Annotated in this window: 64 protein-coding genes, 1 tRNA gene and 1 riboswitch (1 of these 66 cut by a window edge); of the genes, 35 read left to right on the forward strand and 30 right to left on the reverse strand. The window is 57.7% G+C overall.

Annotated features, from left to right (window positions below):
• Together WG622_RS14615 and WG622_RS14620 are read left to right on the forward strand one after the other, a co-directional pair.
• Positions 1-500 carry the 3' end of a hydantoinase/oxoprolinase N-terminal domain-containing protein gene (locus WG622_RS14615; protein ID WP_339404286.1) on the forward strand. The gene continues 1507 nt to the left of window position 1, outside the view, so only the last 500 of its 2007 coding nucleotides appear in the window; its start codon lies off the left edge, out of view; the stop codon is at positions 498-500.
• A gap of 21 nt (positions 501-521) precedes the next feature.
• Positions 522-1298, forward strand: coding sequence for a cyclase family protein (locus WG622_RS14620; RefSeq protein WP_339404287.1), 777 nt, complete (start codon positions 522-524; stop codon positions 1296-1298).
• A gap of 20 nt (positions 1299-1318) precedes the next feature.
• Here the strand turns inward: WG622_RS14620 and msrA are convergent, their stop codons facing one another.
• The 6 genes from msrA to WG622_RS14650 all read right to left on the reverse strand — a co-directional run bounded on the left by msrA (position 1319) and on the right by WG622_RS14650 (position 5174).
• Positions 1319-1825 (reverse strand): peptide-methionine (S)-S-oxide reductase MsrA, encoded by a 507-nt coding sequence (msrA, locus tag WG622_RS14625; RefSeq protein WP_339404288.1) that lies wholly within the window; start codon positions 1823-1825, stop codon positions 1319-1321.
• Positions 1822-2271 (reverse strand): peptide-methionine (R)-S-oxide reductase MsrB, encoded by a 450-nt coding sequence (msrB, locus tag WG622_RS14630; protein ID WP_339404289.1) that lies wholly within the window; start codon positions 2269-2271, stop codon positions 1822-1824. The genes msrA and msrB overlap by 4 nt, the downstream gene beginning before the upstream one ends.
• Before the next feature lie 94 nt (positions 2272-2365).
• The gene (locus tag WG622_RS14635) at positions 2366-3121 is read right to left on the reverse strand and encodes an SDR family NAD(P)-dependent oxidoreductase (protein WP_339404290.1); all 756 of its coding nucleotides are present in this window, start codon (positions 3119-3121) and stop codon (positions 2366-2368) included.
• 63 nt (positions 3122-3184) lie between these two features.
• Positions 3185-3598, reverse strand: a complete 414-nt coding sequence (locus WG622_RS14640; RefSeq protein WP_339404291.1) for a thioredoxin family protein — start codon at positions 3596-3598, stop codon at positions 3185-3187.
• Positions 3599-3610: 12 nt separating this feature from the next.
• Complete coding sequence (locus tag WG622_RS14645) at positions 3611-4327, reverse strand: cytochrome c biogenesis CcdA family protein (RefSeq protein WP_209357662.1); 717 nt, start codon at positions 4325-4327, stop codon at positions 3611-3613.
• 139 nt (positions 4328-4466) lie between these two features.
• Positions 4467-5174, reverse strand: coding sequence for a GNAT family N-acetyltransferase (locus WG622_RS14650; protein WP_339404292.1), 708 nt, complete (start codon positions 5172-5174; stop codon positions 4467-4469).
• 88 nt (positions 5175-5262) lie between these two features.
• On the opposite strand from WG622_RS14650, the gene pdxR reads away from it, so the two are divergent.
• Both pdxR and WG622_RS14660 read left to right on the forward strand, forming a co-directional pair.
• Positions 5263-6654 carry a MocR-like pyridoxine biosynthesis transcription factor PdxR gene (gene pdxR / locus WG622_RS14655; RefSeq protein WP_339404293.1) on the forward strand — a complete coding sequence of 464 codons (1392 nt, stop codon included), beginning with the start codon at positions 5263-5265 and terminating at the stop codon, positions 6652-6654.
• Between the two features lie 15 nt (positions 6655-6669).
• Positions 6670-7575 (forward strand): sulfotransferase domain-containing protein, encoded by a 906-nt coding sequence (locus WG622_RS14660; RefSeq protein WP_339404294.1) that lies wholly within the window; start codon positions 6670-6672, stop codon positions 7573-7575.
• A gap of 16 nt (positions 7576-7591) precedes the next feature.
• Here the strand turns inward: WG622_RS14660 and WG622_RS14665 are convergent, their stop codons facing one another.
• From WG622_RS14665 to WG622_RS14680, 4 genes are all read right to left on the reverse strand, one after another.
• On the reverse strand, positions 7592-7879 hold the full coding sequence (locus WG622_RS14665; protein WP_209357665.1) for an HU family DNA-binding protein: 288 nt from the start codon (positions 7877-7879) through the stop codon (positions 7592-7594).
• 151 nt (positions 7880-8030) lie between these two features.
• Positions 8031-9503: an AMP nucleosidase gene (locus WG622_RS14670; protein ID WP_339404295.1), complete on the reverse strand. Its 1473-nt coding sequence runs from the start codon at positions 9501-9503 to the stop codon at positions 8031-8033.
• Entirely contained in the window at positions 9500-11308 is a 1809-nt protein-coding gene (gene ade / locus WG622_RS14675; RefSeq protein WP_339404296.1) for an adenine deaminase, read from the reverse strand. Before ade ends, WG622_RS14670 begins: the two co-directional genes overlap by 4 nt.
• Before the next feature lie 88 nt (positions 11309-11396).
• Positions 11397-12329, reverse strand: a complete 933-nt coding sequence (locus WG622_RS14680) for a GlxA family transcriptional regulator (protein ID WP_339404297.1) — start codon at positions 12327-12329, stop codon at positions 11397-11399.
• A 75-nt stretch (positions 12330-12404) separates the two neighbouring features.
• Between WG622_RS14680 and WG622_RS14685 the strand changes: the two genes are divergently transcribed.
• From WG622_RS14685 to WG622_RS14710, 6 genes are all read left to right on the forward strand, one after another.
• Positions 12405-13568 carry an acyl-CoA dehydrogenase family protein gene (locus WG622_RS14685; RefSeq protein ID WP_339404298.1) on the forward strand — a complete coding sequence of 388 codons (1164 nt, stop codon included), beginning with the start codon at positions 12405-12407 and terminating at the stop codon, positions 13566-13568.
• Between the two features lie 2 nt (positions 13569-13570).
• Positions 13571-13876, forward strand: a complete 306-nt coding sequence (locus WG622_RS14690) for an Rdx family protein (RefSeq protein WP_339404299.1) — start codon at positions 13571-13573, stop codon at positions 13874-13876.
• A 213-nt stretch (positions 13877-14089) separates the two neighbouring features.
• Positions 14090-16120 (forward strand): acetate--CoA ligase family protein, encoded by a 2031-nt coding sequence (locus WG622_RS14695; protein ID WP_339404300.1) that lies wholly within the window; start codon positions 14090-14092, stop codon positions 16118-16120.
• A gap of 3 nt (positions 16121-16123) precedes the next feature.
• On the forward strand, positions 16124-16735 hold the full coding sequence (locus WG622_RS14700) for a DJ-1/PfpI family protein (protein ID WP_339404301.1): 612 nt from the start codon (positions 16124-16126) through the stop codon (positions 16733-16735).
• Positions 16732-17517, forward strand: a complete 786-nt coding sequence (locus WG622_RS14705) for a carnitinyl-CoA dehydratase (RefSeq protein WP_339404302.1) — start codon at positions 16732-16734, stop codon at positions 17515-17517. Before WG622_RS14700 ends, WG622_RS14705 begins: the two co-directional genes overlap by 4 nt.
• Complete coding sequence (locus WG622_RS14710; protein WP_339404303.1) at positions 17514-17939, forward strand: DUF1810 domain-containing protein; 426 nt, start codon at positions 17514-17516, stop codon at positions 17937-17939. Before WG622_RS14705 ends, WG622_RS14710 begins: the two co-directional genes overlap by 4 nt.
• Positions 17940-17978: 39 nt before the next feature.
• On the opposite strand, the gene WG622_RS14715 is transcribed toward WG622_RS14710, so the two are convergent.
• Complete coding sequence (locus WG622_RS14715; protein WP_339404304.1) at positions 17979-18611, reverse strand: class I SAM-dependent DNA methyltransferase; 633 nt, start codon at positions 18609-18611, stop codon at positions 17979-17981.
• A gap of 82 nt (positions 18612-18693) precedes the next feature.
• On the opposite strand from WG622_RS14715, the gene WG622_RS14720 reads away from it, so the two are divergent.
• Positions 18694-19548, forward strand: a complete 855-nt coding sequence (locus WG622_RS14720) for an SDR family oxidoreductase (RefSeq protein ID WP_339404305.1) — start codon at positions 18694-18696, stop codon at positions 19546-19548.
• A 39-nt stretch (positions 19549-19587) separates the two neighbouring features.
• Here WG622_RS14720 and dxs read toward each other — a convergent pair whose 3' ends face one another.
• Genes dxs through WG622_RS14740 form a run of 4 tightly spaced genes read right to left on the reverse strand, consistent with a single transcriptional unit; the run spans position 19588 to position 23571 of the window.
• Complete coding sequence (gene dxs / locus WG622_RS14725; RefSeq protein WP_339404306.1) at positions 19588-21516, reverse strand: 1-deoxy-D-xylulose-5-phosphate synthase; 1929 nt, start codon at positions 21514-21516, stop codon at positions 19588-19590.
• A gap of 15 nt (positions 21517-21531) precedes the next feature.
• Positions 21532-22401: a polyprenyl synthetase family protein gene (locus tag WG622_RS14730; RefSeq protein WP_339404308.1), complete on the reverse strand. Its 870-nt coding sequence runs from the start codon at positions 22399-22401 to the stop codon at positions 21532-21534.
• Position 22402: 1 nt separating this feature from the next.
• Entirely contained in the window at positions 22403-22645 is a 243-nt protein-coding gene (locus tag WG622_RS14735) for an exodeoxyribonuclease VII small subunit (RefSeq protein ID WP_339404309.1), read from the reverse strand.
• Positions 22642-23571 (reverse strand): histone deacetylase family protein, encoded by a 930-nt coding sequence (locus tag WG622_RS14740; protein WP_339404310.1) that lies wholly within the window; start codon positions 23569-23571, stop codon positions 22642-22644. The genes WG622_RS14735 and WG622_RS14740 overlap by 4 nt, the downstream gene beginning before the upstream one ends.
• A 38-nt stretch (positions 23572-23609) precedes the next feature.
• Between WG622_RS14740 and WG622_RS14745 the strand changes: the two genes are divergently transcribed.
• Positions 23610-24149 carry a hypothetical protein gene (locus WG622_RS14745; RefSeq protein WP_339404311.1) on the forward strand — a complete coding sequence of 180 codons (540 nt, stop codon included), beginning with the start codon at positions 23610-23612 and terminating at the stop codon, positions 24147-24149.
• Between the two features lie 57 nt (positions 24150-24206).
• Here the strand turns inward: WG622_RS14745 and WG622_RS14750 are convergent, their stop codons facing one another.
• On the reverse strand, positions 24207-24905 hold the full coding sequence (locus WG622_RS14750; RefSeq protein WP_438839173.1) for a response regulator: 699 nt from the start codon (positions 24903-24905) through the stop codon (positions 24207-24209).
• Complete coding sequence (locus WG622_RS14755) at positions 24905-25402, reverse strand: MarR family winged helix-turn-helix transcriptional regulator (protein ID WP_209357680.1); 498 nt, start codon at positions 25400-25402, stop codon at positions 24905-24907. Before WG622_RS14755 ends, WG622_RS14750 begins: the two co-directional genes overlap by 1 nt.
• 164 nt (positions 25403-25566) lie before the next feature.
• Here WG622_RS14755 and WG622_RS14760 point away from each other — a divergent pair, with 164 nt between their 5' ends.
• The gene (locus WG622_RS14760; RefSeq protein WP_339404312.1) at positions 25567-26436 is read left to right on the forward strand and encodes a branched-chain amino acid aminotransferase; all 870 of its coding nucleotides are present in this window, start codon (positions 25567-25569) and stop codon (positions 26434-26436) included.
• Between the two features lie 51 nt (positions 26437-26487).
• Here the strand turns inward: WG622_RS14760 and WG622_RS14765 are convergent, their stop codons facing one another.
• The 4 genes from WG622_RS14765 to aroC are packed head-to-tail and all read right to left on the reverse strand — an operon-like array spanning position 26488 to position 30179.
• Complete coding sequence (locus tag WG622_RS14765; protein WP_339404313.1) at positions 26488-27411, reverse strand: DMT family transporter; 924 nt, start codon at positions 27409-27411, stop codon at positions 26488-26490.
• A 58-nt stretch (positions 27412-27469) separates the two neighbouring features.
• The gene (locus WG622_RS14770) at positions 27470-28411 is read right to left on the reverse strand and encodes an AEC family transporter (protein ID WP_339404314.1); all 942 of its coding nucleotides are present in this window, start codon (positions 28409-28411) and stop codon (positions 27470-27472) included.
• Positions 28408-29073, reverse strand: a complete 666-nt coding sequence (locus tag WG622_RS14775; protein WP_339404315.1) for an HD domain-containing protein — start codon at positions 29071-29073, stop codon at positions 28408-28410. Before WG622_RS14775 ends, WG622_RS14770 begins: the two co-directional genes overlap by 4 nt.
• Positions 29073-30179 carry a chorismate synthase gene (gene aroC, locus WG622_RS14780; RefSeq protein WP_339404316.1) on the reverse strand — a complete coding sequence of 369 codons (1107 nt, stop codon included), beginning with the start codon at positions 30177-30179 and terminating at the stop codon, positions 29073-29075. Before aroC ends, WG622_RS14775 begins: the two co-directional genes overlap by 1 nt.
• A gap of 111 nt (positions 30180-30290) precedes the next feature.
• Here aroC and WG622_RS14785 point away from each other — a divergent pair.
• From WG622_RS14785 to WG622_RS14800, 4 genes are all read left to right on the forward strand, one after another.
• Positions 30291-30367: transfer RNA gene (locus tag WG622_RS14785), tRNA-Arg, on the forward strand.
• Between the two features lie 155 nt (positions 30368-30522).
• Positions 30523-31380 carry a hypothetical protein gene (locus WG622_RS14790; protein WP_093325312.1) on the forward strand — a complete coding sequence of 286 codons (858 nt, stop codon included), beginning with the start codon at positions 30523-30525 and terminating at the stop codon, positions 31378-31380.
• Positions 31377-31847 (forward strand): plasmid mobilization protein, encoded by a 471-nt coding sequence (locus WG622_RS14795; RefSeq protein WP_244503646.1) that lies wholly within the window; start codon positions 31377-31379, stop codon positions 31845-31847. Before WG622_RS14790 ends, WG622_RS14795 begins: the two co-directional genes overlap by 4 nt.
• Positions 31844-33400: a relaxase family protein gene (locus WG622_RS14800; protein ID WP_093325311.1), complete on the forward strand. Its 1557-nt coding sequence runs from the start codon at positions 31844-31846 to the stop codon at positions 33398-33400. The genes WG622_RS14795 and WG622_RS14800 overlap by 4 nt, the downstream gene beginning before the upstream one ends.
• Positions 33401-33868: 468 nt before the next feature.
• Here the strand turns inward: WG622_RS14800 and WG622_RS14805 are convergent, their stop codons facing one another.
• Genes WG622_RS14805 through WG622_RS14820 form a run of 4 tightly spaced genes read right to left on the reverse strand, consistent with a single transcriptional unit; the run spans position 33869 to position 36746 of the window.
• Entirely contained in the window at positions 33869-34831 is a 963-nt protein-coding gene (locus WG622_RS14805; protein WP_050687535.1) for a glutathione S-transferase family protein, read from the reverse strand.
• A gap of 13 nt (positions 34832-34844) precedes the next feature.
• Entirely contained in the window at positions 34845-35675 is an 831-nt protein-coding gene (ygiD, locus tag WG622_RS14810; protein WP_093325309.1) for a 4,5-DOPA-extradiol-dioxygenase, read from the reverse strand.
• Positions 35676-35724: 49 nt separating this feature from the next.
• Positions 35725-36147: a DoxX family protein gene (locus tag WG622_RS14815; protein WP_050687539.1), complete on the reverse strand. Its 423-nt coding sequence runs from the start codon at positions 36145-36147 to the stop codon at positions 35725-35727.
• A 23-nt stretch (positions 36148-36170) separates the two neighbouring features.
• The gene (locus tag WG622_RS14820) at positions 36171-36746 is read right to left on the reverse strand and encodes an NADPH-dependent F420 reductase (RefSeq protein WP_050687541.1); all 576 of its coding nucleotides are present in this window, start codon (positions 36744-36746) and stop codon (positions 36171-36173) included.
• A 127-nt stretch (positions 36747-36873) separates the two neighbouring features.
• On the opposite strand from WG622_RS14820, the gene WG622_RS14825 reads away from it, so the two are divergent.
• The gene (locus WG622_RS14825) at positions 36874-37770 is read left to right on the forward strand and encodes a LysR family transcriptional regulator (protein ID WP_050687543.1); all 897 of its coding nucleotides are present in this window, start codon (positions 36874-36876) and stop codon (positions 37768-37770) included.
• Positions 37771-37897: 127 nt separating this feature from the next.
• Positions 37898-38458, forward strand: coding sequence for an ester cyclase (locus WG622_RS14830; protein ID WP_050687619.1), 561 nt, complete (start codon positions 37898-37900; stop codon positions 38456-38458).
• Between the two features lie 267 nt (positions 38459-38725).
• Here WG622_RS14830 and WG622_RS14835 read toward each other — a convergent pair whose 3' ends face one another.
• The 3 genes from WG622_RS14835 to WG622_RS14845 form a co-directional block, all read right to left on the reverse strand.
• A complete protein-coding gene (locus tag WG622_RS14835; RefSeq protein WP_035253420.1) occupies positions 38726-39664 on the reverse strand; it encodes a cation diffusion facilitator family transporter in 939 nt (312 codons plus the stop codon).
• A complete protein-coding gene (locus WG622_RS14840) occupies positions 39654-40415 on the reverse strand; it encodes a transglutaminase-like domain-containing protein (RefSeq protein ID WP_035253419.1) in 762 nt (253 codons plus the stop codon). The genes WG622_RS14835 and WG622_RS14840 overlap by 11 nt, the downstream gene beginning before the upstream one ends.
• 91 nt (positions 40416-40506) lie before the next feature.
• Positions 40507-40935, reverse strand: coding sequence for a MerR family transcriptional regulator (locus tag WG622_RS14845; protein ID WP_035253418.1), 429 nt, complete (start codon positions 40933-40935; stop codon positions 40507-40509).
• A gap of 206 nt (positions 40936-41141) precedes the next feature.
• On the opposite strand from WG622_RS14845, the gene WG622_RS14850 reads away from it, so the two are divergent.
• From WG622_RS14850 to WG622_RS14905, 12 genes are all read left to right on the forward strand, one after another.
• Positions 41142-41705, forward strand: a complete 564-nt coding sequence (locus tag WG622_RS14850; RefSeq protein WP_046212147.1) for an SCO family protein — start codon at positions 41142-41144, stop codon at positions 41703-41705.
• A 5-nt stretch (positions 41706-41710) separates the two neighbouring features.
• The gene (locus WG622_RS14855; RefSeq protein ID WP_035253416.1) at positions 41711-42133 is read left to right on the forward strand and encodes a disulfide bond formation protein B; all 423 of its coding nucleotides are present in this window, start codon (positions 41711-41713) and stop codon (positions 42131-42133) included.
• Positions 42130-42789: a DsbA family protein gene (locus WG622_RS14860; RefSeq protein ID WP_035253415.1), complete on the forward strand. Its 660-nt coding sequence runs from the start codon at positions 42130-42132 to the stop codon at positions 42787-42789. Before WG622_RS14855 ends, WG622_RS14860 begins: the two co-directional genes overlap by 4 nt.
• A gap of 46 nt (positions 42790-42835) precedes the next feature.
• Positions 42836-43276, forward strand: coding sequence for a copper chaperone PCu(A)C (locus WG622_RS14865; protein ID WP_035253414.1), 441 nt, complete (start codon positions 42836-42838; stop codon positions 43274-43276).
• The gene (locus WG622_RS14870) at positions 43276-43908 is read left to right on the forward strand and encodes an SCO family protein (protein WP_035253406.1); all 633 of its coding nucleotides are present in this window, start codon (positions 43276-43278) and stop codon (positions 43906-43908) included. Before WG622_RS14865 ends, WG622_RS14870 begins: the two co-directional genes overlap by 1 nt.
• 208 nt (positions 43909-44116) lie before the next feature.
• On the forward strand, positions 44117-45271 hold the full coding sequence (locus tag WG622_RS14875; protein WP_370001670.1) for a M23 family metallopeptidase: 1155 nt from the start codon (positions 44117-44119) through the stop codon (positions 45269-45271).
• A gap of 3 nt (positions 45272-45274) precedes the next feature.
• Positions 45275-45730, forward strand: coding sequence for a DUF411 domain-containing protein (locus WG622_RS14880; RefSeq protein WP_035253402.1), 456 nt, complete (start codon positions 45275-45277; stop codon positions 45728-45730).
• Positions 45731-45829: 99 nt separating this feature from the next.
• A complete protein-coding gene (lspA, locus tag WG622_RS14885) occupies positions 45830-46312 on the forward strand; it encodes a signal peptidase II (protein ID WP_035253400.1) in 483 nt (160 codons plus the stop codon).
• Positions 46313-46578: 266 nt separating this feature from the next.
• A complete protein-coding gene (locus tag WG622_RS14890) occupies positions 46579-46914 on the forward strand; it encodes a DUF1636 family protein (RefSeq protein ID WP_035253399.1) in 336 nt (111 codons plus the stop codon).
• A 144-nt stretch (positions 46915-47058) separates the two neighbouring features.
• Positions 47059-47272: riboswitch (cobalamin riboswitch) on the forward strand.
• A 34-nt stretch (positions 47273-47306) separates the two neighbouring features.
• Positions 47307-47477 carry a CbtB domain-containing protein gene (locus WG622_RS14895; protein WP_074964317.1) on the forward strand — a complete coding sequence of 57 codons (171 nt, stop codon included), beginning with the start codon at positions 47307-47309 and terminating at the stop codon, positions 47475-47477.
• Positions 47478-47481: 4 nt separating this feature from the next.
• Positions 47482-48180, forward strand: coding sequence for a CbtA family protein (locus tag WG622_RS14900; protein WP_035253423.1), 699 nt, complete (start codon positions 47482-47484; stop codon positions 48178-48180).
• Positions 48181-48248: 68 nt separating this feature from the next.
• Positions 48249-48752 carry a hypothetical protein gene (locus WG622_RS14905; protein ID WP_035253397.1) on the forward strand — a complete coding sequence of 168 codons (504 nt, stop codon included), beginning with the start codon at positions 48249-48251 and terminating at the stop codon, positions 48750-48752.
• Positions 48753-48890: 138 nt separating this feature from the next.
• Here the strand turns inward: WG622_RS14905 and mntR are convergent, their stop codons facing one another.
• The gene (gene mntR, locus WG622_RS14910; protein WP_035253395.1) at positions 48891-49340 is read right to left on the reverse strand and encodes a manganese-binding transcriptional regulator MntR; all 450 of its coding nucleotides are present in this window, start codon (positions 49338-49340) and stop codon (positions 48891-48893) included.
• Positions 49341-49477: 137 nt separating this feature from the next.
• Between mntR and WG622_RS14915 the strand changes: the two genes are divergently transcribed.
• The 4 genes from WG622_RS14915 to phnE are packed head-to-tail and all read left to right on the forward strand — an operon-like array spanning position 49478 to position 53701.
• Positions 49478-51331 carry a cytochrome c peroxidase gene (locus WG622_RS14915; protein ID WP_035253393.1) on the forward strand — a complete coding sequence of 618 codons (1854 nt, stop codon included), beginning with the start codon at positions 49478-49480 and terminating at the stop codon, positions 51329-51331.
• Positions 51331-52191, forward strand: coding sequence for a phosphate/phosphite/phosphonate ABC transporter substrate-binding protein (locus WG622_RS14920; RefSeq protein WP_035253390.1), 861 nt, complete (start codon positions 51331-51333; stop codon positions 52189-52191). Before WG622_RS14915 ends, WG622_RS14920 begins: the two co-directional genes overlap by 1 nt.
• Positions 52188-52958, forward strand: a complete 771-nt coding sequence (locus tag WG622_RS14925) for a phosphonate ABC transporter ATP-binding protein (protein ID WP_035253388.1) — start codon at positions 52188-52190, stop codon at positions 52956-52958. Before WG622_RS14920 ends, WG622_RS14925 begins: the two co-directional genes overlap by 4 nt.
• Positions 52958-53701 carry a phosphonate ABC transporter, permease protein PhnE gene (phnE, locus tag WG622_RS14930; RefSeq protein WP_046212119.1) on the forward strand — a complete coding sequence of 248 codons (744 nt, stop codon included), beginning with the start codon at positions 52958-52960 and terminating at the stop codon, positions 53699-53701. The genes WG622_RS14925 and phnE overlap by 1 nt, the downstream gene beginning before the upstream one ends.
• Before the next feature lie 240 nt (positions 53702-53941).
• On the opposite strand, the gene WG622_RS14935 is transcribed toward phnE, so the two are convergent.
• Positions 53942-54418: a L,D-transpeptidase family protein gene (locus WG622_RS14935; protein ID WP_046212149.1), complete on the reverse strand. Its 477-nt coding sequence runs from the start codon at positions 54416-54418 to the stop codon at positions 53942-53944.
• Between the last annotated feature and the right edge of the window lie 44 nt (positions 54419-54462).

Here is a 54462-nt window from a genome sequence, read left to right on the forward strand (position 1 = left end):
CCGCGGATCTGGCGCGGTCAAACATGTTGGCGGCGGCGCTCTCGGGGCATCGTGGCATTCTGCGGATGGATGCGGGACTTAACCTCCCGGTGATCGGCTTGGGCGCCTCTGCCAAAAGCTACTACCCTGCGGTCGGCAATGCGCTGAATTGCGAGATGATCTTGCCGGACCATGCAGGGGTCGCCAATGCGATTGGGGCTGTGGTCGGGCAGGTCACGATCCGTCGGCGCGGGACAGTGACGTCACCGTCCGAGGGACGGTTCCGCGTGCATCTTGATGCGGAACCCGAGGACTATGGCACGGCCGAACAGGCGATGAAACGGCTTGAAGACTGGCTGCGCACCGGGGCGCTTGCGGATGCAAAAGCGGCAGGCGCCGAGGGTATTCAGGTCACAGCTCTGCGCGACGTGAAATCCGCTCAGGCTGAAAACCGTGAGGTATTCATCGAGGCCGATATCCTTGTCGAAGCCTCTGGTCGCCCGCGTATTGCGGTGGAATAGAGCCTCATTTCGGAGAAACCCATGCCGCGTCGTTTCGTTGATCTTTCCGTGCCTTTGGAAATGGGGATCGTGTCTGATCCCCCGATCATGTTGCCTGAAATGGAATATTTGACCCATGATCAAACCGCCGAACAGGTGATGTCCTTCTTTCCGGGCCTCGCCAAAGAAGACCTGCCGGGTGGCGAAGGCTGGGCGATTGAGCGGCTCAAGATCGCGACCCACAACGGCACCCACCTGGATGCGCCCTACCACCACCATTCAACCATGAACAACGGAGAGCGCGCCATCACCATCGACGAAGTCCCACTGGAGTGGTGTATGAACCCCGGCGTGAAACTGGACTTCCGCCATTTTGAGGACGGCTATGTCGTCACCGCCGCCGATGTTGAGGCCGAGCTTGACCGGATCGGCCATACCCTCAAGCCCTTGGATATTGTCGTAGTGAACACGTCGGCGGGGACGCATTACGGCCAGCCCGACTATCTTCTCAAAGGCTGCGGCATGGGGCGTGAGGCGACGCTTTTCCTGACGGAACGCGGCGTGCGTGTTACTGGCACGGACGCCTGGAGTTGGGACGCGCCGTTTGCGCTGACCGCCAAGGCCTATGCAGAGACCCAAGATCCATCCTTGATCTGGGAAGGTCATCGGGCCTCGATGGAGATCGGCTATTGCCACATAGAAAAACTGACAGCCCTAGAAGAGCTGCCAGCCACTGGATTTGAAATTTCGTGCTTTCCGTTCAAGATCAAAGGCGCATCAGCAGGATTCGTGCGCGCCGTGGCGATCTTTGAGGACTGACATTGGCGTGCAAACAGCGCCTATTCAGCAGCATCCCGTTTTGGCAGAACCCAGCCCGCGCGCGGGAAGTGACAGGTGTAGCCGCGCGGGTTCTTCACCAGATAGTCCTGATGATAGTCTTCAGCCTCCCAAAAGTCGCTGACCGGTTCGACTTCGGTGACCACTTTCCCTGGCCAAAGGCCTGACGCGTCGACATCCGCGATGGTGTCCAGCGCGACGGCTTTCTGTGCCTCGTCGACATAATAGATCGCCGAGCGATACGACGTCCCGATATCATTGCCCTGCCGGTTCACCGTGGTCGGGTCGTGGATCTGGAAAAAGAACTCCAGGATCTCGCGATAGGAGGTCTGCGCCGGATCAAATATGATCTCGATACCCTCGGCATGGGTGCCATGGTTGCGATAGGTCGCGTTGGGCACATCGCCACCGGTATAACCGACACGGGTTTTCAGAACACCTTTCTGGCGACGGATCAGATCCTCCATGCCCCAGAAACACCCCCCGGCCAATACTGCACGTTCACTCATGCTACGTCCTCCACTTGATCGATATAGGCGCCATAGCCTTCGGCCTCCATGTCATCGCGATGCACGAACCGAAGGCTGGCTGAGTTGATGCAATAGCGCAAACCACCCCGATCCTGAGGTCCGTCCGGAAAGACATGCCCCAGATGGCTGTCGCCATGTTTTGAACGCACCTCGGTGCGGATCATTCCGTGCGTGGCGTCGTGGTGTTCGGTAACATGTGCCGCTTCGATAGGTTTGGTAAAGCTCGGCCAGCCACAACCCGATTCATATTTGTCGGAACTTGCGAACAGAGGTTCACCAGAAACAACATCGACATAGATCCCAGGCTCTTTGTTATAAAGCAAATTCCCTGAACCGGGCCGTTCTGTCCCGCTTTGTTGCGTCACCCAGAACTGCTCGTCCGTCAGATTGGCGATGACATCAGGGTCTTTGCGATATTGGGTCATAAGAACCTCCAAATATGTGTCCTGTCCAATAGATGGCGCGCGTCGTTGTAATTCAAAGGTTTGTTGCCATAATCTGACAGAGCTGTGAACGCGATTACGACTTGCGCAAAGCTGGCAGGCCAACACCGGTTGAGTCAAATCCACCATCAGCCGCCAGGATCTGCCCCGTAATATAACTGGCTTTGTCGGAGGCCAAAAAGCAAATTGCCTCTGCGATCTCCTCTTCGCTTCCATAACGATTAAGCGGAATGGCATCATGGTAGGCATCGATGATGTCCTGAGAATGGACTGCCATCGCAAGCTTGGTGCGCACAGGGCCCGGGCACACGCAATTTGCGCGGATACCATATTCGCCCAATTCCGCGGCTTGCTGTTTCGTCAGTTGGATTACAGCCGCTTTTGACGTGCCATACGCCACGCGCAGAGTAGACGCGCGCAGGCCCGAGATTGACGCGATGTTTACGATGTTGCCCTTGGTCTCTTTCAAAGCTGGAGTTGCCGCTTGAGACATAAGGAAGACCCCATCCAAATTCGTTGCCATAACGCGCCGCCACCGTTCGAAATCGGTCTCTTCAATTGGCCCGAAGTCGGCGACGCCTGCGTTGTTGATCAATGCATCGACTTGGCCAAATGCGCTCAGCGTCTTTGAAAGGATATCTTCGACGTCGCTGGGACTAGAGACATCGCACTCAATAGGAAGAACCTGTTCTAAATCTGCGGATGCAGAGGTCAGCTCGGCACCATCCCAATCCACCAATGCAACCCGCCAGCCTGATTTCAGGAACAAGCGCGTGGTCGCGAGACCAATGCCTCTCGCGGCTCCGGTAACCAAAGCGACTTTCTGTGTCATGTGCATTCATCTCTTGGGTTGTGTCCCCAAGAGATGGCACATGGGGTTTGCTCAGGCAACGCCTTAGGAGGTTGCGGTCGCCGCCTCTAGCGCGATGTCCAGCAACCCGCCGATCGCGCGCGCAGAGCTTTTCGCATAGACGCGGCCCAGTTCCTGATCGCCTTTCAACACAAGGTGGGTCGAGCGGCTTGGTACGTTCCATTTTTTGGTCAAGCTGCTCCCGCCCCAGCGATCAAAGTCCACGTCGATGAAGACGATGTGCTTGTCGTAGGCTGGGTTTTCCTCGCGGAGCACATCAAGGCGGCGCGCCATCGCACGGCAGGTCGAGCACCAGTCGGTTTTGAAATCCACATAGACGGTGTCGCCAGCAGCCAGATGTTTTTCGATCAGGCCTTTGGTGTAATCCACCGATGCATAGCCCAGCGCGGGCACAGTCGATACGGCGGCAGTCAGAAGCATAAAGTCACGACGGTTCATGTTGAAATCTCCTTAGAAGGCGACAGAAAGGTCCAGAAGCCAAAGCGGCATGCGATCCAGCAGCCAGGCTTCGATGATGTGGTGCCAGCGGAAAAAGAGCATCAGTCCGACGGCGGTGAAAATCAGGCCCATCAGCGGGCGAGCGGCGGTGGCTATTTTGCGCAGCGTGTCTTGGCGGCGCATCAGGGCGGCGCGGGCGCCATAGCCAAGCGCGAGGATCAACGTAGATACGCCGAGTGCAAAAAACACCATTATGAGGGTCGCCCAGGCCAGAGACTCGCCCTGCGAGGCCAAAGAAATTGCGCCGCCGAGGGTGGGTCCAACGCAGGGGCTCCAGACCATGCCCAGCAGGAGGCCACCGAGGAATTGGCCCCTTAGGGTCGAGCGATCGATCTGATCGAGCTGGCTGTCTGCAGAAGAAGCCACCCCAGCGGTCGCGAGGGAAAAGGCAGAGGAAAAGCGGGGAATGAGCAGGATCAGACCAAAGCCAATCATCAGAACCGCACCTGCACGGGAAATGTCGTCTGTGGTCAGGCCGATGGCATAGCCAAAGGCGGTGATCGACACGCCGAGCACCACGAACGAGAGGCTCATGCCCAATGCCATTACTGCAGGCCCATGGCGATGCGCCTGCAGCGCCGAGGCCACGACAATCGGCAAAACCGGCAGAACGCAGGGGTTGATCAGGGTCAAAAGCCCCGCGAGATAGGCAAAAAACAGCAATTCCATGGGGGCACCATGGCCCAAGCGCTGTCCGATGTCATTTCACAGAGCAGGCGTCACGCTTCAAGAATGCGTGTGTGGATTGACACATTCCACAAAGGGGCGTTGCCCCTCGCAGGCCTAGCCTGCTCACCCCAGAGTATTTTCAGCAAGATGAAATGAGGGCGCTGAGGCTTTGGCGTTGGGTGCCCTCCGCGTCGAAATTGTCAGGCGACAGCCATGCGTCATGCGCAGCTTTGATCTTCGGCCAGTCCTGATCGGTGATGGCAAACCACGCGGTGTCTCTGTTGCGGCCTTTGTAGACCAGTGCCTGACGGAAAAGGCCTTCGTACTGGAACCCGAGGCGGGTGGCTGCACGGCGAGAGGGTGCATTCAAGGCATCGCATTTCCATTCATAGCGGCGATATCCGAGATCCTCGAATGCATAGCGCATTAGAAGGCTCATAGCTTCGGTGGCGGCAGGCGTACGCTGCAGGACAGGCGCATAGGCGATGCCTCCGACTTCTATGCTGCCACCGTCGGGTTTGATCCGCATGAGGCTTGCTATGCCGATGGGTGCGCCTTCTGTGTCCAGGATGGCATAATAATGCGGATCCTTCGCGACTTCATACGCGGCAATCAGCGTTTCGAAGTCTGCAAAATTCTCGAACGGGCCTACATACATATAGGTCCAGACCGACGCCTTTTCGTCCTGCGCATAGGCATCATAGAGCGCCCGCGCGTGGTCTTTGGCAGACAAAGGTGCGACCGAGCAATAGCGGCCATTTAGCACGCCGCGCTCTGGCCATTTTGCACCGGTCCAACCAGGCACGTCTTCTCCGATGGGTTGGCCGAGGTGATTTTTGCGCGTCATGAGATCGTCCTTGATGTTTCGCCTCACCTCACATGATATAGGACTTGAATAAACACCCAATTTTTGACTTTTCAAACAGACCAATCTGATGTCATCGACCTGGCTTGCCTTCACCATCGACCGTAGCAAAAAGACCCCAGTCTTTGAGCAGATCTGCGACGCCTTGCGTCAGGACATTCGCAAAGGGACCAAACCGAAAGGCACGAAACTCCCGCCAACGCGGAGCTTTGCCGAAGAGTTGGGCGTATCGCGCTCGACGGTTGTCACGGCCTATGAACAGCTGGTGGCCGAGGGCTATATCGAAGGCCGACAAGGGGCGGGCTATGAGGTCTGTGTCGTGGAGACACCTGAAATTGACGTGGTGCCTGCACCGACCGGCCTGAATAGCCTTCCACCCGAGGATGCCCCTTATGGATTTCTGTCAGGCAATCCAGACATGCGTCTTTTTCCTTATCGTGCCTGGGCCAAAACCGTTGCGCGGGTGGCGCGCAAGCGACCCGAGGATCTTTTGGTTTCGCAGTCGCTGCAAGGGTTTCCGGCCCTGCGCGAGGCCATTGCCGAGCATGTGCGGGAGTGGCGCGGGGTGCGGGCGGTTCCAGAGCAGATCTTTGTCACCGCAGGATCTATTGAGGGCCTGGAACTGTGCCTGCGCGCCCTGAGCAAAGCGGGGGATCCGATCGCCTTGGAAAACCCGGGATATCAGCCAATGCGACGGCAAGTCGAAGCCATGGGGATGCGTACGGTTGATATGGCGCTGGACGATCAGGGCGCCTGCGTGCCCGACCAAGAGGCGGCCTTTGTGGTGCTAACGCCTTCCCACCAATATCCCCTAGGCGGCACAATGTCTGCCAACCGTCGCCAAGAATTTCTGGCCTGGGCCACCGCGACACAAAGCTGGATCGTGGAAGACGATTACGACAGCGAGTTTCGCTTTGCCGGACGACCGATCCCTGCGATGGCGGGGTTTGATGACCTCAATCGCACGATCTATGTGGGCAGCTTTTCCAAGGTGTTTTCCTCTGGCTTGCGCTTGGGCTACGTCATCCCTCCTTTGGCGTTGCGAGATCGTTTTGCAGAGATGCTCCGACGCTTTGGCAGCCGCGCCAGCGTAACGCCGCAAGCGCCTTTGGCGGAGTTCATGCAAAGTGGTGAGTTCTATCGCCACCTTCGGCGTGTGCGGCGGCACTATGGGCGCAGGCGTGCGTTCCTGCTTGAGGCCCTCGCGCGGGATTTTGAGGATGTCGGAGCGGTCAAAGACCATCAGGCGGGCATGCAGATCGCGCTACACTTGAAACCTCATCTAAACGACCTCCACATCGAAGAGATGGCCGCGTATGCAGGCGTCACAGTTCAGGCCTTGTCACGCTTTTATGCGGGAACGCCCAAAGGGAACGGCTTGGTTCTGGGCTATTGTGGTATGAACGAGGAAGAGACCGCCGACGCGCTGACGATTTTGCGGCGGGTCATAGACACAGCGTAACCCGGAGGCTTCAATATGGCACGACAGCTTTATCTCGGCCCTTTGACGGACAATCGCCGCTGGGATCGGGTGACGCTGCGCTCTGATGACGTGATTGTCGTGACGCCTCCGAAATGCGGCACCACTTGGATGCAAACGATCGTGGCTTTACTGTTCTCTGGCAACCCCGAGATCGAGACTGATCTGTCGATCAAGATGCCATGGGTCGACATTAGGATGCGTGACATGGACGACGTGGCAGCACACCTCGAGGCGATGGAGCATCGCCGCAGCATGAAAAGCCATACGCCGATAGACGGGCTGCCTTTGGATGAGAACGTCCAGTACCTTTGCGTTTTTCGCCACCCGTTGGATGCGCATATCTCATTCAGGCATCACGTGCGCAATGTGCCACTCCGGCTCTTTGACATGTGGTACCCCGAAGAAGATCCGGACCGCATAGCGTTTCGCCGGTTTCTAGATGGTGGCCCCGAGGGGTTCGACATGGATTTTATGCCGCTTGCCCATATCCTTCGGCATTATGAAGCGGCGCTTAGGGTCGCCGACCAGCCAAATGTGACGCTGTTCCACTACGCGGATATGACCCGAGACCTCACGGGCTGCGTGGCCCAAGTCGCCTCAATTCTGGGCGTGGATCATCCAGCAGATCAGATGGAAAAGCTCATCCAAGCCGCGACCTTTGAAAATATGAAAGCCCATGCGGAACGTTTTGCCCCGTCTGGCGGCAAGGGATTTTTCAAATCAGACGCAGGCTTCTTCCACAGCGGTACGCTGGGACAGTGGGAAGACGTGCTGGCGACCGAAGAGATAGCCGCATATGACGCAATGATGGACACCCATCTTTCGCCCGATCATCGCGCTTGGCTGGAATATGGCGATGCGGCAAAAGAAAAGGGCCGCCGAAGCGACCCTCTCTCATAAACAGGGAAGCCAGAGCTTAGCCGTTAACGCTGTCTTTCAGCGCTTTGGCGATGGTCATTTTCACGACCTTGTCTGCTTCTTTCTTGATCTGCTCGCCGGTGGCTGGGTTGCGCACCATGCGCTCTGGGCGCTCGCGGCAGTAGATTTTACCAACACCTGGCAGGGTGACAGCACCACCGCCGGAAACTTCGCGGGTGATCAGCGCGCATACGGCGTCCAGAGCTGCACCAGCGGATTTTTTGTCAGACCCCATTTCCTCGGCCAGAGCGGCGACGAGCTGAGTTTTGGTCATCGGTTTTGCCATTTTATGGTCTCCTTAAGTCTGCCCGTGTTTTGGGCCTCATCGCCAACATTTAAAGGGCTTTTCGCGACGAACACAACGAAATGCTGAGCGATTGACGTTGAAATCAGCCGAAAATCGCAAGTTTCGTCGGGTTATCCACAGAAAATTTGCATCAGAGGAAGGCGGTTTCGTCAAATGACCGCAATTTCCGCGAATGCAAACGTTCCAGAGGCATATCCCGCAGGGACTCCATCGCACGGATTCCAATCAACAAATGGCGCGCAACTTGCGTCTTGTAAAAGTCGCTGGCCATGCCTGGCAGTTTGAGCTCTCCGTGAAGGGGCTTGTCGGAAACGCAAAGCAGCGTGCCGTAGGGCACACGGAACCTGAACCCATTTGCGGCAATCGTTGCGCTCTCCATGTCCAAAGCTACCGCGCGCGACTGGCTAAGGCGCTGTACGGGACCCGAGGTCTCGCGCAGTTCCCAGTTGCGGTTGTCGATGGTGGCAACAGTGCCCGTCCGCATAATGCGTTTCAGCTCAAAACCCGAAAGTTCGGTGACATCGGCCACGGCGTTCTCCAGCGCGACCTGAATTTCCGCAAGCGGCGGGATCGGCACCCAGATCGGCAGGTCGTCATCCAGCACGTGATCTTCGCGCAAGTAGGAATGGGCGAGGACAAAATCGCCAAGGCTCTGGGAATTTCTGAGGCCTGCGCAGTGACCGACCATCAACCAGGCATGCGGACGCAAAACCGCGATATGGTCGGTCGCCGTTTTCGCGTTTGACGGGCCGACCCCGATATTGACCAAAGTGATCCCTGAGCCGTTTTTGCGTTTCAAGTGGTAGGTCGGCATCTGCGGCTGTTTCTCGACCATCGGGATCTCGGCATCCGCCGTCGTGATCTCGTGGTTTCCAGTCGAGACAAAGCTCGTATAGCCGCTGTCGGGATCTGCGAGCATTTTGCGGGCATAGGCCTCAAACTCGCTGAAATAGAACTGGTAGTTCGTGAAAAGAACATGGTTCTGGAAATGCTCGGGCGCGGTCGCCGTATAGTGTGCCAGACGTGCCAAAGAATAATCTACACGTTGCGCCGTGAACGGGGACAAAGGATGCGCTTCGCCATCCTTGGTCACATCCACACCATTCACAATGTCATCATTTGTTGTGTCGAGATCCGGCACATCAAAGATGTCGCGCAACGGAAAGCTGGCGGAGCCCATCTGAGGGACTTCGACATCGCTGGGCACTGCGAAATGCACCGGAATGGGCGTGTCTGAATAGCCGATTTCAACGCCAACCCCGTGGTTCTCGATCAGGAGACCAATCTGCTGTTCCAGATAGTGCCGGAACAGGTCGGGGCGAGTGACGGTGGTTGCATAGACGCCGGGTTCGGCGACATGGCCAAAGGACAGGCGGCTGTCGATGCCTGCAAAGCTGGTCGTGGTGATCCGGATCTCTGGGTAAAACGCACGGATCCGGCGACCTTCCGGGCCATTGGCCAGGGTGGTCGTGAATTTCTGCGTCAGAAATTTGGTAGCCTCCGCATAAAGGCTGCAGAGGCGGTCAACCGCGGCCTTCGCATCGGTGAAGCTTTCGGTCGGTGTCGCCACAACGGTTTCAATCGGAAGAGATACGGGCGTCATTGCGCGGCCTCAATCACATCAGTCATTTCAAATTTCGTCACATCAACAAGGCCAAGGTCGCTGATCCTGATTTCAGGGATCACAACCAGCGCCAAGAGCGAATGCTGCATGTAGGCATTGTTCAGGGTACAGCCGCAAGCCTCCATGGCCTCAACCATGTTTTGCGCCTTTGCAGAGACTATTTTCGCGGGTTCATCAGACATGAGGCCGGCAATCGGCAGTTCGACCAAAGCGATCTCTTTGCCGTCCTTAAAGACGGTTACCCCGCCGCCGACGTCTCCCAAGCGATTGGCCGCCAGGGCCATGTCTTCGTGGCTGGTGCCGACGACGATCATATGGTGGCTGTCATGCGCGACCGTCGAAGCCATGGCCATGCGCCCCTCATAGCCAAAGCCGCTGACGAACCCATTCACCGTGGTGCCCAGCGCTTGGTGGCGTTCGACCAGAGCGATCTGACACACGTCTTTGTCGACGTCCATTTGAACGAGGCCATCTTCAACCGCCAGTTCGGCCTTCAACGCCTTCGTGGGCGCTTGATTTTCTAAGACGCCGATGACATTCGCCGTCACCGCATTCGCACCCTCTGGTGCTTTGATGTAGAAATCCTCTGCAACGCGATTTTTGCCCAGATGCACCGTCTGGCGCGCATGATCCGGCCACTCAAGATGAGGGCAATCCACCAACCCTTCTCCGTCCTTCGCGATGGTCACGCCGCGGGCAATCACATGCTCAATCGGGAGCGTTTTCAGTTCGGACGTCAGGATCACATCTGCGCGCCTTCCGGGCGTAATAGAGCCTAATTCACGCTCTAATCCGAAATGCGTCGCCGTATTGATCGTCGCCATCTGAAGCGCCACCACAGGGTCGCATCCACAGTCAATCGCATGACGCACGACGCGGTTCATATGGCCGTCATTGACCAAAGTCCCCGAGTGGCAGTCATCCGTACACAGGATGAAGTTCCGAGGATCCAGCCCCTTTTCCGTCACCACTGTGATCTGGGTTTCGACGTCATACCACGCAGACCCCAACCGCATCATCGAGCGCATCCCCTGACGCACCCGCATGATCGCATCGGCCTCGCATGTACCTTCATGATCATCCGCAGGGCCTCCGGCTGCATAGGCGTGGAAATTCGGACCCAGATCGGGCGAGGCATAGTGGCCGCCGATGGTCTTGCCAGCCGCCTGCGTCGCGGCCATTTCCGCGAGCATCTTGGGATCAGCGTTGATCACGCCGGGGAAGTTCATCATCTCGCCCAAACCGATGATACCGGGCCAGCTCATGGCCTCGGTGACATCGTCAGGCGTGATCTCATAGCCGGTGGTTTCGAGCCCCGGTGCCGACGGCGCGCAGCTTGGCATTTGCGTGAAGATATTGACGGGTTGCATCATCGCCTCGTCATGCATCATGCGCACGCCCTCAAGGCCCAAGACATTCGCGATCTCATGCGGGTCCGTAAACATCGTGGTCGTGCCATGAGGGATCACCGCGCGGGCAAATTCAGCAGGCGTCAGCATGCCCGATTCAATATGCATATGCCCGTCGCAGAGGCCCGGGATCATATAGCGTCCCTCGGCCTCGATGATCTCGGTGTCTTCGCCAATGCAATGGCTGGCATCAGGACCAACATAAGCGATGCGGCCCTCGGCAATCGCAATGTCATGATCGTCTAGAATTTCGCGCGTATGCACATTCACCCAGCGGCCTGATTTGATCACCAAATCGGCAGGGGTGCGGCCAGCGGCTGTGTTGATGAGGCGGGGGGCGCTTTCGGCCCATGTTTTTAATTTTTGTTGCTCCATGTCGCACTCTGTCACGAGACTTTGGTCGGTTCAAGCATGTGAAAATGAAGCTTTTGCGAATTCTCTTTCAAGCCAAAGCGAAAACCCGTCAGGCAACATCCGCGGAGCGGAGGTTGCGCGGTGTCGTTCCAAATTCTGACTTGAATGCGCGCGTAAAGGCCGACGGATCATCATACCCGCACCGCAACGCTATCTCGCGCACCGACAAGCTGGTTTCTCGCGAGAGTTTGCGAGCTTGATTAAGGCGAAGCCGGCGATAAATCGTGCGTGGGCTGGCCCCATAGGTCGCCTGCATGCGTGTTTCCAAAGCCTTTTGGGTCTGGCCGCAATGCCGGGCAACCTCTCCGATCGTGAGCGGCATTTCCAGATTTGCTGCCATCATAGAAATCGCCTGATCCACCGTCGTGACTTCCCCGCTTGTTGAACGGTCTCGTGCCATCAAAAGCTGCCCCACTTCCAATGCCAGCGCCTGTCCATGGGTTTCTCCAATCAAATGATGGGTCAAATCATACGCGGCGCGTGCGCCCGAGCACGTAATACGATCCCGATCGATCACAAAGCGTTCGCGCACCGTTTCAATGTCAGAAAACCTTTCGGCAAATCCCGTCAGTTCCTCCCAGTGGATGGTGGCCCGATAACCCGCCAAGAGTCCGGCTGTCGCCATCAGCCAAGCGCCCGTATCCAGCCCGGCAATCACCGGATATCGCGAGGCCGCGGCCCGCAATGCCGCTTGACTGCGCCACCCTGCGAGCTCGCGAAATCCGTATGAGGGCATCACGGCCAACAGAGCCCCAGAGAGTTGTCCAAGCGGAGCATCCGGAGTCACGCGCAGACCGCTCGAACTGGTCGCAGGCTCTCCCGACAAAGTCAGGATCCGCCAATGATACAAAGGCTTTGCCGAAATCATATTAGCCGCCCTGAGCGGTTCAATCGTATTGGCAAGACATAGGTTCGAAAATCCGTCAAACAGCAGGATATCGAAAGTCTCGGTCTCGGATGTTGATTTTGTCCAATTTGGCATAATTTTGATCTAATCCTGCACGATATCCTTGGTCAAGAGCGGCATGTTGCGCGCAATAACTAAGGAGATTCTGCCATGCACTTCGGCCTCACTGAAGAACAACAAATGATCCAAGATACGGTGCGTGCTTTCGTAGAGAATGAACTCTACCCGCATGAAGCGGAAATCGAACGCACCGGGCATCTGGATATGGACGTCATCAAAGACATTCAGCAAAAGGCGATGGAAGCGGGCCTCTATGCGGCGAACATGCCCGAAGAAGTCGGCGGCGCGGGTCTCGATACGCTGACTTGGCTGATGTATGAAAAAGAACTCGGCCGCACCAACTATGCGCTGCACTGGACCGGCGTTGCGCGCCCCTCCAATATCCTGCTCGCGGGCACCGATGAGCAAAAAGAGAAGTATCTCTACCCTTGCATGAAGGGCGAGACCTGGGATTGCCTTGCAATGACCGAGCCAGACGCGGGTTCCGACCTGCGCGGCATGAAGGCTACCGCACGCCAAGACGGCGACGACTGGATCCTGAACGGCACGAAACACTTTATCTCGCACGCCGACATCGCAGGATTTGCGATCGTCTTCATGGCGACCGGCGAAGAAGACACCCCACGCGGTAAAAAGAAACTGATCACGGCCTTCTTCGTCGACAAAGGCACCCCGGGCTTCACCGTCCGCGAAGGCTATTGCAACGTCTCCCACCGTGGCTACACCAACCAGGTACTGGAATTTGACGACTGCCGCCTGCCAGCATCCGCGGTTCTGGGCGAAGTCCACAAGGGCTTCCAAGTGGCCAACGACTGGCTGGGCGCAACCCGTCTGCAAGTCGCAGCAACCTGCTTGGGCCGCGCGGAACGTGCGCTGCAGCATTCCATCGACTATTGCGCGGAACGCAAACAGTTCGGCCAACAGATCGGTAAGTTCCAAGGTGTATCCTTCAAACTGGCCGACATGGCGACCGAGCTGAAAGCCGCAGAGCTTCTGACCTGGAACGGCGGCTGGAAGTTTGAGCAAGGCACCGTGACTGAGTCCGACATGTCCATGGCGAAACTCAAGGCGACCGAAGCGCTGGCGATGATTGCCGATGAAGCGATCCAGATCCACGGCGGCATGGGCCTGATGGACGAGCTGCCTCTGGAACGCATCTGGCGCGACGCGCGTGTGGAGCGTATCTGGGAAGGCACTTCCGAGATCCAGCGCCACATCATCAGCCGCGAAATGCTGCGTCCGGTCGGCGCCTGATCATGAGCGATACCACCGCCGCAAAGCCAGTTGTGACGATCACCTATTGCATCGGGTGCAACTGGCTTTTGCGTGCTGGGTGGATGGCCCAAGAGCTTTTGCAGACCTTCAAAGACGATCTCGGCGGAGTCACTTTGGTGCCCGGCGAGATCGGCGGCGTGTTTGAGATCACCCTCGACGACGCGCTCCTTTGGGAACGCAAACGCGACGGCGGCTTTCCAGACGCCAAAGAGCTGAAACAACGGGTCAGGGACATCATCGAACCCACGCGCGATCTGGGTCATCTGGACCGCGCAGACGCACCCTAAGACTGCCTCCGGCGGGGATATTTTTGGCAAGAGAAAAAGGGGCGCCTTCTGGCACCCCCAAGAAAGAAAACCTCTTTCCCTTGCACGGCCATCGGCGTCCCCGCCTGTACCGCAAAATGAAGATGCAGAGACTTGGTTAAGAAAACCTTATTCTCTTGCCAAAAATATCCCCGCCGGAGGCACGAACCTTCTGCGCAACAGTGAGCCAAAGACATGACCCGAGATCTTTCTCGTCTTCTCCGCCCGAAATCCATAGCCGTCGTCGGTGGCGGTGCCTGGTGTGCGGCTGTCATCGAACAATGCCAAAAGATGGGCTTTCAGGGCGAGATCTGGCCCGTACACCCCAAGGCCGAAGAGCTTGCGGGCTTGCCTGTCTTCAAGGATCTCGCAGCTCTGCCTTCCGCGCCAGATGCCGTTTTCCTCGGCGTGAACCGGTTCATCACTGTCGATCTGGTCGGTCAATTGTCCGCCATGAACGCAGGCGGCGCGGTCTGTTTTGCCTCGGGCTTCCTTGAGGCCTCTGCCGAGGACGAAAACGCAGCCGGCCTGCAAGACCAACTGCTGGCCGCCGCCGGAGACATGCCTATCCTCGGCCCGAATTGCTATGGGTTTATCAACTATCTCGATGGCGCGCTGCTGTGGCCCGACCAGCAAGGCGGGCAAAGCGCTGAAACAGGTGTCGCCATCGTCACTCAAAGCTCCAACATCGCCATCAACCTCACCATGCAGAACCGAGGCCTGCCGATCGCCTATATGATCACAGCCGGCAATCAGGCTCAGATCGGCATTGCAGAACTTGGCCGCGGGCTGTTGGATGATCCGCGCGTTACGGCCCTGGGTCTGCATATTGAAGGCTTCGGCGACCTGCGCGCTTGGGAAGAGCTCGCGGCTTACGCGAAATCCGTGAACAAGCCGATTGTTGCCATCAAAGTTGGTAAGTCTGCGCAGGCGCAGGCGGCGACTGTGTCTCATACTGCCTCGCTTGCGGGCGGAGACGCAGGCGCCGCAGCGCTTTTGAAACGTCTTGGGATTGCGCGGCTGGATGACCTCGCGTCCTTCCTTGAAACGTTGAAGCTGTTGCATGTGACGGGGCCTCTGCCGTCCAATACGATTGCAACGATGAGCTGCTCTGGCGGCGAAGCCAGCCTCGCTGCCGATACCGCTCATGGCCGTGATCTTGTCTTTCCACCGCTGAATGAGCGCCAGAAAACCGACCTGCGCGAAGCCCTCGGCCCGATGGTCGCTTTGGCCAACCCACTGGATTACCACACCTATATCTGGCGCGATGTTCCTGCCCTGACCAAAACCTTCGCGGCAATGACAGACCCTCAGCTCGCGATGACCATGCTGATCCTCGACTTGCCCCGCACGGATCGCGGAGACCCCGAGGACTGGCTCGAAACCGTCAAAGCCCTGATTGCTGCCAAAGAGCAAACCGGTGGCAACTTTGGCCTTGTCGCCACCCTGCCGGAACTTTTGCCCGAAGACCTGGCCAATGAGCTGACCGCAGCCGGCATCGTCGCCTTTTCCGGCCTAAATGAGGCCATGGCCGCCTGCGAAGCCGCAGCGATGAGCCCAAGCGAAGAGCGTGCCCCCCTGCTTTTGCCGACCCCGACGGTCACGCCAGACTTGGTCAACGAAGCAGAGGCCAAAACCGCCCTCGCAGGCTTTGGCCTACGCATCCCCAAAGCGCAGCAGGCCCCGGGCAAAGACGCCCTGCCCGCAGCCATCGACGCGGTCGGCATGCCCTGCGTGATCAAAGCCGAAGGCCTCGCCCACAAGTCCGACGTGGGTGGCGTCTATCTGGCACGTGGCACAAAGGAAGAGGCCATTGCCGCAGCCCACGCCATGCCGTGCGAGACATGGCTGGTCGAAGAGCTGGTGGACGGCACCATTGCCGAACTCTTGGTTGGTGTTGTCAAAGATCCGGCTCACGGCTTTGTCCTAACGCTCGCGGCAGGTGGCACTCTGACCGAACTTCTGCAGGACGGACGCTCTTTGCTGGTGCCTGCCAGTGATGCCGAGATCACCGAGGCCCTCTCAGAGCTACGCATCGCGAAGCAGCTCAACGGCTATCGCGGCGCGGCGCCTGCGGATATGCCTTCCGTGCTTGCAGCCATCCGCGCTGTGCAGGACTATGTCATGGCATACGCCGAAGGGCTCGAGGAGATCGAGATCAACCCGCTGCTCTGCACCGCTGAAACTGCGGTTGCGGTCGACGCGTTGATCCGCCGTAAGGACTAACCCATGCGCAAAATCGGAGCGGTGATCTTTCCAGACTTTGAAATGCTCGACCTGTTCGGGCCGCTTCAGATGTTTTCGATGCACCGCGATGCGTTTGAAATCCTGACTGTCGCAGAAACGCGCGCAGAAGTGAAATCCTCGGGCGGTCCGAAGGTCGTGCCCGATTATTCGATTGCCGATCCGATCCGCTATGACATCCTGTTGGTTCCGGGCGGCAAGGGCACGCGGTCTGCGCGCCACAATGAGGTCTTGCTGAGCTGGCTCAACAAAGCGGCGGCACAGGCAGAGCTGGTGACCAGCGTTTGCACGGGATCGCTTTTGCTGGCGAGTGCGGGCATTCTGCACGGCCGCCGTGCCACAACAAACAAACGTGCGTTTGATTGGGTGGTTGATCACTCGCCCGCCGGAATCAATTGGCAACCCGAAGCCCGCTGGATTGAGGACCGCAATATCCTGACCTCATCCGGCGTTTCTGCTGGCATGGATATGAGCCTCGCCGTGATTGAAAGAACCCTTGGCCCGAAGGCTGCGAAAGATGCAGCGCTTTGGGCGGAATACACACCGCATAAGGATGCGGATTTCGACCCATTTTCGTTGGAAGGACAAACGATATGACCGACAGCCCCGTCAAAACCCGCCGCGAAGGCGCGATCCTCGAAGTCACGCTGGACCGCCCCAAGGCCAATGCGATTGACCTGGCCACGAGCCGCATCATGGGACAGGTTTTTGCGGACTTCCGCGACGATCCAGAACTGCGCGTTGCCATCATCACCGGCGGTGGCGAGAAATTCTTCTGCCCGGGCTGGGATCTGAAGGCCGCGGCTGATGGTGACGAAGTCGACGGCGACTATGGCGTTGGCGGTTTCGGCGGCATGCAGGAATTGCGCGATCTGAACAAACCGGTGATCGCAGCTGTCAACGGCATCGCCTGTGGTGGCGGCCTGGAATTGGCGATCTCTGCCGATATGATCATCGCCGCGGACCACGCGACCTTTGCCCTTCCCGAAATCCGGTCGGGCACGGTGGCGGATGCCGCGTCGATCAAACTGCCAAAGCGCATTCCTTATCACATCGCGATGGAACTTCTGCTGACCGGCCGTTGGTTTGACGCCGAAGAAGCCAACCGCTGGGGTCTGGTCAATGAAATCGTACCCGCCGATCAACTGATGGACCGCGCCTGGGAACTCGCGCGCCTCTTGGCCTCGGGCCCGCCGCTGGTCTATGCTGCGATCAAAGAAGTTGTGCGCGACGCCGAAGACAGCAAGTTCCAGGATGCGATGAACCGCATCACCAAACGCCAGCTGCGCACGGTGGATGTGCTTTATGCCAGTGAGGACCAGCTGGAGGGCGCCAAGGCCTTTGCCGAAAAGCGCGATCCGGTTTGGAAGGGACGTTGAACGGACCAAATGATTTAGAACGATTTCTCGGCCCTCAGGAGCTGACCCACGCCAAGGCCCTGTCCGAAATGCGGGCAGGCCTAAAGCTGAGCCATTGGATCTGGTGGGAGTTCCCACAACTGCGTGGCCTTGGGACATCGGTAAAATCAGTCAAATACGGCCTCGCTGACCTCAGCGAGGCTCGTTTTTATTTGGCACATCCGTTGTTGGGACCGCGCTTGGTTGAATTGTGCATGGCCCTTATGGCCCATCGAGGGGCCGCGCCTGAGGCGGTTTTAGGACCGGTAGATGCGCGTAAAGTGCAAAGCATGGCCACGCTGTTTTCGCGCGTCGAGGGTGCGCCTGCGGTGTTTCAGGATATTCTGGACGGGTTTTACGCAGGGATGCGATGTATGCGCACAGACGAGATGCTTGCTACCTGAGGTATCGGTCAGAATTTGAGTATTTTTGGCAAGATGAAATCAGGCTTTGCGGAAGGTCGCGATGACGGCCAGATCGTCTTTGTGGTCTGACGTGCTATTTGGCCCATAGATCGGAAGTTGCGGCAGCTGCAGATCAGAGATCTGAGGCATCAAACTCTCGATCTTGGCCGCAAACCCCTGCGCCTCGTAGTGTTCGGCATTGATCGACAAGCAAAGCAACCCGCCCGGTTTCGTGATCCGCATCACATCGTCAAGCGCGTCCGGGCCAACATGGCCATGGGTGAATGTGCCTGAACTGACGATTCCACTATAGGTGCCGTCCTCAACCGGAAGGCGCTGCGTGAGGTCTCCGGTAAAGAGGGTGCGATAGATGTTTTTGGCCTCAGCAACATCGAGCATTTCCTGAGAGATATCGGTCGCGTCAATCGGACTAATTTTGCTCTGCGCCAGTGCTTCTGCGAGTATCCCTGTGCCCGCGCCTATATCCAGAACTGGCCCGTCCCCGCCCTGCTGCGCAAACATACGGGCGACCTGAATATGCAGGATATAGTCTGACGTCGCCACGAAGTCGCTGTCATAACTGTCGGCCCAATCGGCATAGAGGCGGACGGAATCTTCAGGCGTCTGCAGCGCGTAGGCGGCCCCTAGTCCAGGTGCTTGATCTTTACTCATGAGGCAAAATGACCTGCTTTTTGAAGCAAAATCAAGCGTCGCGGCCTTGTAACCAAGGGCGCAAAAGATCAGGTTGAAGCGCATGAGCAAGACACTCCTATCCCTCGGACATGGATTTTCCGCACAGGCCCTCGCAGACCGACTGGTGCCGCAAGGCTGGCGCGTGATCGGAACGACCCGAAAACCTGAGAAATTCGCGCAGCTTAAAGCACAGGGGGTTGAGCCACTGCTTTGGCCTTGCGATTTGGAAAGACCACTTTCTGAAGCCACCCACCTTCTGACATCTGCAGGCCCAGATGCCGAGGGCGATCCAATCCTGCGTCAGGCTTATGCAGCCATCGCCAAAGTTGCGCCCAAGCTTGAGTGGGTCGGCTATCTCTCCACCACGGGCGTCTACGGAGATCATGACGGCGGTTGGGTCGATGAGACCTCCCCAACTGAACCCGCCACCGTGCGCGGTCAGCGCCGTGTGAAATCGGAGAAAGAGTGGCTGAATATTCCTGAGCTGCCGGTCCACGTCTTTCGTCTGGCAGGCATCTATGGCCCCGGCCGCGGCCCTTTTGCGAAATTGCGCAAGGGCGTCGCCCAGCGCGTGATCAAAAAGAACCAGATCTTCTCGCGCACCCATGTGGAAGACATCGCGCAGGTTCTTGAGGCCTCGATCAACGCGCCCAACCCGGGCCGCATCTACAACGTCTGCGATGACGACCCCCAGCCGCCAGAAGTGGTTCTGGAATACGCCGCGCACCTGCTCGGGATGGAGCCCCCACCCGCCGTGCCCTTCGAAGACGCAGACATGAGCCCAATGGCCCGCAGCTTCTATTCCGACAGCAAACGCGTGCGCAATGATCGCATCAAGGACGAGCTGGGCGTGGCGCTCAAATACCCAGACTTCAAATCAGCCCTGCACGCCATGCTTGAAGAAGAAACCAAATAGGTTTCATCTTGCCAAAAATACTCAAAACCTAGCGTGGCCTCAGGCGCTTTTGTTACCGATTTGCGCGATGCCTAGAGTATCCAGAACCTTGGTCTCGATCTGCTCGGCATTCATCGCAGCGACTTCATACATGTCACGCGGGCTGGCCTGATCGATAAAGATATCCGGCAGCACCATCGAGCGGTACTTGAGGCCGCCATCAAAGACGCCCTCTTCAGCCAAAAGCTGCGCCACATGAGAGCCAAAGCCACCAACCGCACCTTCTTCGATGGTGATCAGAGCTTCGTGGTTCGCCGCAAGGCTCAGGATCATGTCGCGGTCCAAAGGCTTAGCAAAACGCGCATCCGCAATCGTTGGCGTGATGCCTTTGGCCGACAAAGATTCCGCCGCCTTGCGCACCTCTTCCAAACGTGTGCCAAAGGACAAGAGCGCCACACGTTTGCCCTCTTGGATCATACGGCCTTTGCCGATCTCCAGCACCTCGCCGCGTTCAGGCAGCTCGACACCCACGCCTTCGCCACGTGGATAGCGGAAAGCAATCGGGCCCTCATCATGCGCCACGGCTGTTGCGACCATATGCTTAAGCTCAGCCTCATCCGCCGCCGCCATGACAACCATGCCCGGCAGGTTCGCCATATAGGCGATGTCAAAACTGCCCGCGTGTGTCGCCCCATCGGCACCCACAAGCCCAGCTCGGTCAATCGCGAAACGTACCGGCAAACGCTGGATCGCCACATCATGCACGACCTGATCATAGCCGCGCTGCAGGAAGGTCGAATACATCGTACAGAAGGGCTTCATACCCCCCGCCGCGAGCCCCGCGCAGAAGGTCACCCCATGCTGCTCGGCAATGGCCACATCAAAGCACCGGCTCGGGTAGCGTTCCGCAAAGAGGTTCAAGCCAGTGCCATCCGGCATCGCCGCCGTCACTGCGACGATCTTATCGTCCTCAGCCGCCATCTCGGTCAGGGTCTGGCCAAAGACGCTTGTGTAGCTTGGCGCGTTGCTCGGCGCTTTTTGCTGTTTGCCGGTCGGCACGTCAAATTTCGCCGTCGCGTGCCCCTTATCCCGCGCAGCCTCGGCCGGCCCATAACCCTTGCCCTTCTGCGTCACCACATGCAGCAACATCGGCCCGGTCGCCCGTTCCTGCACCGTGCGCAACACAGGCAAAAGCTGCTCCATATCGTGCCCATCAATCGGACCCAGATAGGAAAAGCCCAGCGCCTCAAAAAGCGTGCCGCCAACCGTCATGCCCTTCAGCATATCCTTGGCGCGTTTGGCCCCTTCGCGGAAGGGTTCCGGCAACAAAGACACAGCCCCCTTGGCCGCCGCTTTTAATTCCTGAAACGGCTCACCCGCATAGAGACGGCTCAGATAAGACGACATCGCCCCCACAGGAGGCGCAATCGACATGTCGTTGTCATTGAGGATCACAAACAAGCGCTTGCCCAAATGGCCCGCATTGTTCATCGCCTCATAAGCCATGCCCGCGGAAATCGAGCCATCGCCGATCACCGCAATCGCATCGCCCAAACCGCCTTCGCACTGACCGCCCAGATCGCGCGCGACGGAAAAACCCAAGGCCGCGGAAATCGACGTCGAAGAATGAGCAGCGCCAAAAGGATCAAACACAGACTCAGAGCGTTTCGTGAACCCGCTCAGCCCATCCTTCATGCGCAAAGTACGAATACGATCCCGACGCCCAGTCAGGATCTTATGCGGATAGCATTGGTGGCTCACGTCCCAAATCAGCTTGTCCTTGGGCGTGTCAAACACCGCATGCAGCGCCACGGTCAGCTCGACAACGCCAAGCCCCGCGCCCAAATGCCCACCTGTCTCAGAGACGGCTGAAATCGTCTCGGTGCGCAACTCATCTGCCAATTGCGCCAATTCGGCGTCGCTGAGGTGCTTGAGGTCTTCGGGCTTGTTCACCCGGTCAAGCAGAGGCGTGTCTGGTCTGGCCGACATGGCTGGTCCCCAAATTTAGCTGTCCCGCGCGATAACAAAGCGGGCGGCGTCTCGCAAGGTATCGGCATCGCTACCATAAGGATCTAGGGCGCTGGCACAGGATTCAACAAGGTCGCGGGCGCGAGATTTCGCCGCATCCATGCCCAAAAGTGACACAAAAGTCGCCTTTCCGGCCTTTTCATCCTTGCCCAGAGTCTTACCGACCTTCTCAGCATCCCCTTCGATATCCAGAACGTCATCCCAGATCTGAAAGGCCAAACCCAAGGCATCTGCATAGGCCTTAAGCGGAGCTGTATCCGCCCCCGCCATCCGTGCACCGGCAGTTGCCGACCAGGCAAAAAGCGCCCCGGTCTTACCCGCTTGCAATGCCGTGATCTCTTCCAACGTCAGAGGCACATCAGAGGTCTCAGCCGCCATATCCAAGGCCTGCCCCAAAACCATGCCCTGCGCGCCTGCAGCCCGCGCCAAACTCAGCGCCAGATCCGCGCGTACCTCGGCGCTGTCGCTGACCTCGGTATGCGCGGCACATTCAAAGGCCAACGTCTGCAGAGCATCCCCCGCCAAAACCGCCGTCGCATAATCCCATTTCACATGCACCGTCGGCAGACCGCGCCGCATGTCATCGTCATCCATGCAGGGCAGATCATCATGCACCAAGGAATAGGCATGCATCGCCTCAATCGCTGTCGCAGGCCAGATCGCCTGCGCCGCGTCAATCCCATGCAACCGCGCCGATTCCAGCACCAGAAACGCCCGTAACCGTTTGCCGCGGGCCGTCGCATAGCGCATCGCCTCGACAACAGGCAAATCGCCCATCGGAGCCATCACCTGCAGCAAATGCGCTTCGACCGCCGTCGCGGCCTCCTGCAAACGAGTTTGAAACACTCTACAGACCTTCGACAGGCTTCAGACCAGAGGGCTCGCCATTGCCATCCAATGTGATGGCCGCGACCTTTTCCTCCGCTTCCTTGAGCTTCGCCTCACAACGCGCCTTCAACTCGGCCCCTCGTTCATAAAGCTTGATGCTGTCCTCAAGCGCCACATCGCCGCGCTCGAGTTTGCCCACGACCTGCTCAAGCTCAGCCATGGCCTGCTCAAAGGACATCTCGGAAACAGCCGTTTCGCTCATTGTGCATTCTCCATAAGGGCCTTCACATGGGCAGCAACACTCTCGCCCAGGGCCTCAATGTTATAGCCCCCCTCAAGAGCAGAAACAACGCGGCCCTCGCAATGGGTGTCGGCCAGTTGACAGAAGCGGTTCGTGAGCCAGACGAAATCCTCGATATCCCAGTTCAGCTGCGCCAGCGGATCATCCTTATGCGCATCAAACCCAGCCGAGAGCAGGATCAGCTCGGGTTGAAACCGATCAATCGCGGGGAAGACCTCAGCCTCATAGACCTCACGCATCGTGGCACCATCTGATTCAGGCGCGAAGGTGATGTTATGGACGTTATTATGCCCACCGGTTTCATTGGCAAAGCCCGTGCCCGGCCAAAGCGGGCTCTGGTGGCTCGAGAAAAACTGCGCGCGCGGCTCATTCCACAAGAGTGCCTGCGTGCCATTGCCGTGATGGACGTCAAAATCCACCACTGTCACACGGCTCAGCCCATGGCGCTCCATCGCGTGGCGCGCCGCAATCGCCACATTACCAAACAGGCAGAACCCCATCGGCGTTTCGATTTCCGCATGATGCCCGGGCGGCCGGGTTGCGACAAAGGCATTGCCTGCTTCGCCCGCTAAGACCGCATCCACCGCCGCGATATTGGCGCCAACCGCCCGCCGTGCGGCCCGGATCGAACCCGGAGACATATGCGTGTCCTCATCCAACTGCCGGCTGCCAGAGGGCGGCACATTGGCCACCAGAAACTCCAGATAGCTCTCAGGGTGACACAGCAGAATATCATCATCCTTACAATTGGGGGCCTCGCGGCGCTCCAGATCCGAGAAATCAGAAAGCGCTTTTTCGATCGAAATAAGACGCGCCACCTGTTCTGGATGGCCGTCTGGCGTCACATGATCGAGACAATCGGGGTGGGTATAGAGTAGCGTGGTCATGAGCGGCATCAAAACCGCAGAATAAGGAGCCTGACAAGATGCGAATTCCCCTATTAGCGGCAATTTCTCTGCTCAGCGCCACCCTGGCGTGGGCCGAACCTGTTTCTGAGGTCAGCTCGGACCTCGATGGCGATGGCAGCGCCGAGATCTTTCGTCTCACCGGCCAAGAGGACGGAGACGCGGATCTGGTCATCGACACGGACAGATGGCAACTCATAATCAAAGATTTCGTCTGGCACGGCGCGGGTTTTGGCCAAGAAGCCAGCCTCGCGCTCGCGCCCAATGGATCCGTTCAAGTGATGTCGATGAACGAAAGCATCGGTCGCAACCGCTGGCGGCTGACGCTCACGATTGCCTATCGCGATCAGGCTTATCGCGTCGCGGGCTACACGTTCACTTGGTATGACACGCTTGATCTTGAAAACTCTGGCAACTGTGATGTGAACCTGCTCAGCGGCAAAGGGCTCTTGGCCCTAGGCGACAAAGACCCCGAGCCAATCCGCGTCACTTGGGGCGCCGTTAAGATCACAGATTGGACCCATGTGCCCGTCTGGGAAGGCCCCTGCGAACAACGCTAAGCTTTCATCTTGCCAGAAATACTCGCGCCGCAGGCCGTGCTGCGGCACGCAGCGCGCTCAATCCGGCGCCAGCATATAGCCCGCCCCGCGCACGGTCTGCAGATAGCGCGGCTGCTTGGGGTCCGCCTCGATCTTGCGTCTGAGCCGGGTGATCTGCACATCCACCGCGCGCTCTTGCGCCTGACCTCGATCACGACCCAAATCCTCGACCAGTTTCGCGCGGCTCACCGCCTCGCCGGGACAGGCCGAGAAGATCTTCATCAATTGGTTTTCCGTCGCCGTCAGCCTTACCGGCGTATCACCCTGCCACATCTCGCCACGTTCGATGTCATAGCGGATCGGCCCCAAATTGAGCACCTTAGGCACCAGATCCGCCTCGGATTTCTCAGGCATCCGCCGCAGGATCGCGTTGATGCGCAGCAGCAGCTCTTTGGGTTCAAACGGCTTACCAAGGTAGTCATCCGCCCCAGCCTCGAGCCCCTTGATCCGGTCCTCGGTTTCCCCTTTGGCGGTCAAAAGCATGATCGGCGTTTTTGACGTTTCCCGAATGGCCGCTGTCAGGCTTACCCCATCCTCACCGGGCATCATGACATCGAGGATGATCATATCAAATTCGAGCCCAGACAGGATCCGCCGCGCATGGGCCGCATCACGCGCAGCCGACACCAGAAACCCATTCCGCATCAGGAATTTCTGCAGCAAGCCGCGGATACGTTCGTCGTCGTCAACGATCAGCAGATGTGGCTCTAGGTCCATCAGGATCCTCCATCCCTTAGGGCGTCATTCTTGCGGCGCATCTCGGTGTCCATCATGGCCTCGAGCACCCGCCGGAACCCGGCAACCGCCTCGGGCCCCGCGTCGCGATAAGCCGCCCGCATCCGCACCCTTTGCGCATCAGACAGCCGCGCCTCAAGCGCCACGCCCTCTTCCGTAAGGTACAAATTGCGCTCGCGCTTGTCTGTCTTTCCGACGTGGCTTTCGACCAGACCATCTTCGATCAAGGTGCGCAAAACACGATTAAGAGACTGTTTCGTGACCCCCAAAATATCGAGCAAATTGGTCACAGTCGTGCCCGGCGCGCGGTTGATAAAGTGGATCGCGCGGTGATGCGCGCGCCCATAGGCCATCGTCGCAAGGATCCGATCCGGATCCGCCGTAAACCCGCGGTATGCGAAATACATCGCCTCAATCCCCTGACGCAGCTGTTCATCCGTCAGGAATAAAAGGCTCTCTCCGCCGTAAGTGTCGCCCATTGCCGTTGACCCGTTCTTATCTTCGCAAGCCTCAGACCGACAGTACGTCAGCCTTGTTGACACTCCAAGAGTGAATTGGTAGCGATTTCCAGTTTTGGAGTCATTTATGACCGGATCGGACATAAATGAAAGTGTTTTAGGCGACGCTTAAGGGAAGGTGTACCATGGCAGGCGGATATGATGATCGCGACGGTAAGATCTGGTTGGACGGCGAACTGGTGGATTGGCGCTCGGCGAATGTCCACATCCTAAGCCACGCAATGCATTACGCGAGCTCTGTTTTCGAAGGTGAACGCGCGTACAACGGCAAGATCTTCAAAAGCGTTGAGCATTCTGAACGTCTGCTGAAATCCGGCGAGATGCTGGATATGCCGATCCCCTACACCGTCGAAGAACTCGAAGCTGCAAAATACGCGGCGCTTGAGGCCAATGGCCTGACCGACGCCTACGTGCGCGCAGTCGCATGGCGTGGCGCGGGTGATGACATGGGCGTTGCCTCCTCCAAGAACCCGGTCCGCGTTGCTGTCGCGGTTTGGGAATGGGGCGCCTATTATGGCGACGCGAAATTCCAGGGTGCGAAACTCGATATCGCGAAATGGAAACGCCCGTCCCCTGAAACCATCCCGACGGCTGCCAAGGCTGCAGGCCTCTACATGATCTGCACCATGTCCAAACACGCTGCCGAGGCCAAAGGCTGCTCCGATGCGCTGTTTTACGACTATCGCGGCTATGTGGCCGAGGCGACCGGCGCGAACGTCTTTTTCGTGAAAGACGGCGAAGTCCACACGCCGATCCCAGACGCGATCCTGAACGGCATCACACGCCAGACCGTCATCCAAATGCTGAAGGACAAAGGCATCACCGTGCATGAGCGTCACATCATGCCAGAAGAACTCGGCACGTTCGAGCAATGCTGGCTGACCGGCACCGCCGCCGAAGTCACCCCTGTGGGTCAAATCGGAGAGCACAGCTTCGAGGTCGGCGACATCACCCGCGATATCGCGGAAAGCTATGAGGCTTTGGTGCGGGCTTAAGCGCGGTAAAACTCAAGGTTTTAAAGCCGGGCCCAGCGCCCGGCTTTTTATTTACCCCTGCGGAGTCACCGTGGGCCGCGCTTTACCGCGCTCCAGCCCCAGTTTTCGCTCACGATAGATAATCATAATGCCTGCAAAAATCACAATTGACGCCCCCGCGAGGGTCGCAACAGTTGGCACTTCGGCGAAAATGAAATAGCCGATAATCAAGGCGAATAGCATCGACAGGTAGTCAAACGGGGCCAGAGTACTGGCCTGCGCATATCGATAGCCCGTTGTCAGGAAAATTTGGGCGACCCCGCCGACCAAACCTGCCGAGATCAGGAAAACAAACTCTCTCGGTTCGGGCCAAACCCAACCCAGCGGGATGGTCGCCAAAGACGCACAGGTTGCCGTAAGCGAAAAGTAAAAGACGATGGCAGCCGTCTCTTCGGTCTTGACCAAGCGCCTTACATGAACCACCGCCAAAGCGCGCAGGAATGCAGACCCCAGGGCCAACAGAGCGCCGATCAGCATTATGCTTTCAATACCGCCCAGTTCGAACACAGTCAGACGCGGCGCAATGATAATGGCGACTCCAATCAAGCCGATCGCCAATGCGGTTAAGCGAAAAATCCGGATCGTCTCGCCCAGTAAAAGTGCCGCCAGAATAACCGTGAATAAGGGGGCCGCGAACCCAATCGCTGTAACTTCTGGCAGCGGTAGTATGCCAAGGGCGGAAAAGCCCATGACCATTGCTGAGGTCCCAATCAACCCGCGCCACAGATGCCCAAAGGGGTTCTGCGTCTTTAACCCGGTTCGCAGATCATGCCGCTGCGCGAGCCAAATCAGAATGATCGGCATTGCAAAAAACGACCGGAAAAACACCGCTTGGTAAGACGGCACGTGAGGGGCCGAGGCTTTGACCAGGGACGCCATGATCGAAAACAAAAAGAGGGCGATCACCTTAAACAGGATACCGCGACTGGAGGGCATGAATAATCCTTCGGGCTACGCGCGGACCATGCGCCTCAGGCGGCGGAATGACAAGAGGTCAGGTTAACCAAGTTAAAAGCGCACTGAGGGTGACAAAGGCCCCAAGGGTCGATCCAAAGAGAACAAGGCTCGCGAAGCCTTCGAGTTTCAGACGCTGCGTAAAGACGACAAAGATCCCGAAGGTCGGCATCGCCGCAGACAGGATCACGGCGGCATAAAGGTTAGGCGACAGTGCGATCACCCCGGCCGCCGTAAGCCCATATGTGATAGCAAAGGCAATCGCCGGAGACAGCAGGATCTTGGCGCTGACAACCTGTCCCGCACGCAGAAAACTCGTGCCGGGCGGGAGGGACGCCAAAGCGGCTCCAATCACGACGAGCCCCAATGCGCTGGCAGCGGCCGCGAGAATGCTGATGAACTGTTTCGCCGGACCTGGAACGGGAATGTTTAGGAAGTTCACCAATGTCCCAGTCAAAAGCGCAATGATCAGAGGCGTTTTCAAAACAGACAGGAAGATAAGACCAATCCGCCGAAGCCCCCCACCGCGCTCGGTTTCCGCGCTGCGCATCAGCATCATGCAGAGCGGCACGATCAGAAGGTTTTCAACCACCAGATTGAGCGCAAGGATCACCGGCGCGAGGTGCGGCATTGCCAATAGGAAAAACGCATACCCAACAAAACCATTGTTCGGACAGCTAGACCCCATCACGCCTGCCGCGCGAATTTTTGTTTCCCACCCTAGTGCGCCAAACGTCACATAGCTTATTGCCATGACCGCCAGACCACTCAGGGCGTAGGGCAGCATGTAATCGGCGTTCAAAACCTCGCTCAGGGGGCGTGTTGCCATCGCCTGAAAGATCAAAGCCGGAAACGCCACATTGATCACAAAGCGTCCAATGATGCGCATATCGCTGTCACTAAACGCTTTGGTTTTTACCAGTGTGAAGCCAAGCGCGATGGCCAGGTAGATCGGGAGAACGATGTAGAGAATATCAATCATTGCAACAATTTGGCCCAATGGTCGGGCAGATCCGTATCCATTTCCTTGGCCAATTGTTTCAAATAGGCCAGCATAAGGCGCGCCCTCTTACGCGCAATTTTGCGGCCCTTTTCGGTCACCATCTCATGCGGCAGTTGCAAGAGCTTAAGATGCCAGTGGTCGATCGACCAAAGCTGATCATCCAGATCTCGATCCGCCGCGAACGGGTCATTGGGGTCCAACAAGGGCCGCCCCATGGTTCCCGCCACCATAAAGGTACGCGCGATCCCAACGGCCCCCAAAGCGTCCAATCGATCAGCGTCGCGCAGGATCTCGGCCTCAAAGCTTTCCGGTGGAATTCCCGCGGAATAGCTATGGGCCGCAATCGCGTGTTGCGCCGCTTTGATCTCGTCCGAGGTGAACCCAAGGTCGGTCAGAAACGGCGCTGCTTTCTCGGCGGACATCCGAGAGGCCTCGGCCCTGTTATGCGCGTCTTTGGGCAGGTTCACCAGATCGTGGAAATACGTAGCCCCCAAGAGCACGCGCAGATTCACGCCCTGCTCAGACTTGGCAATGCGATGAGCGTTCGCCCAAACCCGATCCAAATGCGCGATGTCATGCGCGGGATCTTGTTCCATTTCCCGTTGAATAATCGCGCGAAGCTCTGCGCGAAGGGCCTCCATCAGCCGATCTTGCCTTGGTTTTCACCGATCTGACCGCGATGCAGCAGCAGGTGATCCAGGATCACACAGGCCATCATCGCCTCTGCCACTGGCACCGCGCGGATGCCCACACAAGGGTCATGACGACCCTTGGTGATGACTTCGGTCGGGCTGCCGTCCTTACGGATCGACTGGCGAGGGGTAAGGATCGAGGACGTCGGTTTCACAGCAAACCGCACAACCACATCCTGACCGGTGGAAATCCCACCCAAGATGCCGCCCGAGTGGTTGGACGAATAGACTGGCTGGCCGTCATTGCCCATAAAGATCTCATCTGCGTTTTCCGAGCCCTTGAGGCCCGCCGCCGCCATGCCTTCACCGATCTCAACCGCCTTGACCGCATTGATCGACATCATCGCCGCTGCCAGGTCCGTATCGAGCTTGCCATAGATCGGAGCCCCAATCCCTGCAGGCACCCCACGCGCAACAACTTCGATCACAGCGCCCACGGAGTCATGCTCTTTGCGCAGCGCTTGCAGGTAGTCCTCCCACTGTTGCGCCACCTCGGCGCCTTGCGGGATCCAGAAGTCGTTCTGATCAATCGCGTCCCAGTCAAAGGCCTCGCGATCAATCTCCATCGCGCCCATCTTGGTCATATAACCTTTGATCTCAAGGCCCGGCACCAGCGCCTCGATAGCCTCACGTGCCACGCCACCGGCCGCCACCCGCGCGGCAGTTTCGCGTGCCGAACTACGCCCGCCGCCGCGATAGTCGCGGTTGCCGTATTTCTGGTGATAGGTGATGTCGGCATGTCCCGGACGGAAGGTCTGCGAGATCTCGCCATAGTCCCGGCTGCGTTGATCAGTGTTTTCGATCATCAGCTGGATCGGCGTGCCCGTCGATTTGCCTTCAAAGACACCCGACAGGATCTTCACCGCGTCAGGCTCGTTGCGCTGTGTGGTGTTCTTGTTCTGACCCGGACGGCGTTTGTCGAGCCAGACCTGCAGCATTTCAGGCGTCACAGGAACATTCGGAGGGCATCCATCCACCGTCGCGCCCAGCGCAGGCCCGTGGCTTTCACCCCAGGTGGTGACGCGGAAAAGATGGCCAAAACTGTTCATCGACATGGGACTGCTCCTGATTTCCCATTCCCTTTAGCGGGAATTCGAAAGAGGGGGAAGTGTTCAGGAAAACCGCTTTGTATTTGGTTTGCGATTGGGGTAGCCAACAGACAGGCTGGCCCCGTGGCTCAACTGGATAGAGCAGCCCCCTCCTAAGGGGCAGGTTGCAGGTTCGAATCCTGCCGGGGTCGCCAAAACTACCTGAAAAATATGGCTTATTTACAGGACGTTGCGCGGAAGCGTGCAGAAAGTCCCGTCGGCTTTCGCGGCGTAATCGGCTGAAACAGCCGATTTCTCGTACAAAACCTGTACAAAATTCGCACGTTTGTGCGTATTTCGGGGGCCAATCATGAGCCGCCATAGCTTTGATCCCGAAATCGCGGGACGTGTTGGCCTGAACGCAGCGGTGATTTTCCAGAACATCACCTTCTGGATCGAGAAGAACCGAGCCAATCGCCGTAACCTTCGAGACGGGCGGTATTGGACCTACAACTCGATCTCGGCTTTTGGTGAGTTGTTCCCCTATCTGAGCGAAAAGCAGATCCGAACAGCGCTCGAAAAGCTGGTCAGCGCAGAGCTGATCATCAAGGGCAACTTCAGCGATGATCGCTATGACCGGACCTGTTGGTATGCCTTGGGCAACTCCATTTGCCCAATTGGGCAAATCGATCCGACCGAAAGGGAAAATGATGTATTTGCCCCTGAGGGCAAGCCATCTGCCCCAGAGGGCAAATCCTATAAGAACAGATATAAACCATATCAAAAACCAAATCCTTCGCATGCGAAGGCGGCGGTGGAGGATGAGGTTTCAGAAAAGATTTTGTCCGCCTATCCAGAGGATAGAATTCGCGGCAAAGCGGTTTGCCTCTCGCAAATCCGCCAAGCGCTGGCCGACGGTGTGGATGCAAAAGACCTCGAGGACGCCGTGCGGGCCTATGCGAGTGATAGTGAAGGTTTCACCCGCTCCAAGGTGTGCTTCTCCGACAATTGGTTCTCCTCTGGCCGCTGGCTGAAATATCTCCACGACGTTGAGGAGGCGCGAGAAGCGGGCAAAGCCAAAGAGGCTGGATTGCTGAAAGGTTTGGCCGACTGGGTCACGGACAAGCACCCCCTTTGCCGCCACATAACACCCGGCCAAGTGACCGCGTTGCTGGCCGCAAACCTGGTCAGCCCTGCTGAAATCGAGGCGGCGGGGCTCAGAGCATGAGTGCGACCGATCTCCACGAAGAGCAGAGAGCAAGGTTACCCACCGATTACATCGGCGGGACTTGTGAGGGGCGGCAAGCCTCCCCTTCAAACCCCAACCAGACGCACGCAAGCGGCGTCAAAGAGGGCCTTTCCGAGAGCGTGATCTTTCGATGCACCCCGTCGGAAAAGGCAGCGCTTGTGGCCAAGGCGCGCGCCGCTGGTCTACCCAATGCCACGCTGATGCGCGAGGCCTTGGGGCTGATAGAGGCACGTCGGCGCAAGCCCGTCCCCCGTGTTGACCCAAAGCTGACCTTTGCGATTGCCCGTGTCGGCGGCAACCTCAATCAGCTCTCCCGCTGGATCAACGGTGCGGTCAAATCCGGCCGCGCGAGCCAGATCGATGCGCTCAAAGTCACGGCTCAGTTGGTGGTCATTGAACGGCAATTGGCGCAGATCGTGGCGGCACACACAGGCGGTGGCGAATGATCATCTCGTTCTTCTCCACCGGCACTGGCGGCGGTGCAACTCCCGTGGATTACCTGACAGCTCGCGAAGTTCTGGCCTATGACGATAACCGCAATCTGATCCGCGACGACACCGGCCAGCCGCAAATCAAGATCCGCGACCCGCTGCCCGAGGTGCTGCACGGCAACCCCGATCAGACCCACCGCCTGATCGACGCGAGCCCCAATAAGTGGAGCTACACGGCAGGCGTGATCAGCTTTGCCGACAGCGACGATCCCAGTCCCGCCGCCCAGCAAGAGGCCATTGAGCTATTTGAGGCTCTGGCCTTTGCCGGGCTGGACAGGGATCAATACGATTGCCTCTGGGTGCGCCACTCGCATGAAGGCAATGTCGAGCTGCACTTCTGCACGCCACGCCTTGAGCTGAGCACGGGCAAAGCGTTGAACATCGCACCGCCAGGCCATGAAAACGCCTTTTCCAGCCTGCGTGATTTGATGAACAAGACGCACGGTTGGGCAGACCCTTTGGAGCCAGATCGCGCTCGCGAAGTGAGGGCGACGATTGAAGCGCCGACGCGCGCGCGAGGTCGCGAAGCGCTGCACGATTGGATCCTCGATCAGATCAGTGTCGGCACCATCAGCGACCGCGCCAGCATGATCGACGCGCTCACAGACGCGGGCTTCGAGATCCCCCGTGCCAGCAAGAATTACATCACCGCCAAAGACCCCGACACCGGCGAGCGTTGGCGTTTGAAAGGAGAGATTTTCCATGACGACTGGCAAGCCGAACCGCCTCGCCGAGAAATTGAACGCGGACCTGGAGGCAGTACGCAGCGACCACGCCGCCTTGATGGCATCTCAACTGGAGAGCTTCAGGAGCGATTTCAGCAGCATTGCGACCAGCGCGCTGCATACAATCGAGACCGATATCAGGTTCTTTCTGAGCGACAGCAGGAGCGAGTTGGAGAGGCGGAGCGAGACGATCAGGCGCTGGTTGACGATCTCACCCTGGGTGATCGTGGGGATGGCTTCAGCCTGGATCGCGACAGTGCTGATCGCGAGTGGGTTTTGGATGGGTTTGATGGCGCATTCGGAGATGACGGAACTTGGCCTGACACGGATCGAACAGTCCGGGCAGACATGGTTGACGCTCGACCCCGACCGGACCGAATTGAAGACCTGCACCATGGCCGGGACGCCGGTCATCTGTATCGAGATCAAGGAACCCTAGATGACAGAGACCCTGACAGCATTGGAACGCGAATTGCTCGCATCCGTCGAGCGGTTGGTGACGGCCTGCGAGAGTTCAGCCAAGGAATTGCACGCCTTGGAGAAGCGCTCGACCAGCAGGATCGAAAGCAAGGTGAATGGCTTGGCGCATTGCGTGGCGCTATTGATGAAATCACATCTCACGTCCGTCACCACATTGGCCGACTTGCTGCGCGAGGAGCAGAATTACGCGACGCTGCAGGCGGGGTTAGAGACCAGCTGGAAACTAGCGAAAGACGCCGAGAAGCGACTGAAAGAGAGTTAAACGCGAGAGATAGCCACCGCAGCGCCGGACATTCGCTTTGATCTAACTGCAAATGTTGGCGTGGTTCGAGGGTCAACAGTGGGAATCTTAGATTCGTTCTACAGCAATTCACCACACGTCTGCGATTTCTTTGCTGGGTGCGTATGCGGATAAACCGGCACTTCATGTAGAATGCAGCGAAAAGCTCGAACGAGCCCAAACTGCTTAGTGCTGCGTTTGGTGTGAACGGGTGCGAACCGCTCTCTGCTGCCGTTAGGTTTTAGGCAGTATGTTCGAGAAGCCGAATCTTAACCCTGGTCAGGGACGACCCGTTTGAGCTGCCATTTCATCCAAATCCCCGGAGGTCGCAGTTTCATCGGGCTTGTCATTCGGTGCGTCCTCAAAATCGAGCACTGTTCGCCGGGGCAGCCTGCGGGGCAAAGCGATCACGAGCAGGAAGGGATCGAGTTCTTGCGAAGCGCTGAACAGGCGCTCCGCAACACGTGCTCAGTGAGACATTCTGGAATTTCTTAGGTTTCCGAGATCAAGGCCCTAATGTTGGCGGGACCGGTGGGGCGAATGCCCGATGGGTTCAGCGCTTTGATCGAATGATAGCCACGGGTAATGTGATCCATATTCACCGTCTCGGCGATGCCTGGCAGGCGATAGATGCGCGCCATCAATGCCGACAGCCGGGGATAGCTTGCGATCTGTCTGCGGTTTGCCTTGAAGAGACCGTGATAAGCGACGTCAAATCGGATCAGCGTAACGAACAGGCGAACATCGGTTTCGGTCAGGTGGTCGCCGAAAAGATAGTCCCCGATCAGCCGGTCTTCCAGCATCTCAAGCGTTGAGAACACGCCTTCCACGGCCTCGTCATAGGCTTCCTGCGAGCTTGCAAAGCCGCATTTATAGACGCCATTGTTGAGCTTGTCGTAGATCACAGCATTCAGCGCGTTTATCTCGGCCCCCTGTGCCTCGGGGTAAAGCCGGTGGTCGGAGGGCGCGATATGCTCGAAGGCTGTGTCGAACATGCGCAGGATGTCGGCGCTTTCGTTACTCACCATCACGCCCTGCTTTTCGTCCCAAAGAACCGGTACCGTCGCGCGTCCGGTGAAATGCGGATCGGCGCGGGTATAGATCTCGTGCATGTAACGCGCGCCGAAAAGAGGGTCTTCGTCGCTGCCGGGATATTCGCCAAAGGACCAGCCCTGATCGCTGAGTGTCGGGTTGACCACCGTGACCGGGATCATGTCATCCAGCCCCTTGAGTTTGCGGGCGATCAGCGCGCGCGAGGCCCAGGGGCAGATCAAGGCGACATAAAGCCGGTAGCGGCCAGGTTCGGCCTTGAAGCCCCCCTCGCCGGTTGGGCCAGCGCTGCCATCGGGGGTGATCCAGTTGCGAAAGCTCGACACTTGCCGCACGAAACGGCCCTTTTCGTCCGCCTTTTGCACCGGCTGCCAGTTTTCCATCCATTTGCCGTCTACAAGCATTGATTCGCCCTCCTTAAGCGGCGTGAAATACAAAAGAGCGCATCGAGATCGACCCAAGGTCGATATCGTCGGTCATGAAGGTCAGCGCATCGCGCTTGTCAGACGCCCCTGCAATGGTGAGCGCGGGAAGATAGTGATCCACAGATGGATGCGCCATGCGCAGCAGTGACCCTAGACCTTTGCGGTTGCTCAACGCGGCGAAGTCCCGGTCCTTGAGCTTTTCGGCAAATAGCGTGTCGAATTCGACGGCGAAGTCCTGCGGTGCGCTGCCTGCGCCCCAACGGGCGGCGCGCAGGTTATGCACCACATTGCCTGACCCAAGGATCAGAACACCGCGGTCGCGCAGCTCTGACAGAGCCTGGCCGATCTCAAGCTGGTAGCCAAGGTCTTGTCGCATGTCGATCGAGACCTGAAACACCGGCACATCCGCACTGGGGTAGAGGTATTTCAGCACCATCCAGGCCCCGTGATCGAGGCCCCAGAGATCGTCCTCTTCGGCATGGTGGCTGGCCAGAAGTGACACCACCTCACGCGCCAGCTTCGGATCGCCTTGAGCCGGGTATTGCTGCGCAAAAAGCGCCTCGGGGAAGCCATAGAAATCGTGGATTGTGCGCGGCATGGCGGACACATCCACCAGGGTTGTGCCCGTGCTCATCCAATGTGCGGACACGACCAGAATGGCCTTGGGTCGGGGCAAGCTGCGGCCCAGCTTGGTCCAGGCGCGGCTGTAGTCTGTGGCTTCGATGGCATTCATCGGGCTGCCGTGACCAAGGAAAACCAGCGGCATCCGGTCGCTCGGAGAGAGCCGCTCTTTGAGATCATTAAGGGATTGTGCGGTGTTCATGACGATGCTCCGTTGATTTGGGGGACGCCCAAAAGCGGCCCCCATGGCTTCAGGCGAAACGGCCCAACGTAGTTTGTAGGACAGGGATTTTCAGCGCATAGGCGCCGTTTCCAAGCAAAGCGATGGCACCAAGCACAACCGCCCAGTAGAGCGGGAATTCCCATCCGCCACCTTCACCCGAAAACAGCCATCCGTTGGATGAATGCACCCAGGTCGCGCCCAGCAGCACCGGGATCAGCGCCAGGGCGGCCAACCGTGTGGCCACGCCTGCGATCAGGGCCACGCCCCCCGCCAATTCGGCGAAAATGGTGAGATAGGCGAAAAGGCCGGGCAGGCCGAGGCTTTCGAAATAGCCGACGGTTCCCGCGATGGTGAAGACATTCACCTTGAGAAGCCCGTGGGCCAGAAACAGCACGCCGCTGGACACGCGCAAGATGGTTGCTGCGTAGTCGGCGTTTGAATAATTGGTCATGGTTCTGTCTCCTGTTTTTGGGGTTACGCGGCTTGCCATTGAGGGGCGATTTCTGCGCCCTGGCCCAGCACATAGCCAAACTGAATGTTCATGAAGCCAAGCGGCTCAAGGTAGCGGGCGTTTTTCAGCGGTCCTGCATCCACCGGGACAAGGCCGATCTCACTTGCGAGGGCTTTCACCTTGTCGCGTGCGGCGTTGTCATCGGCGGCCACAAAGGTTTGCAAGGGCTGGTCGCCGATGGTCAGACCGGTGCCATAATGCTGGGCGAAGATGGTGTTGAACGCCTTCGCGACCGAGGCACCGGGCAACATTGCCGCGATCTCTTCTGCAGCCGAGCTGTTTCCTGCGACCTGCAGGCCCGAGAAATCGTCTGTCACCGGGTTCGATACATCGATCACCAGCTTGCCGGTGAAATCCGCCTGTCCGGCCACATCCTTGGCCGCGCCATAGGGCGTGGCGAGGATCACGGTGTCGGCCGCTGCGACGGCGCTTGCCAGGTCGTCTTCTTTGCCATAGGCGGCGACATCGTGACCCGCCTTGGCCAGTACAGCGGTCAGGCCTGACCCGACATTCCCATTTCCAATAACTGCGATTTTCATGTCTTTACTCCTTTATTCGCCGCGTTGTCGCGGCCTGTGTTCTGACCCCTATTTACGGCTTGCAAACATTCAACAAAATGGCGAAGCTATTGAATGACTATCCACAAAGTGTTCGCAATAATTTCCCATGGACCTCACCGATGAACTCAAGGCCTTCGTGGCCACCGCACAGACAGGGTCGTTCACCGCGGCGGCTGATCAGCTTGGCGTGTCGAACCGGCTGACTTCGAAATATGTGGCCGAGCTTGAGGCACGGCTTGGCGTGCGGCTGTTCCAGCGCACAACGCGCAAGGTTGGCCTGACACCGGCAGGTGAGGATCTTCTGGCCCGCGCGCCGGCTTTGCTGGACGATCTCGATGACCTGCTGGCCGAGGTCTCTGAAGGGTCACGCGGTTTTACCGGTGTGATCCGCGTCTCGGCGCCAGTTACCTTTGGCGAGCTTTATGTCGTTGGGATGCTGCGCCGCTTTGCCGATGCAAATCCCGGCCTGAGTTTCGACCTGCGTCTCAGCGACGCCTATGTGGATCTCGCGCGCGACGGGATCGACCTGGCTTTCCGCATCGGCCGATCCGAGATGCTCTCGCTTAAGGAACGCAAATTGGGCACCTTGCGCTCTCGCCTTGTGGCCAGCCCCACCTATCTTACCGCGCAGGGGCAGCCAGACCATCCAGCGGATCTGGCGCATCATGCCTGCATCGTTGACACCAACCGCCGCGCGCCGCGCCGCTGGGTCTTTCACAGGGGGGAAGAGGATCTGGAGGTACAGGTACAAGGCCGCTTTCATGTCAATTCCGCCCGCGCCGCAGCAGAACTGGCGACCAATGGGCTTGGCATCGCCTATGCCCCGCGCTTCGCAATCTGCGACGGGCTGTCCGCTGGCAAGCTTGTCGAGCTGATGCAGAACTATTCCGGTGACACGACCACCGTGAATGCGGTCTACTTGGAGGGTCGGGCGCTGCCCCGGAAGATCCGAGCGCTGATCGACTTTGCCGTGGAAGACATAAAAACCTCGGATGTTTTATAATCGCAAATTGCGAACATTTTGTTCCAAGTGATACTGCAACTTCAACATTTTCGGCTGAATTTGGCGGACCTATGTTCCGTTTATCGCATCACAGATGATGCAGAACACAGAGCAAAGGAAAGCTGAAATGAAAACCGCAACCCTTATCACCGCCGCCGTTATGGCCGCCACATTTGGTACGGTTTCTGCTGCGCAGGATAACGATGTCACCACTGCCGCCCTGGCCGAACTGGCCCAGCGTCAGGCCGAAGACGCGCGCATTGCCAAGAACCTGGAAACCTTCGACATGCTCGATTTCGAAGTGTTTTCGAACCAGCAATGGGACCGGCTGCATGAAAGCCACGCCGAAGACATCAAAGTGCATTGGCCCGATGGCCGCGTGACCGAAGGTCTCGACGTGCATATCGAAGACCTCAAAGCGTTTTTCGTCTTCGCACCGGACACCCGGATCGAAACCCACCCTGTCCGCATTGGCCAGGGTGAATGGACCGGCGTAGTTGGTGTGATCGAAGGCACGTTTTCGGAACCGATGCCGATCGGTGGCGATCAGTTCATCCAACCCACCGGCCAAAGCTATAAGCTGACCATGGCCACTGTGGGCCACTGGACCGACGAAGGTGTCATGGATGAAGAATACCTGTTCTGGGACAACCATGCCTTTTACAAACAAATCGGTCTGATTGACTAAACCACTATCAGATCGGTAATAATTCGACGCCGTTCCAGACCCTGGAGCGGCGCTTTACCAACCTTGGTCGCTGGTGTGGCATAAGCAGCGTTCAACCTGAGCGGTGCAGCGAAAGCTAACTAAGTCCCGCATTGCAGACCTTGATGTGGCCTGCGGCAAAGGTCCGCTGAGCGGACAAAGTGCCCTTTCGCTGCAGCAGCAACAAGGTCTGCTTCCACGTCGTCCTAGGTGCCGCCCCAAAGATATCAATCATGCATATCACCTAAGCTATTCGATCTGGTGCTTGTCATGTCCAAACAGCGGCGCCTCGACGTCACAAGCTTCATTACGCTCAAATTCCAGCGTGGAATGATCAATCCCAAACTCAGCGCCAATTTGCGTCTTTAGCTCTGCCTTGATCTGCTCCAACTGGCCCCATGCAACATCTTCGACGACGACATGCGCATCGAGCGCTGGAGCATTCTCTTCCATCTGCCACAAGTGCACATGGTGGACGTCGCTAACGCCCTCTGTTTGGCGCAAAACGGCCACCACGTCACCTCCATCAATGTCCGGCGGGCTGCCAAGCATCAGCGTCCGGATCGGGCCACCAATCTCAGCGAAGGCCAGGTACAGAATATAGAGCGCGATACCAATCGTGATCGCAGGATCAACCCAACGCATGTCATAGAGGATGATCAGCGTGCCACCGACAATCACAGCGACTGAAGCCAAAGCGTCGGAGAGGTTGTGGAGGAACAAGGCGCGGATGTTCTGGCTGCCCTTCTGCATGGAATAGGTCAACCCCGCCGTCAGGGCATCAACCACCAGTGCCAGTCCCGCGATGATGACGACTGTCCACCCTTTCACCTCAGGCGGCTCGATAAGGCGCATGCCGCCTTCATAGATCAGATAGAGCCCGATCACGATCAGCGTCGTGTAGTTGATCAAGGCCGCCACGGTCTCGATCCGGCCATAGCCGAAGGTCATTCGCTCATCAGCGGGCCGCCGCGCGATCTTGCGGGCCGCAAAGGCAATGACAAGCGCGGCCATGTCCGAGAAGTTATGCAGCGCATCCGCGATCAGGGCGAGAGACCCTGCGAAGATGCCGCCGACGATCTGCGCAACCGTCAGAAGACCGTTCGCCCAAATCGCAATTGCTACCCGGCGATCCCCGCTGGACGGGTCCAGATGGGCATGGCTGTGACCATGGTGATCATGCGGCACGGGTCTCTCCCTCATGCTGGTGCGCAATTGAGGCGTCGGGTTTCAGACGGCCTGCGCGGAAGGCCCGCACACGCGCATTCATCCAGTGCCGGATGATGTTCCGATAGAGCCATCCGCGCAAACGCCCGAATTTCTGCTCATGCTCTGCATAGAAAGCGTCGGGCGTGTCGAACGTTCCGAAATCCTGCACGATCCCGGTATCCTGGATATATGTGTCCTGCCCTGTCCACTCGACAGGCGGCGCGTTGAGGCAATCCGTCCCAGCACCGTAACCGCACAGACTCTCGCGGTCGGTAAACGACGATTGCAGAACCTTCAGGAACGCGCTGTCGAGAATGAAGCCTTCGAGATTGATCCACTTGCCGTCCAGTGCGACCTCGATCCACGAATGCAGGATCTCTTCCGGCGCAATCGGGTAGACCAGCTCCGGCACAACACCGCGCTGAAGGCCCTTGTGGATCGTGAACCCGTGGATTCTGCACTTTATGCCCACACCCCGAAGGAGCGCCATAAGGAGCGTGCCCTTCGTATTGCACTGACCATAGCCATCAGACAGCACCTCGGACGCTGGAATGTCGTCGGCGCGGTTGTAGCCGAAGGCGATCTCGTTGCGGATATAGTCATAGATCGCGCCAATCTTGTCGGTGTCGGACAGATCACGCCAACCCCTTGCAGCGATGAGCTCCGCTATGGGCGCCGCCCCAAAATCCAGGATCGGGGTTGCGGTCAATAAAGGGTCATTATGTGCCACGATGGGGCTCCTCGAATCTTTCGAGTACAGAGATAATTGCTACAGTCGCTGTAGGTTCAAGCAAAAACTTCGAATAGTTTTCTGTGCTCACTCACACCCCAATTTGATCGTGCTCGGTCAGACACTCCGAATGGTCTCTTAGCACTTCAAGGACGCGGCATTGCGATGCGTTGCCGCCACTACATTCCTTGACCATGCGTTTCAATTCCGCGCGCAACGCTTTCAAGCGCTCCATTCTCTGCTCAACGAGCTTCAATTGTCGGCGTGCGATCTCATCGGCTTCGTGACAGGGCCGGTCCGGCGCGTCGGACAAATCAAGCAACTCCCGGATCGCGTCGAGCGGAAATCCCAACTGTCTGCTGTGCCGGATGAATGCGAGGCGATCAAGTTCAGCGTCACCATAGCGACGTTGCCCGCCTTCAGTCCGACCAGGTTCCGGCATCAATCCAATCTGCTCATAGTAGCGGATCGTCTGAACCTTGGTGCCGGTCCTCTTCGCAAGAGTCCCAATTGTGAGCATGTCGAAACCCCGTTAATCCTCTAGTGAATGTAGATTTATCTCACTCATGGCGCAACCGCGGAAATCACGTTTTGGCGATCTCTGGCGCGCTCTTTAGAAAACCACTTGAACCTACAGTAGCTAGAGGATGTAAACCGGCTCAAAACCGAGAATCAAACGGGCGAAATAACGTGCGTCTTTCAGTTATTCAGAGACTATTGTGGGGTCTGGCAGGCACAGCGCTTCTTGCCTTTGCGGCATTCCAGTATTTCGAACCTTCGACCGATACCGACGCTAATGCCTCTAACCCTGCGTTTTACGCCGATTTCGAACTGACCGATCATCGTGGATTGGTGCAGACGGATGAGTACTTTGCCGGGCGGTGGATGCTTGTCTTTTTTGGCTTTGCCAACTGCCCAGATGTATGCCCAACGACGCTCGCCGAAGTTGCCGCCGTCATGGAAGACCTAGGAACAGATGCAGAGAAAATACAGCCTATCTTCATCTCGATTGATCCTGAACGCGACACACCCGCTGCGCTGGCCGAGTATGTGCCCTTGTTCAATGCAGGCATCATTGGGCTGACCGGCACGCCGGAGCAGATTGCTGAGACGTCCGAGACCTTTCCGATCTTCTATGAGCGGATCGAGGAGGCCTCAGCACCAAATGGCTACACAATGGGCCACACATCGCATCTATTCCTCTTCGATCCAAAGGCGCGCTTCACCGACTCTTGGGCTTATGGCACCTCTGCCGAAGAGATACTTACCGATCTAAGAGAGAGGCTCTGACCCAAATGAACCGATTATACGGAGAAACTGCCCTCGGGCTGGCTTGGGTGATCGCCCTCATCGCCTCGCTTGCTGTTCTGTTCATTGGCGAAGTGCTGGGGCAGACACCTTGTGTTCTTTGCTGGTTCCAGCGCGCCTTCATGTTTCCACTGGCGATAATTCTTGGGCTGGGACTATGGTGGCAAGATCCGCGTGTTGGTCGGTACGGTGTCGTACTCGCACTTGGTGGCGCAGCAGTGGCTGCTTGGCATATGGGGTTATATGTCGGGATCATACCTGAACGCGTCCAACCTTGTACTGCGACGGGGCCCTCTTGCACTGACGACAACCAGTTGGTGTTAGGCATCCCCATTCCGCTGATGGCCGTTGTTACATTTGCGCTTATTGGTGCGCTTTCAGTCCTATCTCTCAAGGAGAAAAAATCATGAACCGACGCGGGTTGATTATTTCCGTTCTCGCAATGGGTGCTGCCGGTTTTGGTGGGGCCGCGTGGTATGTAAACCAACCAAAACCGTCATCTGAACGTGCGGTTGTCGCGCCAGAGTTGGCGGACGCTTTGATGCGACCATATTCGCCTGTTTTGGGGCCCGCTGAAGCCCCCGTGACCATCGTTGAGTTCCTCGATCCAGCCTGCGAGGCCTGTCGCGCATTTCACCCCGTCGTAAAAGATATTTTGGACAAAAATCCCGAAGCCGTGCGTGTTGTCATACGATACACCCCGTTTCACGGACCGATTTCGGATATAGCCGTCAAGTTGCTAGAAGCGGCCCGGATGCAGGGCAAGTTCGAACAGGTGCTAAATGCTCTAATGGCTTATCAAGACGCGTGGGCGGCGCATGGGGCGTTTGATCAACAAAAGCTGGGAAAGATCGCGGCCGGAGCCGGGCTCGATCTCGAACTTGCGATAGAGCAGATGAAATCACCCGATATCGTGGCAATCGTCAATCAGGACAAAGCGGACGTAGAAACAATGGGCGTTCGCCAGACCCCAACGTTCTACATCAATGGCAAGCCGCTAGATCCGTTTGGAATGGACGAATTGAGACAACAGGTTGACGCCGAAGTAGCTGCAGTTGGCAGCTAGTGGTCAAAAAGGGAACCGCAAAGTGAAGACAGTACTCTATGGCCTGATGGCCGCAAGCATGTTCGCATCAAGCACAGCGACCCCGGTAGAAGCTGGTTCGGAAGACGTTGTCGTCGAAGATGCCTGGGCGCGCGCGTCAATCGGCGTAAACCGTCCGGGTGTCGCGTATATGACAATCCGCAATACAGGCGACGAGGCTGTGATACTTACTGGCCTCCGCACGGATTTGGCGATGATGCCTGATATTCACCAGACATCCACAAATGCCGATGGTGTTAGCTCAATGGCACCTGCAGGCGAGATCGAGATTGCGCCGGGTGAATCTGTGTCTCTGGAACCGGGTGGCCTTCACGCCATGCTGATGCGCTTGCAGCGACCGATGGCCAAGGGCGAAAGCTTTTCCTTGACGCTCGACTTCTCGGACGGTGGTGAGATCGTGGTCGAGGTTCCAATTCTAGGTATTGCAGCGCGCGGTCCCGAGAGCTAATGACCCGACGGTCGATCCTCAAGTATGCCTTCGCTGGCATCGCGGCGATCATCCTGACACTTGTTGTTGGGTGGTGGCAGGTCGATGGCCCCGGCGCGCCCGAACAAGCGGGGTTGCGCCCGGTTGCCCTATCTGAAATGGAATTCCGCCTGACAGATCACGAAGGTAACGAGGTTGGACCCGAAAACCTTATCGGCAGCCCGTCAATGGTCTTCTTCGGCTTCACCTATTGCCCGGACGTTTGTCCGACGACTCTGTCGGATATTTCCGGCTGGCTTGATGACCTGGGCGAAGAGGCGGAGGGAATGAACGTGGTGTTCATCACCGTCGATCCAGAGCGGGATACTGTCGAGGCAATGGCCGAGTATGTCGGCTATTTCCATCCGTCGATCCGCGGGTGGACTGGCCCGGAAGAGGAAATTGCGCGCGCAGCACAGGGCTTCCGCGCACGCTATGGGCGGGTGCCGACCGAAGGTGGCGACTACACCATGAACCACACTGCCAGCGTTTTCCTTTTCGACGCGAAAGGCCGGTTCAGCACCATGATCGACTATCACGAGCCGAGGGAATTCGCAGTGCCGAAAATCCGGCGTGCGCTCAATAGAGAAACTGGGGGGCAACATGAGAATTAGAACAATCGCGGCAGGTTTCGCATTCGTATCGGTGCTGTCGGTGGGCGGGTTGGCAATATCGGGCATCTGGTCGAAGGATCCGATCCCTCCCGGTCTGGCAGCTGCAACCACTTGGTCGCCACCTCAACTCCCGCTTCCCACTTCTATTGAAACGGAAACACCGCAGGTCGCACAAACACGTGTGGAGCCCGCAATACCACTCCAGTCCATGCCACGTCTGGAGGTTGCGAGCGCCGATACTCTCTTACCGACGATAGAACCTCCGCTCTCCAACTGGTCACGCGATATCGCAACCGGCGAGACGCTCGACACCGTTCTTGAAGAAGCAGGTCTCTCAGCGACTGACCGTGCCGAGGTCGCTCTGGCCCTCGGCGCGGAATATGATCTGAGGCGACTTAGGCCTGGGCATTCGGTCACCGTTGTCTCGACGATGGACGGCAGCCCGCGCAGCGTCGCGCTCTCCGTCGAGGACGGTGTGCGGATCGAGGCGATCTTTGGCGAAGAGTTGGCCACGCAGGTCGTGACCCCGGCTCCCGACTTCATAACATCGGCGGGCGAAGCGGTGATCGACAGCTCGCTTTTTGCCGCGCTGGAAGAAGCCGAGATGCCTGCCCGCTTCGCTGTCGATTTGGCACAGATGCTGGGTGGAATCGTCGACTTCCGTCGTGAGGTGACCGGCGGAGAAACGCTTCGGCTACTGTGGCGCGAGGCCCGTGTTGGCGAAGACAGAATTGGTCAGCCGGAACTTACCTTTGCATCGCTGGAGATCGGCGGCGCACTTTATGAAGTTGTCTGGCCGGTAAGCGGTAGCGATCGGGCAACGATTTACGTCAATGGCACGGTTCTCCGCGTTTTTGCACAGCCTGTCGAAGGGGCGCGATTAAGCTCGGTATTTGGCCGCCGTACGCACCCGGTCTACGGCAATGTCCGGATGCACACAGGTGTCGATTTCGCGACGGCAAGCGGAACGCCGGTTCAAGCGACAGCACCGGGACGGATCAGCTTCATCGGCTGGCGGGGCGGCTATGGTCGCGTGGTCGAAATCGCCCACGGCTCAGACACAATGACACGCTATGCGCATCTCAGCGCTGTGCCCGAGGGCCTGGCACAAGGCCAACGCGTTGCGGCGGGAGATGTGATCGGTCGCGTCGGCGCGACTGGCACGGCGACGGGCCCGAACCTGCACTACGAAGTCCTCGTGGATGGACGCCCTACTGACCCCCTCTCTGACGACAGACTTGCCGAAGCGGCTGAGAGCGAAGCGGATGATACAGCCGCGCTTTTGCGTCTGGTCGAGGCGCGGGCGCTTCTGAATGAAAACCTCGGCAGCGACATTGCCGAAACGACAACCGAAAGGCTCTGACCCATGAGACGCATGATCCAAGCTCTTGCCATCACACTCGCCCTGTTACCGGCGGCGCAGGCCCTCGCGGAGGCAACCCCAATAGACGTCCGCAAGACCAATGGATGCGGTTGCTGTCTGTCCTGGATGAATCATCTTGAGGAGAACGGCTTCGCACCAATAGGCCAGGACATGTTCGGCGGCCTTCTCGTGCGCTTCAAACTCGACAACGGAGTGCCGCAGCGCATGGTCTCCTGTCACACTGGGCTCGTGGACGGTTACGTGATCGAGGGACATGTGCCTGCAGCCGACATCCGCCGCCTTCTGAACGAACGCCCCGATGCGGTCGGTCTCGCAGTCCCCGGAATGCCCTATGGTTCGCCAGGGATGGGGCCGGAAGACGAACGCGATGCCTACGACGTCTTCTTGATCCAGAAAGACGGCTCGACCGAAATATTTTCGAGCTACCCAGCAGGGTAACCGAGCCGAATTATGGAAGTCCTTTCCCCAATCTAGCTAACCTATTCAGCCGCTTCAGCGCAGACTGGCCAATGGTATCCAAAGTAGTTACGTTGCAACATGTTGACAGTCAACAAAACACAAGTACTCGGCATACTAGCTGTCGTCGGCGCCGTCGCCACTGATCAGGTAACAAAAGCCTGGGTTGTCGCGAGCGCCGATACCCTAAAAGACGGGATCGCTGTCTTTCCCGGGCTTAATCTCACGTTCCATCGCAATGATGGCGTAACCTTCGGGCTTTTGGGTGGCGCCCCCTGGTGGGGCCTCTTGCTTCTTGCGCTTATCATTTGTGCCTGGCTCCTGATCATGATGCTTCGCACAGAGAGCAGTATAGAAGCGATTGCGTATGGGGCGATCATAGGTGGCGCGCTCGGCAATGTCGTTGATCGCATCCATTATGGAGCCGTAACAGACTTCCTTGATTTTTTCATTGGATCTGCACACTGGCCGACTTTCAACATGGCAGACGTATTCATTGTCGGAGGTGCCGGATTACTGCTGGTGGTACCAGTGATCCAGAGGCACTTCGAGGGCGATCATTGAAGACATTGCCCCAAGTTTCATTCGGCGGATTTTTTGCCTGAGCAACTGTTTCCTCGATTTGCCGGACAAGAAAAATTTCTCGTGCCACAAGTCTGAATAATCTATGTTGGCATTGTAGGTGCCTACTCCGGCGAGCTTGCCGATCGCTCAAGTATTGACTTTTCTAAAGGCACCGCGACAAAACCAAGTTTCGAAATCGAACCAGTAACCACCCGCAGATATTGAATCATAAAGAAGGTTGCTCAAAAAAAGGACTTGCTCGGCGCATGCACCTACCAACGCTTACTTTATGCCGAACCTGCCGTGACGCGGATCCAACCCTGTATGATCAAGTGGTATCAACGCTAAAGGCAGCGAATGTGAAGGCAAAATTGCAGCACGTCGATTGCATGTCCGGCTGCATGCGACCACAAACGCTTGCAGTCCGACAGAACGACAAGACTGCTTATCTTTTCGGTGAGATAACTGCTCAAGACCTGCCGGACATCCTGACATTCATCCGGATGTATCAGGAAAGCCCAGACGGTAACTTCGCGGATGCAAGGCCACTTGGAAAGCTGCGTTTCAAGGCTATTGCTCGCATTCCCGCAGATGTGCAGTAAACCACCCGCACCACGATATTAGTAGCTCCTGCGGTGAATTATTGCATTCAGTACAGTGTTGACAGCAGCAGATTTCAAATCAATTTGGCGCTGCGGAACTTAGGCATGCCGGTTTCGTACTTGACCTGCTACCGCCTAATCGGACAGAAACAGTCATTACGGTGCTCAAAGGTGCAAATGCATTAGAGCTGAAACGGGAATGAGGACGGTGGACCAAATCGCGGCACCGAAACCTCAACCGCCCCCGCGACTGTGAGCGGCGAGCTACCTTCCATTTCCACTGGTGCGAGAGTGCTGGGAAGGGGGAAGACGGCATCGACCCGCGAGTCAGGAGACCGGCCGTATATTGAACGTAACTTGCGCCGTCGGGTGTGACGGCAAGGAGGACTAAAATGACGACAAACGCTATCAAAGCATCCGCTGTAGGATCAACCATTCTGCCCGCAGTGTTCGCCCTTATTCTGGGTTTGGGTGTTGTTACTGTGACCGGCCATGCTCAAGCTTCTGGCCTGCATGACGCTGCTCACGATGTGCGCCACGCAACTGGCTTTCCCTGCCACTAAGACCATGTTCAGTCGTATTCTGACCAGCGCGTTGTTCGCTGGTGCTGCAGCGGGGCTGATTGCCGCCTTGCTGCAGCTTTATTTCGTGCAGCCTGTACTTCTCCACGCCGAACTTTATGAGGGTGGCGATTTGGTGCATTTTGGCGCTGATCCTGTGACTGCGCATCCCGAGTTGCCCGGCATGTTCGCCGAGCCGGTGCGCGACGGCCTAAGCATCATCTTCACGATGCTGACGTATACTGGCTATGCATTGGCCCTTGTGGCGCTTATGTCGATTGCCGAACAACAGGGTCGTGAGATTAACGGTCGCACCGGTTTGCTTTGGGGCTTGGCTGGCTTTGTTGCCTTCCACTTTGCGCCTGGCTTGTCGCTGGCGCCTGAAGTGCCAGGCGTAGCCGCAGCAGATGTCGGTGTGCGCCAAGTATGGTGGACTGCTACTGTTGCCACAGCTGGCGTCGCCATGTGGTTGATCGCCTTTGGAGGCAACTTGGTGAGCTATCTGATCGCCGCTGGACTGCTGATAGCGCCTCACGTCGTCGGTGCGCCTGAACCCGACACCTTCGCTGGCCCGGTTCCGACCGAGATCGGCGCGCTATTTGCCGCCCGAGCCTTTGGCATCGGCATGGCCGCTTGGGTGTTGCTGGGAAGCTTTGCCGGATACTTCTGGCAGGCTGAAGGCAAACGCGCGAACGCCGCCGCCTGATTCCTTTCCTCTATTGCTTTCCCGCCGGTCACCGCCGGCGGGAGCTTTCATTTATTGAGGAGGACAAAATGTCCCGTTCACTCGCTCTCTTCGCCATCGGGCTGATTTTTGGCGGCGGCGTCGGCTTTGTGATCGCGGCCGGCAGCGGCAGCACCTTTGACAGCCACGACCATGCTGACCCGTCTCAACATGGTAGCAATGCGGAGATGGCAGCCCATGACCACTCTGCTGTCACTAACTTACCGGCCGACAGCAATGCCCCCAGCGTGGCGATCAAGATGATTAAAGATCCGATGGCAGGTTGGAACTTGCACGTGACACCGCAAAACTTCCGATTTTCTCCTGAGAATGCCTCTACTGAGGAAATACTTGGTGAAGGTCACGCGCATGTCTATATCAACGGCGAAAAGCTGGGGCGCCTTTATGCCAACTGGATACACCTCCCATCACTGCCGGATGGCGACGTTGAGATAAAAGTTTCCCTCAATGGCAACAGCCACAGCCCGCTAATGGTTGGGGGCTTGCCCGTCGAGGCCAAACTAATCGTTCAAGCAGACGATGACGGCTCCTGAGCAAAACTCAGATCTTGACTGAACTTCGGTCGCAGGGGCCTTGCGCCCCTGCATTGCCATGGTTTGCATGTCAGGATCGAATGCAATCCTCCCCTGAGCGCATCATTATGGCAAATGGCAATAGCATGAACCAACTCGCTATCGGCTCATTTTACTCTGTGAAAAATCCTTGAATACGCGAAGCGTCTCTTCGCTTACATGATGCTCGATACCTTCAGCATCGTGCTCGGCCACGTCTTTGGAAATACCCAGGGCGATAAGGAACTCCACAACAATTCGGTGCCGCTTTCGACAAGCCTCGGCCAATCGCCGCCCAGCATCCGTTAGGCGTATTGATCGGTAAGGTTCCTGCACAATGAAGCCCTCGCGTTTAAGCCGGGTCAGGTTCTTGGACACAGTGGGCTGGGTCACGCCGAGCCGCTCGGCAATCTCCACGGGCCTCGCTGAACCGTTCTGGTGAATCAGCTCCGCGATCAGCTCGACATAATCCTCCACAACTTCGCTTTGTCGGGCGGCGCGGGCTGCCTCGAAACCGCTCACCTGGTCGTCAGGTTTACGTCCGAATAGTTGTGGTTTCTGATCGGTCATTCTGCTCTCGGTGTCTATTGCTGGTGCGGAACCCTGCTTGCCGCGCCTTATTGTGTATGCACCAGCGACGCGGGCCTTGACAATGACATAGACTTTTCTACAAAACTTAGCCAAGGCTAATAATTATAGACTGAACCATGAAACACCTGATTGCATCTGCCTTGATTGGCCTGCTTCCGCTTAGTGTGGGGGCCACTGCCATTGAAGAAGCCCCTTGGGCACCTCGGGCCGCAGCCTACCGGCTGAGCCTATTCATGGCGAACTTGACACCCGTTCCCTGGGAGAAGATTGAAAACAATTGGACTGCTCCGGCACCCGGCAGCGCAGTTGCGGTGGAGGCACTGTCACGGGTATCGGATAGCGACGCCCAGAACATTCGTGCAGCGCTGGCTGCGGAAGACCGACAGGCCCTGTTTGCTGCCATTACAACGGCATTGGCCAAAGGTATTCTGCAGCACCTAGAGGCAGCCGAGGCGACACTTGGCCAGCCTGAAGCCGCATTTGAGGTTGCGCAGTCTGCGGCCTTGTACCGCGCGTTCGAGGACGGCATCCTGGCGGCGGACAAGCAGGCCGCACACGACCTAGGTCGCGCCTGGCTGGTTCTGAATTCTTCTCTGGGTAGCACCGGTATTTTGAACAATGGCGCTCAAGACCCGAATGTGGCGCGATTTGCTGAGGCGCAAAAAGTTATCGTGGAGTACATTGAGACAAACTATCTGCCCTCCGTTTTTGTCGAACGTGGCAAGCTGACCCCGGCACCGGAGAGCGCAGTGCGCTCCGGTACGCCGGTAGTGTTGCCCGCCACACTCCCACCGGGCTCCAATATTGCTGATCAGCGCGAGCTACCCCGGCTGGTGCTCCAGTTTGAAGAGGCTGGCGAGGATGAGGCCAACCTGCCGCTTGTGGCCTATGGCGACATGCTGTTCGACAGCCCTGAAATCTTTGGTTCCCCAGCACGTGACCTGGGCATTGCCTGTTCAACTTGCCACAACCGGTCCGATGTGAACCGGGATTTCTTTATCCCCGGCCTCTCTAGCCATGCTGGCGGGATGGATGTGGACAGCTCCTTCTTCAATCCGATGTTCAATGACCGGGAAGACGATCACCTGGATACGCCGTCAATGCGAGGCATCCGCTTTACAGCGCCTTACGGGCGTGATGGGCGCGAGCCGAGCCTGCGCAGTTTTGTACGCAATGTGATCGTGACCGAGTTTGCCGGAGCGGAGCCAACGCCGTTCCAACTCGATGCGATGGTCGCCTACTTGCGCGCCTTTGACTTTCTGCCCAACCCACAGATAGACGAGGCCGGGCGGCTGACTGACAAGGCCTCTGAGGCTGCGAAACGCGGTGAGGTACTGTTCAATACCGAATTTGCCGGGCTTGGCGACAGGTCCTGCGCCTCCTGCCACACCCCGGACCGGTTTTTCCGAGATGGGCAGACCTATGACATTGGCTCGGCCGAGCCGCCGTTCCCGGGCGGCACCGCAACCCCATTCGAAACGCCCACATTGCGCAATGTCAACTTCACCGCGCCCTACATGCATGACGGATCGCTGGCGACCCTAGCGGGGGTTGTAGACTGGTTCAACGATACCAAGGATCTGGGCTTGGATGCGGAACAGCGCGCCGATTTAACTGCCTATCTGCGCGCGGTAGGAGATGGTGAGGAGCCCTACCAGCGCTTTGAAGGCCGAGACAGCGTGTTCCGCCTGTCGTGGGAAGAGCTTACCACTTTTGCTTCGACGCTGGACACACTGATCCCGATGCGGGATGCGGAGAACATCGCCGTATTGATTGATACTGTTGCACCGGATCTGGCGGCAGATGCGAGCGTTATGATCAATCAAAACGCTAAGCCAGAAATCTACCGATTTGCCGCAATTCTTCAGGCAGTTGGCGATGCCAGCGCCGCTGGCGACTGGGCTGAGGCGAGCCTCCAGTGGGACGCTTTCAAAACCATGCAAGCCGAGATTGATGAGAGGATGTTCTGATGCTGTCGCGCCGTACCTTTTTGACCACTGTCGCTGCCGCCCTAACAGTGCCAGCAACTGCCTCTGCGGAAGAGGCACTGAAACTCGCCTTCATTCCGCAAGAAAACCCAGAGAAGCTGTTGGGGGATATCGAGGCGATCACTGCCTGGCTGTCCCAGCAGTTGGAGGTTCCAGTCACCGGCTTTGTTACCTTTGATCATGCTGCGGCAGTTGAGGCATTGCGCAATGGTGATGCCGATATCTCCTTCATGGGTGCCTTGCCCTTTGTGCTGGCAGAAGACCAGATCGGGGCGGTGCCACTTCTGTCCGAGGTTTACCGCGGCCAGCCGAGCTATTCGGGCCGGGTGTTTGTGCGCAAGGACAGCGGCATCGAGACGCTGGCCGACCTGCAGGGCCGTGACATTGCCTTTGCCGATCCGGTGTCGGAGTCCGGCTATCTCTATCCGCTCGACCTGTTTGTGCGCGAAGGACTCGTTGCGGATGCAGGCGATGCGGACCGGTTCTTTGGCCAGAAGTTCTTTGCCGGTGGTTATCAGCAGGCAATGCAGGCTATGGCCAACGGGTTAGTGGATGCTGCGGGTGCCAGCCAGTATGCCGATCTTTATCTGACGCCTGAGCAGCAGGCCGAGGTCAGGGTGCTGGGCGAAAGCGCGCAGATCCCCAGCCATGCCATCATTGCCCGGCCTGGTCTAGATGCGGCCTTGCAGGCCCGCTTCGTGGATGCCATGCTGCGCCTGAACCAGGCTGAGAACCAGTATTTGCTGGCCTATCTCTACGGCCCAGACGGCTATGTGGCAGCAGATCCCAAGGTCTATGACGGGGTCAGGCAGATGGCACGCCGTTACGGCTATCTAAAATGACCCAAGCGCTTGCCCTCCATGCTGTGTCGCATTGCTTTGACGACGCTGAGGCCCTGCAGGATGTGTCGCTGCAGGTGGCACCGGGGGAATGTGTGGCCTTGCTGGGGCCTTCGGGCGCCGGCAAGTCGACCCTGCTGGCCTTGCTGGATGGGCGGGTCCGGGGATGGCGCGGTCGGGCTGAGGTACTGGGCAACCGGCTTCCAAATGATCGGGCACCAGAACGAAAAACCCGGCTAGAGACTGGCTTCATCTTTCAGGAGTTCGCCCTGGTTGACCGGCAGAGCGTTTACCAGAATGCGATGAACGGGCGGCTGGGGCGAATGCGCCTCTGGCCGTCGCTTTGGGGGCGATACGGTGCGCAGGATCACCTCAAGACGACCATCGCGCTGGAGGACACCGGCCTAACGGAGTTGGCACAGCGCCGTGCAGATCAGCTTTCAGGTGGTCAGCGCCAGCGAGTGGCCATCGCCCGCTGCCTGGCGCAGGAGCCTGAGTTGATACTGGCGGATGAACCGGTCAGCAACCTCGATCCAGCCCACGCCGAACGCATTCTGGAACTGATCACCAACACAGCGCGAAATCGCGGCATCGCTGTAGTCTTCAGTTCGCATCAGCCAGAGCTTTCGCGGCGCTTTGCCGACCGTATCGTTGGATTGCGCGCGGGCGCGGTGCTGTTTGACAAGCCCTCCGCGATGGTCGGCAACGATGACATCAGCGATTTGTACCATGGAACAGTACCTGGTGACGGATTGCGGGTGGTGAGCTGATGAGCCGGATCTTGGTTTGGATGGTACTCGGGCTTGCTGTGCTGTGGGCTGCAGGAAACGCTGACATCGGCTTGGAAAAACTGCCCGGAGCGGGTCCGAGGCTAGCAGAATTTCTAGGCCGGATGATACCACCGGACCTTTCTGTCTGGCCGGAAGTCCTTACAGGCCTAACCGAGACACTGAGAATCGCCATTCTTGGGACGCTGTTTGCGGTCGTCCTGTCGGCGGGGCTGGCTGTACTTGCGTCTGAGACCCTTGTACCCGCAGCCATCTGGCGCCCGGTACGTGCGCTGCTGGCAGTGATCCGGTCGATTCCGCTGATCTTGGTGGCGATGCTGATGGTGGGGGCAGTCGGGCTGGGCCCACTGCCCGGTATTCTTGCAATCACTTTTCATGCCACCGGCATGCTGGCCAAATTCTATGCTGAAGCAATCGACAATGTCGGTGCCGCACCACTTGCTGCATTGGAAAGCGCAGGTGCCAGCCGAGCGCAATTATTGCGGTGGGCGATCTGGCCACAGATGGCACCAGTTGTGCTCCGCGACACTGTCTTCCGCTTTGAACTGAACCTCCGCGAAAGCTTGATCTTAGGTATCGTTGGCGCCGGGGGCATCGGTCTGTACGTTCAGACTTACGTGCGTTCGTTCCAATACGACAAAGCTGCAACTGTCACGCTTGCCATCATCGCTCTTGTGCTGCTGTTCGAAGGTCTAAATTCGGTTTTACAAAAGCGGTTTTCGTGACGATTTTGATCAAGGAAGGTCGGAAAATTCAGATTTCGCAGCGTTTTCAGTTTCGTAGTGCCATTCGAAGAGCTTTCCCTACCATTCATCGTTCGCCAGACCCACTGAACTGGGGTTCGCCTATCTTGCTCATTACCTGTGTTCTTCGGTTTGATCAGTCTACCTTGAAACTGTCAGTCTGCCGCACCGACAACAGTTTTTTTGAGAAGCACAGCCGCCACCGTTTCCAGACAAATTCGGTTATGAGTAGATATCAATAGGTGTCCCGTTCTTCACCATTGCATAGATATCTTCTATCTCCCGATCCGAAACGGCAATGCATCCGGCCGTCCAGTCGCGCTTGTTTGTCGGGTCAATGCCAGGGCGCGGCCCCCCATGGATGAAAATATCTCCACCAGGGGAACGGCCCTGAGCCTTTGCGTATGCGATATCCGCCTCGTTCGGGTACGAGATCCCGATGGAAAGATGAAACAGGCTTTCGGGATTTCGCCTGTCAATCACGTATGATCCTTCTGGCGTGCGCCCGTCCCCTTCGAATTGCTTGTGACCCTCAGGCGCAAAGCCAAGGCCCATTGGGATAGTGCGCAAAACACCCTCTGGTCCATCAAGGACAATCATGCGCTGCCCCTTGTAGACCCGCACCCGGGTCACCTCCGGCCCCCTGTAAGTGCGGAATTTGTTTGCACATCCAGAAAGAATTGTCGCCAGAGCTCCCAGGAGGATTGTGCGACGTGTAACTCGAAAATTCACTGCTCAATGCC

The sequence above is a fragment of the Cognatishimia coralii genome, assembly GCF_037478305.1.
Classification (GTDB): domain Bacteria; phylum Pseudomonadota; class Alphaproteobacteria; order Rhodobacterales; family Rhodobacteraceae; genus Cognatishimia; species Cognatishimia coralii.

What these genes read in the sequence shown, in the direction of transcription:
- WG622_RS14800 (WP_093325311.1), top strand. Translation starts at nt 31,844, where the DNA reads ATGATCATCTCGTTCTTCTCCACCGGCACTGGCGGCGGTGCAACTCCC.
- WG622_RS14830 (WP_050687619.1), top strand. Translation starts at nt 37,898, where the DNA reads ATGAAAACCGCAACCCTTATCACCGCCGCCGTTATGGCCGCCACATTT.
- WG622_RS14640 (WP_339404291.1), bottom strand. Translation starts at nt 3,598, where the DNA reads ATGAACCGTCGTGACTTTATGCTTCTGACTGCCGCCGTATCGACTGTG.
- WG622_RS14795 (WP_244503646.1), top strand. Translation starts at nt 31,377, where the DNA reads ATGAGTGCGACCGATCTCCACGAAGAGCAGAGAGCAAGGTTACCCACC.
- WG622_RS14680 (WP_339404297.1), bottom strand. Translation starts at nt 12,329, where the DNA reads ATGCCAAATTGGACAAAATCAACATCCGAGACCGAGACTTTCGATATC.
- mntR (WP_035253395.1), bottom strand. Translation starts at nt 49,340, where the DNA reads ATGACCGATCAGAAACCACAACTATTCGGACGTAAACCTGACGACCAG.
- phnE (WP_046212119.1), top strand. Translation starts at nt 52,958, where the DNA reads ATGAGCCGGATCTTGGTTTGGATGGTACTCGGGCTTGCTGTGCTGTGG.
- ade (WP_339404296.1), bottom strand. Translation starts at nt 11,308, where the DNA reads ATGGAGCAACAAAAATTAAAAACATGGGCCGAAAGCGCCCCCCGCCTC.
- WG622_RS14790 (WP_093325312.1), top strand. Translation starts at nt 30,523, where the DNA reads ATGAGCCGCCATAGCTTTGATCCCGAAATCGCGGGACGTGTTGGCCTG.
- WG622_RS14745 (WP_339404311.1), top strand. Translation starts at nt 23,610, where the DNA reads ATGCGAATTCCCCTATTAGCGGCAATTTCTCTGCTCAGCGCCACCCTG.
- WG622_RS14875 (WP_370001670.1), top strand. Translation starts at nt 44,117, where the DNA reads ATGCCACGTCTGGAGGTTGCGAGCGCCGATACTCTCTTACCGACGATA.
- WG622_RS14765 (WP_339404313.1), bottom strand. Translation starts at nt 27,411, where the DNA reads ATGCCCTCCAGTCGCGGTATCCTGTTTAAGGTGATCGCCCTCTTTTTG.
- WG622_RS14645 (WP_209357662.1), bottom strand. Translation starts at nt 4,327, where the DNA reads ATGGAATTGCTGTTTTTTGCCTATCTCGCGGGGCTTTTGACCCTGATC.
- WG622_RS14815 (WP_050687539.1), bottom strand. Translation starts at nt 36,147, where the DNA reads ATGACCAATTATTCAAACGCCGACTACGCAGCAACCATCTTGCGCGTG.
- WG622_RS14720 (WP_339404305.1), top strand. Translation starts at nt 18,694, where the DNA reads ATGAGCAAGACACTCCTATCCCTCGGACATGGATTTTCCGCACAGGCC.
- ygiD (WP_093325309.1), bottom strand. Translation starts at nt 35,675, where the DNA reads ATGAACACCGCACAATCCCTTAATGATCTCAAAGAGCGGCTCTCTCCG.
- WG622_RS14895 (WP_074964317.1), top strand. Translation starts at nt 47,307, where the DNA reads ATGACGACAAACGCTATCAAAGCATCCGCTGTAGGATCAACCATTCTG.
- WG622_RS14915 (WP_035253393.1), top strand. Translation starts at nt 49,478, where the DNA reads ATGAAACACCTGATTGCATCTGCCTTGATTGGCCTGCTTCCGCTTAGT.
- WG622_RS14805 (WP_050687535.1), bottom strand. Translation starts at nt 34,831, where the DNA reads ATGCTTGTAGACGGCAAATGGATGGAAAACTGGCAGCCGGTGCAAAAG.
- WG622_RS14670 (WP_339404295.1), bottom strand. Translation starts at nt 9,503, where the DNA reads ATGACGCCCGTATCTCTTCCGATTGAAACCGTTGTGGCGACACCGACC.
- WG622_RS14880 (WP_035253402.1), top strand. Translation starts at nt 45,275, where the DNA reads ATGAGACGCATGATCCAAGCTCTTGCCATCACACTCGCCCTGTTACCG.
- lspA (WP_035253400.1), top strand. Translation starts at nt 45,830, where the DNA reads ATGTTGACAGTCAACAAAACACAAGTACTCGGCATACTAGCTGTCGTC.
- WG622_RS14750 (WP_438839173.1), bottom strand. Translation starts at nt 24,905, where the DNA reads ATGGACCTAGAGCCACATCTGCTGATCGTTGACGACGACGAACGTATC.
- WG622_RS14735 (WP_339404309.1), bottom strand. Translation starts at nt 22,645, where the DNA reads ATGAGCGAAACGGCTGTTTCCGAGATGTCCTTTGAGCAGGCCATGGCT.
- WG622_RS14925 (WP_035253388.1), top strand. Translation starts at nt 52,188, where the DNA reads ATGACCCAAGCGCTTGCCCTCCATGCTGTGTCGCATTGCTTTGACGAC.
- msrB (WP_339404289.1), bottom strand. Translation starts at nt 2,271, where the DNA reads ATGACCCAATATCGCAAAGACCCTGATGTCATCGCCAATCTGACGGAC.
- WG622_RS14620 (WP_339404287.1), top strand. Translation starts at nt 522, where the DNA reads ATGCCGCGTCGTTTCGTTGATCTTTCCGTGCCTTTGGAAATGGGGATC.
- aroC (WP_339404316.1), bottom strand. Translation starts at nt 30,179, where the DNA reads ATGTCGATGAACAGTTTTGGCCATCTTTTCCGCGTCACCACCTGGGGT.
- WG622_RS14865 (WP_035253414.1), top strand. Translation starts at nt 42,836, where the DNA reads ATGGCCGCAAGCATGTTCGCATCAAGCACAGCGACCCCGGTAGAAGCT.
- WG622_RS14685 (WP_339404298.1), top strand. Translation starts at nt 12,405, where the DNA reads ATGCACTTCGGCCTCACTGAAGAACAACAAATGATCCAAGATACGGTG.
- WG622_RS14695 (WP_339404300.1), top strand. Translation starts at nt 14,090, where the DNA reads ATGACCCGAGATCTTTCTCGTCTTCTCCGCCCGAAATCCATAGCCGTC.
- WG622_RS14700 (WP_339404301.1), top strand. Translation starts at nt 16,124, where the DNA reads ATGCGCAAAATCGGAGCGGTGATCTTTCCAGACTTTGAAATGCTCGAC.
- WG622_RS14890 (WP_035253399.1), top strand. Translation starts at nt 46,579, where the DNA reads ATGCACCTACCAACGCTTACTTTATGCCGAACCTGCCGTGACGCGGAT.
- WG622_RS14665 (WP_209357665.1), bottom strand. Translation starts at nt 7,879, where the DNA reads ATGGCAAAACCGATGACCAAAACTCAGCTCGTCGCCGCTCTGGCCGAG.
- pdxR (WP_339404293.1), top strand. Translation starts at nt 5,263, where the DNA reads ATGTCATCGACCTGGCTTGCCTTCACCATCGACCGTAGCAAAAAGACC.
- WG622_RS14740 (WP_339404310.1), bottom strand. Translation starts at nt 23,571, where the DNA reads ATGACCACGCTACTCTATACCCACCCCGATTGTCTCGATCATGTGACG.
- WG622_RS14845 (WP_035253418.1), bottom strand. Translation starts at nt 40,935, where the DNA reads ATGCTCACAATTGGGACTCTTGCGAAGAGGACCGGCACCAAGGTTCAG.
- WG622_RS14820 (WP_050687541.1), bottom strand. Translation starts at nt 36,746, where the DNA reads ATGAAAATCGCAGTTATTGGAAATGGGAATGTCGGGTCAGGCCTGACC.
- WG622_RS14690 (WP_339404299.1), top strand. Translation starts at nt 13,571, where the DNA reads ATGAGCGATACCACCGCCGCAAAGCCAGTTGTGACGATCACCTATTGC.
- WG622_RS14860 (WP_035253415.1), top strand. Translation starts at nt 42,130, where the DNA reads ATGAACCGACGCGGGTTGATTATTTCCGTTCTCGCAATGGGTGCTGCC.
- WG622_RS14905 (WP_035253397.1), top strand. Translation starts at nt 48,249, where the DNA reads ATGTCCCGTTCACTCGCTCTCTTCGCCATCGGGCTGATTTTTGGCGGC.
- WG622_RS14635 (WP_339404290.1), bottom strand. Translation starts at nt 3,121, where the DNA reads ATGACACAGAAAGTCGCTTTGGTTACCGGAGCCGCGAGAGGCATTGGT.
- WG622_RS14770 (WP_339404314.1), bottom strand. Translation starts at nt 28,411, where the DNA reads ATGATTGATATTCTCTACATCGTTCTCCCGATCTACCTGGCCATCGCG.
- WG622_RS14705 (WP_339404302.1), top strand. Translation starts at nt 16,732, where the DNA reads ATGACCGACAGCCCCGTCAAAACCCGCCGCGAAGGCGCGATCCTCGAA.
- WG622_RS14660 (WP_339404294.1), top strand. Translation starts at nt 6,670, where the DNA reads ATGGCACGACAGCTTTATCTCGGCCCTTTGACGGACAATCGCCGCTGG.
- WG622_RS14855 (WP_035253416.1), top strand. Translation starts at nt 41,711, where the DNA reads ATGAACCGATTATACGGAGAAACTGCCCTCGGGCTGGCTTGGGTGATC.
- WG622_RS14775 (WP_339404315.1), bottom strand. Translation starts at nt 29,073, where the DNA reads ATGGAGGCCCTTCGCGCAGAGCTTCGCGCGATTATTCAACGGGAAATG.
- WG622_RS14870 (WP_035253406.1), top strand. Translation starts at nt 43,276, where the DNA reads ATGACCCGACGGTCGATCCTCAAGTATGCCTTCGCTGGCATCGCGGCG.
- WG622_RS14825 (WP_050687543.1), top strand. Translation starts at nt 36,874, where the DNA reads ATGGACCTCACCGATGAACTCAAGGCCTTCGTGGCCACCGCACAGACA.
- msrA (WP_339404288.1), bottom strand. Translation starts at nt 1,825, where the DNA reads ATGAGTGAACGTGCAGTATTGGCCGGGGGGTGTTTCTGGGGCATGGAG.
- WG622_RS14755 (WP_209357680.1), bottom strand. Translation starts at nt 25,402, where the DNA reads ATGGGCGACACTTACGGCGGAGAGAGCCTTTTATTCCTGACGGATGAA.
- WG622_RS14900 (WP_035253423.1), top strand. Translation starts at nt 47,482, where the DNA reads ATGTTCAGTCGTATTCTGACCAGCGCGTTGTTCGCTGGTGCTGCAGCG.
- WG622_RS14920 (WP_035253390.1), top strand. Translation starts at nt 51,331, where the DNA reads ATGCTGTCGCGCCGTACCTTTTTGACCACTGTCGCTGCCGCCCTAACA.
- WG622_RS14760 (WP_339404312.1), top strand. Translation starts at nt 25,567, where the DNA reads ATGGCAGGCGGATATGATGATCGCGACGGTAAGATCTGGTTGGACGGC.
- WG622_RS14650 (WP_339404292.1), bottom strand. Translation starts at nt 5,174, where the DNA reads ATGACGCGCAAAAATCACCTCGGCCAACCCATCGGAGAAGACGTGCCT.
- WG622_RS14715 (WP_339404304.1), bottom strand. Translation starts at nt 18,611, where the DNA reads ATGAGTAAAGATCAAGCACCTGGACTAGGGGCCGCCTACGCGCTGCAG.
- dxs (WP_339404306.1), bottom strand. Translation starts at nt 21,516, where the DNA reads ATGTCGGCCAGACCAGACACGCCTCTGCTTGACCGGGTGAACAAGCCC.